54 protein-coding genes (2 of these 54 cut by a window edge) are annotated in these 55594 nt (G+C 74.0%); 20 read left to right on the forward strand and 34 right to left on the reverse strand.

The window, feature by feature from the left end:
- The 5 genes from BMX65_RS19780 to BMX65_RS19800 form a co-directional block, all read right to left on the reverse strand.
- Positions 1 to 216 carry the 5' end (the start) of an NAD-dependent epimerase/dehydratase family protein gene (locus BMX65_RS19780; RefSeq protein WP_075001674.1) on the reverse strand. The gene continues 801 nt to the left of window position 1, outside the view, so the window shows 216 of its 1017 coding nt (coding positions 1-216); it begins with the start codon at positions 214 to 216; the stop codon falls past the left edge of the window.
- A 181-nt stretch (positions 217 to 397) separates the two neighbouring features.
- Positions 398 to 1633, reverse strand: a complete 1236-nt coding sequence (locus BMX65_RS32175; RefSeq protein ID WP_075001675.1) for a hypothetical protein — start codon at positions 1631 to 1633, stop codon at positions 398 to 400.
- The gene (locus BMX65_RS19790; RefSeq protein WP_075001676.1) at positions 1630 to 3888 is read right to left on the reverse strand and encodes a DUF3492 domain-containing protein; all 2259 of its coding nucleotides are present in this window, start codon (positions 3886 to 3888) and stop codon (positions 1630 to 1632) included. The genes BMX65_RS32175 and BMX65_RS19790 overlap by 4 nt, the downstream gene beginning before the upstream one ends.
- A gap of 239 nt (positions 3889 to 4127) precedes the next feature.
- Positions 4128 to 5579, reverse strand: coding sequence for a DUF3152 domain-containing protein (locus BMX65_RS19795; protein ID WP_075001677.1), 1452 nt, complete (start codon positions 5577 to 5579; stop codon positions 4128 to 4130).
- Entirely contained in the window at positions 5579 to 6628 is a 1050-nt protein-coding gene (locus BMX65_RS19800) for an alpha/beta fold hydrolase (protein ID WP_075001678.1), read from the reverse strand. Before BMX65_RS19800 ends, BMX65_RS19795 begins: the two co-directional genes overlap by 1 nt.
- A gap of 252 nt (positions 6629 to 6880) precedes the next feature.
- On the opposite strand from BMX65_RS19800, the gene BMX65_RS19805 reads away from it, so the two are divergent.
- The 4 genes from BMX65_RS19805 to BMX65_RS19820 all read left to right on the forward strand — a co-directional run bounded on the left by BMX65_RS19805 (position 6881) and on the right by BMX65_RS19820 (position 8925).
- A complete protein-coding gene (locus BMX65_RS19805) occupies positions 6881 to 7123 on the forward strand; it encodes a hypothetical protein (protein WP_075001679.1) in 243 nt (80 codons plus the stop codon).
- Between the two features lie 226 nt (positions 7124 to 7349).
- Positions 7350 to 7973: a TetR/AcrR family transcriptional regulator gene (locus BMX65_RS19810; protein ID WP_075001680.1), complete on the forward strand. Its 624-nt coding sequence runs from the start codon at positions 7350 to 7352 to the stop codon at positions 7971 to 7973.
- A gap of 156 nt (positions 7974 to 8129) precedes the next feature.
- Positions 8130 to 8357: a DUF3107 domain-containing protein gene (locus BMX65_RS19815; RefSeq protein WP_075001681.1), complete on the forward strand. Its 228-nt coding sequence runs from the start codon at positions 8130 to 8132 to the stop codon at positions 8355 to 8357.
- Positions 8358 to 8547: 190 nt separating this feature from the next.
- A complete protein-coding gene (locus BMX65_RS19820; protein WP_075001682.1) occupies positions 8548 to 8925 on the forward strand; it encodes a hypothetical protein in 378 nt (125 codons plus the stop codon).
- On the opposite strand, the gene BMX65_RS19825 is transcribed toward BMX65_RS19820, so the two are convergent.
- Positions 8876 to 9649, reverse strand: coding sequence for a ferritin-like fold-containing protein (locus BMX65_RS19825; RefSeq protein ID WP_075001683.1), 774 nt, complete (start codon positions 9647 to 9649; stop codon positions 8876 to 8878). The genes BMX65_RS19820 and BMX65_RS19825 overlap by 50 nt on opposite strands.
- A 531-nt stretch (positions 9650 to 10180) precedes the next feature.
- On the opposite strand from BMX65_RS19825, the gene BMX65_RS19830 reads away from it, so the two are divergent.
- Positions 10181 to 11770, forward strand: a complete 1590-nt coding sequence (locus BMX65_RS19830) for a DEAD/DEAH box helicase (RefSeq protein ID WP_107437532.1) — start codon at positions 10181 to 10183, stop codon at positions 11768 to 11770.
- A 122-nt stretch (positions 11771 to 11892) separates the two neighbouring features.
- The gene (locus BMX65_RS19835) at positions 11893 to 12795 is read left to right on the forward strand and encodes an alpha/beta fold hydrolase (RefSeq protein ID WP_075001685.1); all 903 of its coding nucleotides are present in this window, start codon (positions 11893 to 11895) and stop codon (positions 12793 to 12795) included.
- Here BMX65_RS19835 and BMX65_RS19840 read toward each other — a convergent pair.
- The 3 genes from BMX65_RS19840 to BMX65_RS19850 form a co-directional block, all read right to left on the reverse strand.
- Complete coding sequence (locus BMX65_RS19840; protein WP_019354409.1) at positions 12776 to 13384, reverse strand: MarC family protein; 609 nt, start codon at positions 13382 to 13384, stop codon at positions 12776 to 12778. The genes BMX65_RS19835 and BMX65_RS19840 overlap by 20 nt on opposite strands.
- Before the next feature lie 242 nt (positions 13385 to 13626).
- Positions 13627 to 14472: a PHP domain-containing protein gene (locus BMX65_RS19845; protein ID WP_075001686.1), complete on the reverse strand. Its 846-nt coding sequence runs from the start codon at positions 14470 to 14472 to the stop codon at positions 13627 to 13629.
- Between the two features lie 215 nt (positions 14473 to 14687).
- A complete protein-coding gene (locus tag BMX65_RS19850) occupies positions 14688 to 15344 on the reverse strand; it encodes a DUF6758 family protein (protein WP_075001687.1) in 657 nt (218 codons plus the stop codon).
- Positions 15345 to 15600: 256 nt separating this feature from the next.
- Between BMX65_RS19850 and BMX65_RS19855 the strand changes: the two genes are divergently transcribed.
- Positions 15601 to 16821, forward strand: coding sequence for an MFS transporter (locus tag BMX65_RS19855; RefSeq protein ID WP_075001688.1), 1221 nt, complete (start codon positions 15601 to 15603; stop codon positions 16819 to 16821).
- A 45-nt stretch (positions 16822 to 16866) separates the two neighbouring features.
- Here BMX65_RS19855 and BMX65_RS19860 read toward each other — a convergent pair whose 3' ends face one another.
- On the reverse strand, positions 16867 to 17472 hold the full coding sequence (locus BMX65_RS19860) for a suppressor of fused domain protein (protein ID WP_075001689.1): 606 nt from the start codon (positions 17470 to 17472) through the stop codon (positions 16867 to 16869).
- A 550-nt stretch (positions 17473 to 18022) separates the two neighbouring features.
- On the opposite strand from BMX65_RS19860, the gene BMX65_RS19865 reads away from it, so the two are divergent.
- Together BMX65_RS19865 and BMX65_RS19870 are read left to right on the forward strand one after the other, a co-directional pair.
- Positions 18023 to 19150, forward strand: coding sequence for a magnesium and cobalt transport protein CorA (locus BMX65_RS19865; protein ID WP_075001690.1), 1128 nt, complete (start codon positions 18023 to 18025; stop codon positions 19148 to 19150).
- A 10-nt stretch (positions 19151 to 19160) separates the two neighbouring features.
- A complete protein-coding gene (locus BMX65_RS19870; protein WP_075001691.1) occupies positions 19161 to 19727 on the forward strand; it encodes a hypothetical protein in 567 nt (188 codons plus the stop codon).
- A gap of 293 nt (positions 19728 to 20020) precedes the next feature.
- On the opposite strand, the gene BMX65_RS19875 is transcribed toward BMX65_RS19870, so the two are convergent.
- Positions 20021 to 20785: a hypothetical protein gene (locus BMX65_RS19875; protein ID WP_177214303.1), complete on the reverse strand. Its 765-nt coding sequence runs from the start codon at positions 20783 to 20785 to the stop codon at positions 20021 to 20023.
- Between the two features lie 224 nt (positions 20786 to 21009).
- On the opposite strand from BMX65_RS19875, the gene BMX65_RS19880 reads away from it, so the two are divergent.
- The 3 genes from BMX65_RS19880 to BMX65_RS19890 all read left to right on the forward strand — a co-directional run bounded on the left by BMX65_RS19880 (position 21010) and on the right by BMX65_RS19890 (position 24100).
- Complete coding sequence (locus BMX65_RS19880) at positions 21010 to 22368, forward strand: magnesium transporter MgtE N-terminal domain-containing protein (RefSeq protein WP_075001692.1); 1359 nt, start codon at positions 21010 to 21012, stop codon at positions 22366 to 22368.
- Positions 22361 to 22897: a DUF1003 domain-containing protein gene (locus tag BMX65_RS19885; protein WP_075001693.1), complete on the forward strand. Its 537-nt coding sequence runs from the start codon at positions 22361 to 22363 to the stop codon at positions 22895 to 22897. The genes BMX65_RS19880 and BMX65_RS19885 overlap by 8 nt, the downstream gene beginning before the upstream one ends.
- A gap of 87 nt (positions 22898 to 22984) precedes the next feature.
- Positions 22985 to 24100: an Mrp/NBP35 family ATP-binding protein gene (locus BMX65_RS19890; protein ID WP_398762668.1), complete on the forward strand. Its 1116-nt coding sequence runs from the start codon at positions 22985 to 22987 to the stop codon at positions 24098 to 24100.
- Positions 24101 to 24188: 88 nt separating this feature from the next.
- On the opposite strand, the gene BMX65_RS19895 is transcribed toward BMX65_RS19890, so the two are convergent.
- From BMX65_RS19895 to sigE, 5 genes are all read right to left on the reverse strand, one after another.
- On the reverse strand, positions 24189 to 24845 hold the full coding sequence (locus tag BMX65_RS19895) for a hypothetical protein (protein ID WP_019354420.1): 657 nt from the start codon (positions 24843 to 24845) through the stop codon (positions 24189 to 24191).
- A 222-nt stretch (positions 24846 to 25067) separates the two neighbouring features.
- Complete coding sequence (locus BMX65_RS19900) at positions 25068 to 25586, reverse strand: sec-independent translocase (protein ID WP_075001695.1); 519 nt, start codon at positions 25584 to 25586, stop codon at positions 25068 to 25070.
- A 117-nt stretch (positions 25587 to 25703) separates the two neighbouring features.
- The gene (locus BMX65_RS19905) at positions 25704 to 27458 is read right to left on the reverse strand and encodes a S1C family serine protease (protein ID WP_075001696.1); all 1755 of its coding nucleotides are present in this window, start codon (positions 27456 to 27458) and stop codon (positions 25704 to 25706) included.
- A 122-nt stretch (positions 27459 to 27580) separates the two neighbouring features.
- Positions 27581 to 28615 carry an anti-sigma factor family protein gene (locus BMX65_RS19910; protein ID WP_075001697.1) on the reverse strand — a complete coding sequence of 345 codons (1035 nt, stop codon included), beginning with the start codon at positions 28613 to 28615 and terminating at the stop codon, positions 27581 to 27583.
- Positions 28612 to 29385, reverse strand: coding sequence for an RNA polymerase sigma factor SigE (gene sigE, locus BMX65_RS19915; RefSeq protein ID WP_177214304.1), 774 nt, complete (start codon positions 29383 to 29385; stop codon positions 28612 to 28614). The genes BMX65_RS19910 and sigE overlap by 4 nt, the downstream gene beginning before the upstream one ends.
- A 127-nt stretch (positions 29386 to 29512) precedes the next feature.
- Between sigE and BMX65_RS19920 the strand changes: the two genes are divergently transcribed.
- Positions 29513 to 30208 carry an O-methyltransferase gene (locus tag BMX65_RS19920; RefSeq protein ID WP_027759075.1) on the forward strand — a complete coding sequence of 232 codons (696 nt, stop codon included), beginning with the start codon at positions 29513 to 29515 and terminating at the stop codon, positions 30206 to 30208.
- 254 nt (positions 30209 to 30462) lie between these two features.
- Here the strand turns inward: BMX65_RS19920 and BMX65_RS19925 are convergent, their stop codons facing one another.
- Positions 30463 to 30630 carry a DUF3117 domain-containing protein gene (locus BMX65_RS19925; protein ID WP_016469583.1) on the reverse strand — a complete coding sequence of 56 codons (168 nt, stop codon included), beginning with the start codon at positions 30628 to 30630 and terminating at the stop codon, positions 30463 to 30465.
- 310 nt (positions 30631 to 30940) lie between these two features.
- Between BMX65_RS19925 and BMX65_RS19930 the strand changes: the two genes are divergently transcribed.
- The gene (locus BMX65_RS19930) at positions 30941 to 31729 is read left to right on the forward strand and encodes an enoyl-CoA hydratase/isomerase family protein (protein ID WP_075001699.1); all 789 of its coding nucleotides are present in this window, start codon (positions 30941 to 30943) and stop codon (positions 31727 to 31729) included.
- A gap of 58 nt (positions 31730 to 31787) precedes the next feature.
- Here the strand turns inward: BMX65_RS19930 and BMX65_RS19935 are convergent, their stop codons facing one another.
- Together BMX65_RS19935 and BMX65_RS19940 are read right to left on the reverse strand one after the other, a co-directional pair.
- Positions 31788 to 32420, reverse strand: a complete 633-nt coding sequence (locus tag BMX65_RS19935; protein WP_075001700.1) for a DNA-3-methyladenine glycosylase I — start codon at positions 32418 to 32420, stop codon at positions 31788 to 31790.
- Positions 32417 to 32890 carry a DivIVA domain-containing protein gene (locus BMX65_RS19940; RefSeq protein ID WP_075001701.1) on the reverse strand — a complete coding sequence of 158 codons (474 nt, stop codon included), beginning with the start codon at positions 32888 to 32890 and terminating at the stop codon, positions 32417 to 32419. The genes BMX65_RS19935 and BMX65_RS19940 overlap by 4 nt, the downstream gene beginning before the upstream one ends.
- A gap of 149 nt (positions 32891 to 33039) precedes the next feature.
- Between BMX65_RS19940 and folP the strand changes: the two genes are divergently transcribed.
- On the forward strand, positions 33040 to 33921 hold the full coding sequence (folP, locus tag BMX65_RS19945) for a dihydropteroate synthase (RefSeq protein ID WP_075001702.1): 882 nt from the start codon (positions 33040 to 33042) through the stop codon (positions 33919 to 33921).
- On the opposite strand, the gene BMX65_RS19950 is transcribed toward folP, so the two are convergent.
- Positions 33918 to 34706 (reverse strand): LOG family protein, encoded by a 789-nt coding sequence (locus BMX65_RS19950; protein ID WP_075001703.1) that lies wholly within the window; start codon positions 34704 to 34706, stop codon positions 33918 to 33920. The two genes, folP and BMX65_RS19950, sit on opposite strands and share 4 nt — an antisense overlap.
- A 136-nt stretch (positions 34707 to 34842) precedes the next feature.
- Positions 34843 to 35922 (reverse strand): succinyl-diaminopimelate desuccinylase, encoded by a 1080-nt coding sequence (gene dapE / locus BMX65_RS19955; RefSeq protein ID WP_075001704.1) that lies wholly within the window; start codon positions 35920 to 35922, stop codon positions 34843 to 34845.
- 173 nt (positions 35923 to 36095) lie between these two features.
- Between dapE and BMX65_RS19960 the strand changes: the two genes are divergently transcribed.
- Together BMX65_RS19960 and BMX65_RS19965 are read left to right on the forward strand one after the other, a co-directional pair.
- Entirely contained in the window at positions 36096 to 37172 is a 1077-nt protein-coding gene (locus BMX65_RS19960; RefSeq protein ID WP_075001705.1) for a VldE C-terminal domain-containing protein, read from the forward strand.
- Positions 37173 to 37481: 309 nt separating this feature from the next.
- Positions 37482 to 37889 (forward strand): ATP-binding protein, encoded by a 408-nt coding sequence (locus BMX65_RS19965; RefSeq protein WP_075001706.1) that lies wholly within the window; start codon positions 37482 to 37484, stop codon positions 37887 to 37889.
- Between the two features lie 311 nt (positions 37890 to 38200).
- Here the strand turns inward: BMX65_RS19965 and dapC are convergent, their stop codons facing one another.
- Positions 38201 to 39298 carry a succinyldiaminopimelate transaminase gene (gene dapC, locus BMX65_RS19970; protein ID WP_075001707.1) on the reverse strand — a complete coding sequence of 366 codons (1098 nt, stop codon included), beginning with the start codon at positions 39296 to 39298 and terminating at the stop codon, positions 38201 to 38203.
- Positions 39299 to 39539: 241 nt separating this feature from the next.
- The gene (gene fdxA, locus BMX65_RS19975) at positions 39540 to 39866 is read right to left on the reverse strand and encodes a ferredoxin (protein ID WP_019354435.1); all 327 of its coding nucleotides are present in this window, start codon (positions 39864 to 39866) and stop codon (positions 39540 to 39542) included.
- A gap of 150 nt (positions 39867 to 40016) precedes the next feature.
- Here fdxA and BMX65_RS19980 point away from each other — a divergent pair, with 150 nt between their 5' ends.
- Both BMX65_RS19980 and BMX65_RS19985 read left to right on the forward strand, forming a co-directional pair.
- Positions 40017 to 41015 carry a GNAT family N-acetyltransferase gene (locus BMX65_RS19980; RefSeq protein WP_075001708.1) on the forward strand — a complete coding sequence of 333 codons (999 nt, stop codon included), beginning with the start codon at positions 40017 to 40019 and terminating at the stop codon, positions 41013 to 41015.
- 1 nt (position 41016) lies between these two features.
- Positions 41017 to 42033: a transglutaminase-like and tetratricopeptide repeat-containing protein gene (locus BMX65_RS19985; protein ID WP_075001709.1), complete on the forward strand. Its 1017-nt coding sequence runs from the start codon at positions 41017 to 41019 to the stop codon at positions 42031 to 42033.
- A 144-nt stretch (positions 42034 to 42177) separates the two neighbouring features.
- Here the strand turns inward: BMX65_RS19985 and BMX65_RS19990 are convergent, their stop codons facing one another.
- From BMX65_RS19990 to BMX65_RS20025, 8 genes are all read right to left on the reverse strand, one after another.
- On the reverse strand, positions 42178 to 42750 hold the full coding sequence (locus BMX65_RS19990; RefSeq protein ID WP_239502144.1) for a response regulator transcription factor: 573 nt from the start codon (positions 42748 to 42750) through the stop codon (positions 42178 to 42180).
- 37 nt (positions 42751 to 42787) lie between these two features.
- Complete coding sequence (locus BMX65_RS19995) at positions 42788 to 43939, reverse strand: sensor histidine kinase (protein WP_075001832.1); 1152 nt, start codon at positions 43937 to 43939, stop codon at positions 42788 to 42790.
- 16 nt (positions 43940 to 43955) lie between these two features.
- Complete coding sequence (locus BMX65_RS20000; RefSeq protein ID WP_075001711.1) at positions 43956 to 44693, reverse strand: ABC transporter permease; 738 nt, start codon at positions 44691 to 44693, stop codon at positions 43956 to 43958.
- On the reverse strand, positions 44690 to 45661 hold the full coding sequence (locus tag BMX65_RS20005) for an ABC transporter ATP-binding protein (RefSeq protein WP_075001712.1): 972 nt from the start codon (positions 45659 to 45661) through the stop codon (positions 44690 to 44692). The genes BMX65_RS20000 and BMX65_RS20005 overlap by 4 nt, the downstream gene beginning before the upstream one ends.
- A gap of 260 nt (positions 45662 to 45921) precedes the next feature.
- Entirely contained in the window at positions 45922 to 48282 is a 2361-nt protein-coding gene (locus BMX65_RS33980) for a peptidoglycan binding domain-containing protein (protein WP_075001713.1), read from the reverse strand.
- A 128-nt stretch (positions 48283 to 48410) separates the two neighbouring features.
- On the reverse strand, positions 48411 to 48818 hold the full coding sequence (locus BMX65_RS20015; protein WP_075001714.1) for a DUF6113 family protein: 408 nt from the start codon (positions 48816 to 48818) through the stop codon (positions 48411 to 48413).
- Positions 48815 to 49777, reverse strand: coding sequence for an N-acetyl-1-D-myo-inositol-2-amino-2-deoxy-alpha-D-glucopyranoside deacetylase (gene mshB, locus BMX65_RS20020; RefSeq protein ID WP_075001715.1), 963 nt, complete (start codon positions 49775 to 49777; stop codon positions 48815 to 48817). The genes BMX65_RS20015 and mshB overlap by 4 nt, the downstream gene beginning before the upstream one ends.
- 159 nt (positions 49778 to 49936) lie before the next feature.
- Positions 49937 to 50131, reverse strand: a complete 195-nt coding sequence (locus BMX65_RS20025; protein ID WP_019354445.1) for a hypothetical protein — start codon at positions 50129 to 50131, stop codon at positions 49937 to 49939.
- 280 nt (positions 50132 to 50411) lie between these two features.
- On the opposite strand from BMX65_RS20025, the gene BMX65_RS20030 reads away from it, so the two are divergent.
- On the forward strand, positions 50412 to 52595 hold the full coding sequence (locus tag BMX65_RS20030) for a S9 family peptidase (RefSeq protein ID WP_075001716.1): 2184 nt from the start codon (positions 50412 to 50414) through the stop codon (positions 52593 to 52595).
- Positions 52596 to 52712: 117 nt separating this feature from the next.
- Here BMX65_RS20030 and BMX65_RS20035 read toward each other — a convergent pair whose 3' ends face one another.
- The 3 genes in view from BMX65_RS20035 to BMX65_RS20045 are tightly spaced (at most 25 nt apart) and all read right to left on the reverse strand, a layout consistent with a single transcriptional unit that may run on beyond the window.
- The gene (locus BMX65_RS20035; protein WP_075001717.1) at positions 52713 to 53840 is read right to left on the reverse strand and encodes an ABC transporter ATP-binding protein; all 1128 of its coding nucleotides are present in this window, start codon (positions 53838 to 53840) and stop codon (positions 52713 to 52715) included.
- 25 nt (positions 53841 to 53865) lie between these two features.
- Positions 53866 to 54936 carry an ABC transporter ATP-binding protein gene (locus BMX65_RS20040; protein WP_075001718.1) on the reverse strand — a complete coding sequence of 357 codons (1071 nt, stop codon included), beginning with the start codon at positions 54934 to 54936 and terminating at the stop codon, positions 53866 to 53868.
- A gap of 12 nt (positions 54937 to 54948) precedes the next feature.
- Positions 54949 to 55594: the 3' portion of an ABC transporter permease gene (locus tag BMX65_RS20045; RefSeq protein ID WP_075001719.1), read on the reverse strand. It continues 332 nt past the right edge of the window; the window shows 646 of its 978 coding nt (coding positions 333-978); the start codon falls outside the window, past its right edge; the stop codon is at positions 54949 to 54951.

Below are 55594 nucleotides of genomic sequence, written 5' to 3' on the forward strand. Positions count from 1 at the left end.
GCCGCGGGTGGTACCGGCGCAGTTGACGACGACGCCGGGGTGGACCGCGTCCAGGAAGCGGGTGAGGGCGCCGGGGCTTCCGGTGGACAGGTCGAAGCGGACGTCGGCTTCGTCGCTCCTGCCGAGCGCGGTCAGTTGCACCGCGGGGTCGGCCAGCAGCCGGTCGGCGACGAAGCGGCCCAGGTATCCGCTGGCGCCCAGCAGCAGCACCCTCATTGTGCGGCCCCCTCGCACGAGTGCGGGGCCCGGCACTGCCGCACGCCCGGGTGGGGTCGCTTCCCAGGGGTGCCGGGATGTGCCAACTGCGCGTGGATCATCGGGTCTTGCTCCTTGTCGGTGTCGCACGGGCGGGTCCGTAAGCCCGTGCCGGAGGGAGGGATCGGGGGCGGCCCGGCGGTCATACGGGCGCCGCCCCCCGGTGGTGCGCCGAGGCGTTGGCCAGCGCCCCCGCCGCGTACGCCAGCAGGACGAGTGCCGCGCAGCCGCAGGCGGCGACCGGCACAGCCGCTGTCCCCAGGTGCGCCACCAGCGCCTCCGGAGGACGGCTCAGTGCCCCGAGGCCGGTCAGCCGCGCCACGGGGACGGAGAGCAGCGCGGCGGCCTCCGCAGCGCATGCGGCGGCGAGTCCGGCCGCAGCCGCCCGCCGGAAGCCGTGCGCCGCCAGCAGCAGCGCGGCGAAGAACAGCAGGCCGAGGGCCCCGGTGGCCGCGGCAGCGGCAGGCCAGGGGATCTGCGGGGCGGGCGCCGCGCCGGGCGCCGCGGCGGCCAGCGGGCCGGTGGCGAGCGCGCGGGCCGCCAGGTGGAGCACCGGCAGCCCCACCGCGACGGCGCAGACGGACAGCGCCAGCAGCGGGCGCACCGCCGCGGCGAAGTCCTCCAGGCTGCGGCTGCCCGCCAGCCTGCGCCGGGCGGCCGAGGCGAATCCGCGCGCACCCCACACGACGGGGGCGACTGCCAGCGCGAGGGCCAGGGGGAGGGCGGGCGACGGCATCCGGGGTGCGCCGCTGGAGGCGTCGGGCCCGCCGCCCAGCAGTCGGGCCAGGAGCCAGTCGCCGTACAGCGCGTATCCGGCCAGCCAGCAGACGCACAGCGCGGGGAACGCAGAGAGCGCAGAGGACGCAGCGGTGCCGGCCGCACGCGGGACACGGGGGACGGCCCGCAGCGCCGCGACCGCGCTGCCCAGCACGGTGAGTGTGCCCAGGACGCACAGGGCGGCCCGTACCGCGGCGGGGCCGTCGCGCAGCAGCACCGACCAGGCGAGCGTGCCCGCGCACAGCAGGCCGGGCAGCAGTGGCAGCACCAGCGGCGCGCACCGTGCGAGCAGCCGCCGGCCCGCGGCGCCCGGCGGGCGCGGGTGCCGGCTCTCCGCGGAGGGCGCACGGCGCGCGCTCCCCCCGCAGGCACCGTCACCCGTGTGCGGGGGACGGGCGCCGGGGTACGGAGTGCGCGCGTACAGTTCCTCGGCCAGCGAGAAGACGTCGCGGTGGCGGCATCGGGCGACCGTCCGGTCCGTGATCCCGTCGGCCTCCAGCCCGGCGGCGATCTCCAACGGGTCGACGGCACGCTCGCACAGGGTGCGGTGCCGGTGCAGCAGTACGCGTACGGGGTCGCCGGGGGCGGAACCGGTCGTCACGGGGCCGTCCCCTCCCCCGGCTCGGCACCGACCGCCGCCCGCCCGGCGGGGCGCGGTCCGCCCGCGCTCTCCCGCGGGCCGCGGTCCGGGCGGGCCCAGCTCGGCACATGCGGGGAGCCGGCACCGGTGGTGAGCGCCCCGGCCGCGCGCCGACCGGGGCGGCCGACCGGACGGCGCCCGTCGGCGCCGGGGACTACCGCGCCGGCGGCGGTGTCCACTACCGGGTCGCCGGACCACCGGGTGTCGGTCGTCACCGCGTGGCCCCGCAGCCGGCTCTCGGGAGGGCGGGCGAACGGGACCGCGTCCTCCGACGGGTCCCCGGCGTCCCCGGCGTTCCCGGCGTTCCCGGCGTTCCCGGCGTTCCCGGGCGCGGGCTGCCGGTGGCCTTCCGCAGGCCGCTGGGCGAGGTCGCGGTAGATGCTGCGGAACGCCTCGACGTTCTGCCGCACCGTGAACAGCTCCAGCGCCCGCGCCCGCGCCGCGGCGCCCAGCCGTGCGGCGCGCGCCGGGTCGCACAGCAGCGCGACGCAGGCGTCCGCCAGTGCCCGGGGGTCGTGTGCGGGGACGAGGCAGCCGGTGCCGCCGATCACTTCCGGGGCCGCCCCCACGTCGGTGGAGACGGCGGCCCTGCCGCAGAACATCGCCTCCACCAGCGGCACCGGGAAGCCCTCGACGGTGCTGGAGAGCACGGCGACTCCGCCCAGCGCGTAGGCGTCCGCCGGGGTGGGCACGGCGGCACTGCCCAGTTCGTCGAAGGTGACCGGGCTCTCCTCGCCCGGAGGCAGCGCGGGGAAGAGCCGCGCGGCAAGCGCCCGGCAGTGCGCCCGGTAGCCTCCGGAGCCCTCCGGGTGCCCGCCCGGCCGGTCCGCGCCGCCCTCCGCGGGGACACTGCCGCCGTCCGCCGCAGCACCGGGGGCGCAGTCGGCCGCCTCGGGGGCGCGCGGATCCGGCCGCTCGACGATGCGCAGCCGGGCGGTCGGCACCGCCTCGCGTACCCGGGCGAAGGCGTGCAGCAGGGTGCCCAGGTCCTTGGCCGGGCCGGGTACGCCCACCCACACCAGCGTGGGTGCGCCGCTGGAGCGGGGGCCGCCGGGCGGCGGCAACTGCGCGGTCTGCTCCCCGACGGCGTCGAAGGGTGTCGGGTCCATGCCGGGACAGACGGTGCGCAGCCGCGCACTGTCGGCACCGCAGTGCTCCTGCCAGCGGCGGGCGTGCGTGTTCCCGGGGGTGATCAGGTGGGCCTGTGCGTACGCCTCGCGCGCCAGGCGGCGTTGGAAGGAGGCGAGCAGGGCGCGTACGGGGGCGCCCGCGACCCCCCGTGCGACGGCGCCGGCGGCGCTCGCCAGGTAGTGCTCGCGCAGCCGCACGCCGTATTCGGTGATCAGCAGCGGCACGCCGAACGTGCGCTTGGCCCACAGGCCGGGGAGGGCCGCGGGTCCGGCGCCGACCGCGTGGCACAGGTCGGCGTCCGACAGGCCCGCGTCCCCGCCCCGCTGCCCGTACCAGTCCAGGGAGAGCGGGCGCAGCGCACGCTCCAGCTTGTCGGTGACGGCGAGCAGGTCACAGACCTGGGCGGCATGCGCGGCCGGCATCGCGCCCGGCGCGCGGCAGGCGGATTCCAGGATGCGCACGGCGCTCTCGGAACGCAGCGCGGCGGCCAGCCCGCCGCGCTCGGCCGCCAGTTGGGCGAGTCCGTAGAGCCCGGCGGCGAAACGGTCCGCCTGACCGTCGGCCGGGGGCCGCGCGGAACCGGCCCCACTCCCGGGGGTGCCGACCGTGGCGGACCGGTCGGCCAGGGCGGCCAGGGAACGGCCGAGGTCCGCACGGTCGAGGTCCGCACAGTCGAGGTGCGCACAGTCGAGGTGCGGATGGCCGGCCGCGGACCGGTCGACCGGGGACCGGTCGGAGCCGGAACGGTCCGGGCCGGAACGGTCGGGGGCCGCGCCGCAGACGGCTTCGGCGAGCGCGCCGAAGCACTCGCGGAAGCGCTGCTTCTCCCGCCGCCCGTAGGAACCCCACGTCAGCCCGCGTACGCCCGCGCCGCCGGGTTCGGGACCCCACAGCGGTGCGGTGCGCACCCGTTCGACGTTGGGCGGCACGTCCCAGCAGCCGGTCCGCTCCTGCCGGGCGCTGCGGCTGAGGGCGTACACCGCGAACTCGTGGCCGTCCAAGCCGCGCACCAGGCGGTCGCACCACAGCGCGGACTCACCCCGCACATAGGGGTAACCACCCTCCGTAAGCAGCGCGATGCGCACCTGCGCACCCCCGATCCCTCTCGTGGCGTGCCGCGCGCCCGGCGGCTCGGCACGGGCGCGGCGGCGGAATGTCGAAGACGCAGCAGACGCTATGCGGGCGTCCCCGGCACGCGGCGGACGGTTGTCCGCGACGCCACCAGAAGGGGTGAAGACCCGTGACTTTCGGGAGACTCGTGCGTTTACCAGCCCTCGGTGTCAGCCTCAGCCGACCGCCGGACGGGACGGGAAACGCACCCTGCTCAACCGCGCGGGTGGGGCCAGGCGTTGATGCGGCAGGTCTTGCCCTGCGTGGTCAGGTACTTGGTCTGCTGCATCATCACCGGCGCCGGCTTGCCGTCGGCGGGGCAGCCCACATGTCCGTGGCCCAACCGGTGGCCCACCTCGTGGTTGATGAGCATCTCCCGGTAGGCGCGCATGTGGTCGGGGCCGAACGTCTCGGCGCCGCGCGCCCACCGCCATGCGTTGATCATGACGCGGTCGGTGGCGGCCGAGTCGCAGGAGACCTTCTCCTGGCTGGTGTCCAGCCCGGACTTGGCGCACCACACATCGGTGGTGCGCGGGCTGGCGAGCGTGATGACGAACCGTGCCTTGCCGGAGGAGACCCGCTCGAAGCTGCGCTTGCCGTTGTGCGCCCAGCTCCGCTCGTCGTTGAGGGTCTTGTGCACCGCCCGCGCGAACAGCTCGCCGTCCAGCGGCACCCCGCCCTCCACCTCGACGCGGTAGCGCACCACCTCGCCCTTGCCCGAGCCCTTCTGGTGGCCGGGCACGGCGCTGAACCTGCCCGAGCCCTCCAGGTCGTCGGCGAGCGGGTACTGCCGGGCCATCTTCGCTGCGTAGGAGGCGGGCGAGCTGCCGGGAGTGGGACGCGCGCCGCGGTCGGCGCGCTCGGGATCGGAAGCGCCGTCCGCATCGTCCGGCGCACGCTCCCCCGTCTTCAGTCCGCGCCCGGAATCGCCGCTGCTGTGCTCCCCGCCGGCCACCTGCGCGGCCACGATGACGGCCAGCACCGTCGTGACGGCCGCGGCGACGACCCCGGTGGCCGTACGGGCGCGGCTGGTCGGCTTCCGGGTCAGCGGCGCGGGCTCCGGCTCGGGTTCCGGCTCCGGAGGCGCCTGCCGGGCGCCGCTCCCGGCACCACCGGCACCACCGGCGGCGTCCGGCAGCTCCGCCCCCCGGGGCGCCCGGGAAGCGTCCGACGGGAGTCCGCCGGGCCGTTCCCCGCCGGGCACGTCCGCAGCGAAGGCGCCCTTGTCGAATGCGTCCAGATACTCCTGCCGTGGCCCGCCGGCGCGCTGACCGCCGGGTGCTGCCCGGCCCGCGCCCCCGGCGGGACCGGCACCCCGGCCGCCCCGGCGGGGCGGCGCGGGCACGCCCTCCGGGTGCTGCGGATGGCCGCCGCGGGCGGCCTGCCCCTCCGCGTACGCGGGCACGCCGTGCGCGGGTGTGCCCTGCGGGCCGGGACCCGCCGGACGGCCACCGGCCCCCGGCGGTACGGCAGGTGACGGCCTGTCGGCCGCGCCGGGCGCGGGGACGCCGGGTTCGGACACGCCGGAGCCGCCGGTCCCGCCCGGGGCGTCACCGGGGCGGGGCCGGGCTGCGGCGTCGGGGCCCGGGCCAGGGCGCTCGGATATCCGGGCGCGCTCCTCTCTGCGCCCGAAACCGGCCTTGCCCTTGCGGCTATGGCGTCCCACTAGTCACCTTCCGGGGTTGCCGGGGCCTGGGTGAGGGCACCGGCGGAGAAGTTGTTCGACCGCTGCGTCGCCGCACCCGTCTCCCGGAGCAGATCGCGGACCGCGCCCGCGACGATCTCGGGGTACTCCATCATGGCGACGTGGCCCGCTTCCGGCAGTGCGAGCAGCCGGGAGTCGCGGAAAGCGGCCGAGGCACGCCGCGCCACCCGGAAGGCGACCAGTTGGTCGCGCCCACCGTAGACCAGAAGCGTGGGTGCCAGCACCCGCTCGGCCTGCCGCCACAGCGCATGCTGCCCGCCCAGCGTGTAGGCGTCGACGATGCCCCTGGTCGAGCGGACCATGGCGTCCCAGAAGTAGGGCAGTTGCAGTCTGCGCGCGTACTCCTCGGCGGCCGCGGCGAACTCCTCGGCCGAGACCCGTGCCGGATCGCCGTAGCAGAGCCCGAGCACGCCGCCGGTGCGCCGCTCGGCGGGCCAGTCCCGGGTCAGCCGGTGGAACAGCCCGGCCATCCCGGGCACCGCCAGCAGCACCGTCGGCCAGGCGGTGCGCTGCGGAGGGATCTCCGGCAGCGCGGGCGAGACGAGCGTCAGCGTCCGCACCAGATCGGGGCGCACGGCGGCCACCCGGGTCGCCACCGCGCCGCCGAGCGAGTTGCCGAGCAGATGGACAGGGGCGCGCGCGCCGGCGTCCAGGTACCGGATGACGGCACGCGCATGGCCGGAGACCGAGTAGTCGCCGCTGTCCGGCGGCGGGGAGTCGCCGAAGCCGGGCAGATCGAGGGCCTCGCCGCGCACGTCGGGCGCGAGCTCGGCCATCAGCGCGGACCAGTTGAGCGAGGAGCCGCCCAGCCCGTGCAGGTACAGCGCGGCCGGCCTGGTGTCCTCGGCGGCGTCGCCCGCGTCCTCGTGCCGCCCCCGTACGGCCAGGGTCAGCCCGGGCAGGGAGAGGGTCCGCAGCGTCTCCTGCTCCCCGACGCGGGACCGCGAGGGCTTCGGGGCAGCACTGCGGGCCGTGGAGGCGGGGGCTCCCGGCTGCTCGGTGGAGGACATGGAGCAATGTTACGAGACGATCACACTCCCCCTCACGTGTTCACCGTCACAAGAAGAAGCACACTGGTTGTACGGGGGCACGGGCTTCCGCGGGTCGCGCAGCGCGGCCGGGACGGACCCGTGAGACCGCTGGCAGGCAGGAGACAAGCTGGAGACAAGCAGGAGGCATGCACCGTGCGCCCCCGGTGACCCGCTCCTAGTCTCGTAAGGAGGGCCCGCCCGGTCGGGCCCCGCCTGGAAAGGAAGGCCGGCATGGCAGTCGATCCGACCGACCCGGAGACCTTCGACGCCTCCGACGACCGCGACGGCTACGAGGAGGAGCCGGAGGAAGCGGGGAGCCCGGAGGCCCCCGAGGCGGACGCCGCGGAGCAGCGCACCGACCTGCTGGCGAACCGCGACGACCCGCTGACCGGCCGCGACTCCGACGAGGTGAACGCGGCGGACGCGGCGGAGCAGGCCCGCGTGGTGGAGCTGAACGAGGACGAGTACCGATAGCGGAGCACCGGTGCCGGCGGACGAGCGGTGCCGGACACCGAAGCGCAGACTGACAGGCAATGAGAGCTGACGAGAGCCGCCGAAGCGCCGTCGTCCGGCGGTGCCGGAGGGAAGGGTCCGGCGCACCGGAGCGAAAATTCGTGGGCCGGGAACCTTTCACCCCCGTTACCGAAAAGTACGATGGCGGCGCAGCGCAGCTCGCGCTCAGGAACTTCAGGGAGGCGGCGTGACAGCCATCGAGCAGACCGAGGCGCGCCCGCGCGGTACGCGTCTGCCGCGCCGGGCGCGACGTAACCAGCTACTGGGCGCAGCTCAGGAGGTCTTCGTCGCGCAGGGCTACCACGCGGCAGCGATGGACGACATCGCCGACCGTGCCGGGGTCAGCAAACCGGTGCTCTACCAGCATTTCCCGGGGAAGCTCGAGCTGTACCTCGCGCTCCTGGACCAGCACTGCGAGGCGCTGCTCCAGGCGGTCCGCGCGGCGCTGGAGTCCACCACGGACAACAAGCAGCGGGTCGCGGCCACGATGGACGCCTACTTCGCCTTCGTGGAGAACGAGGGCGGTGCCTTCCGGCTGGTCTTCGAGTCCGATCTGACCAACGAGCCCGCGGTGCGCGAGCGGGTGGACAAGGTGAGCCTGGACTGCGCCGAGGCGGTCAGCGAGGTCATCTCCGAGGACACCAAACTGCCGTCCGAGCAGGCGATGCTGCTGGCCGTGGGACTGTGCGGGATGGCCCAGATCACCGCGCGCTACTGGCTGAGCGCGGGGCAGCAGATCCCGCGCGACGCCGCGGCGAAGCTGATCTCCTCGCTCTCCTGGCGGGGCATCGCGGGCTTCCCGATGCAGTGAGGGGCGCGGCGGAGGGCGGCTGTTCGCCGGCAGCGTGCGACCGCGCGCCCTCCGCGTCCCTGCTGAGAGCTAGGGTTGCTCCGTACGGCGCGGTTGGCCGCGCATCGCATCCCGGGCGAGGCCACGGGATACCAGGACCGTCGGAGGGACATAGCCGTGGAGGTCAAGATCGGCGTGCAGTACGCGCCTCGCGAGATCGTCATGGAGAGCAAGCAGACTCCTGACGAGATCGAGAGCGCGGTGGCGGCGGCACTGGAGAAGGGCTCCGGGCTACTCGGCCTGGAGGACGAGCACGGCCGGAAGATCCTGGTCCCGGCGGAGCGCATCGCCTACGTCGAGATCGGTGAGGCGTCGGGCCGCAAGGTGGGCTTCGGCGCGATCTGACCGGGTGGCGCCCGCCCTGCCCCCGGGACGCACAGGGACGCGCGTGAGCGCACAGATGTACGCAGTCGACGGCGGTCGCGGGATTCCTCCCGTGACCGCCGTTTCAGTGTCCGTGCCCCTGGGGAGGACCGGAGCGACCGCAGCCGACCCCGGTGCGGTCCCCTGACCGGCCCCATCCGAGGAGGTCCTCATGATCCTGGAGGCACTCGGCTCCGCAGCCCTGGGATACGCGCTCGCGCTCGCCGCGACCAGGCGGTTCCCCGAGCGGCTTCCCGACCGGCGGCTGGTGCTCGCGACGGGCCCCGTCGCCGCTCTCGCCGGCGGACTCATCAGCCGCACCGTGCTCGGCTCCGGCCACCTGGTGGTGGTGTGGTGCGTGGCAGTGGGCTTCAGTGCGGCCCTGCTGTCCCTGCTGCTGCGGGACGAGTCGCCCAGGCGGCGGCAGTGGCGCCAGGACGCGCTGCGCACCGCCCCGGCACCCGCGGGGGCGAGCACCGGGTTCGGGCAGTCGGCCGACCTCAGGCAGCAAGCCCCAGGGCTGCCATCCGCTTCGTATGGGCCTCGGTGATCCGGGAGAACATCTTGCCGACCTCCGCGAGGTCGAAGCCGTCGGCCAGGCCGCCGACCAGCATGGTGGAGAGCGCGTCCCGGTCGGCGACCACCCGCTGCGCCTGGGAGAGCGCCTCCCCCATCAGCCGCCGCGCCCACAGGGCGAGCCGGCCGCCCACCCGGGGCTCGGCCTCGATGGCGGCGCGGACCTTCTCCACGGCGAAGCTGGAGTGCCCGGTGTCGTCCAGCACGCTCAGCACCAGGGCGCGGGTGTCGGCGTCGAGCCGGGTGGCGACCTCGCGGTAGAAGTCGGAGGCGATGGAGTCGCCGACGTACGCCTTGATCAGCCCCTCCAGCCAGTCGGAGGGCGCGGTGAGCCGGTGGAACTCGTCCAGCGCGGCGGCGAACGGCTCCATGGCGGCGGTGGGGTCCTCGTCGATCCGGGCCAGCCGCTCGCGCAGCTTCCCGAAGTGGTGGAACTCGGCCGACGCCATCGAGGCCAGTTCGGCCTTGTCCGCGAGGGACGGCGCCAGCTTGGCGTCCTCGGCGAGCCGCTCGAAGGCCGCCAGCTCTCCGTAGGCCAGCGCTCCCAGCAGGTCGACGACCGCGGCGCGGTAGGTCGGGTCCGCCGACGCCTGCTCCCAGCTCCGGGTGGCGACGGTGGTGGCGGGGGCGGGCTCGGTTCCGGCGGTCTCGGGCTCGGCGGCCCCGGCTTCGGCGGCGGTCTTGTCAGGCGTCTCCATACCTCGCACGATAGCCCGCGACCGCAGGCCGGGAAGGACCCGTCCGGCCCCCATCGGCCCCACGAGAGCCCAGGTGAACTCGTACACAACGATTGCCCCGGTACAGATGCGCGGATCCGGGGTACAGTGATATTGAGTCCACCGGATGGCGTGGACTCACTGCATGCATGAAATGCGGATGCCCGGTCGGTGGCCCGATCGGCTCCGACCCGACAGCCTTCCGTCGGTCCGCGCTCCCCGTGCGGGCCGCACTGAGAGGGACCGCTCGCGCGAGTGAGGCGCTTGAGCGGGAGACAGTGGTCCCGCACTGCTCGGCGGGCCGCATCGACGGCCGCCGAGTCGCGGTAGATCCTCTCCTCGCTCCGTCGGCACACCCAGAGACTGGGTCGGCCGGACGCCGCAGCCGCACCCGCGCGTCACACAGAAGAGGCAAGCATCCTGTCCACGACGTTCAGAGAGCTCGGGATCCTCCCCGAGACCGCCGAGGCCCTCGAAGCCGTCGGCATCACATCCCCCTTCCCGATCCAGGAGATGACGCTCCCGGTGGCCCTCGCCGGCACCGACGTCATCGGCCAGGCCAAGACCGGCACCGGCAAGACGCTCGGCTTCGGGCTGCCGCTGCTGGAGTCGGTCACCGTCCCCGCCGACGTCGAGCTGGGCCGCGCCCGGCCCGAGGAGCTCTCCGAGGCTCCGCAGGCGCTCGTCGTCGTGCCCACCCGCGAGCTGTGCCAGCAGGTGACCAACGACCTGCTCACCGCCGGCAAGGTGCGCAACGTCCGGGTCCTGTCGATCTACGGCGGGCGCGCCTACGAACCCCAGGTCGAAGCCCTGAAGAAGGGGGTCGACGTGGTCGTCGGCACCCCGGGACGGCTGCTGGACCTGGCCGGCCAGAAGAAGCTGCGGCTCTCCGAGATCCGGGCGCTCGTCCTGGACGAGGCCGACGAGATGCTCGACCTGGGCTTTCTCCCCGACGTCGAGAAGATCATCGAGATGCTGCCGACCCGGCGCCAGACGATGCTCTTCTCGGCGACCATGCCCGGCCAGGTCATCTCGCTCGCCCGGCGCTACATGAGCCAGCCCACGCACATCCGCGCCACCGCGCCGGACGACGAGGGCCAGACGGTGGCGAACACCACACAGCACGTCTTCCGCGCCCACTCCATGGACAAGCAGGAGATGGTCGCCCGGATCCTGCAGGCCGAGGGCCGCGAGCTGGCGATGGTCTTCTGCCGCACGAAGCGCACGGCGGCCGATGTCGCCGAGCAGCTCTCGCGGCGCGGCTTCGCGGCCGGCGCGGTCCACGGCGACCTGGGCCAGGGCGCCCGCGAGCAGGCGCTGCGCGCCTTCCGCAACGGCAAGGTCGACGTGCTGGTGTGCACGGACGTCGCCGCCCGCGGTATCGACGTCGACAACGTCACCCACGTGATCAACTACCAGACGCCCGAGGACGAGAAGACCTACCTGCACCGCATCGGCCGCACCGGCCGCGCGGGCGCGTACGGCACCGCGGTCACCCTGTGCGACTGGGACGACATCCCGCGCTGGCAGCTGATCAACAAGGCGCTGGACCTGGACTTCAACGACCCGGAGGAGACCTACTCCACCTCGCCGCACCTGTACGAGGCGCTGAAGATCCCCGCCGGGGCCAAGGGCATCCTGCCGCGTGCCGAGCGCACCCGGGCGGGGCTCGCCGCCGAGGAGATCGAGGACCTGGGCGAGCCCGGCGGACGTGCCCAGGGCCGGTCCGGCCGGTCCGGGGGCAGCACCGAGCGCACGCGTCCGGAGCGCAAGCCGCGTCAGCGCAGGCGCACCCGCGGCGCGCTGCGTACCGATGAGCCCGGCTCCGCCCAGGATGCCGCTCCCGTCGGGTCGGAGCCCGCTGCGGACGGCGCCGGAGCCCCTGCCGAGGGCGGGGCGGCGCGCAAGCCGCGCCGCCGCCGGCGTACCCGCTCGGCCGCCGCGGAGGCGGGGGCGCAGGCTCCCGCCGCCACGGAGAGCGGCGAGGCGGGCCGGGCCGCGGTCGGCACGGAGGAGGCTCCGCGCAAGCCGCGCCGCCGTCGGACCCGCTCCGGCGGTGCGAACCGCGCCGGCAGCGCGGCGCAGCAGTCCGCGGAGGGCTGACGGCCCGGCCCGGTCCACGGAGGGCTGACGCCCTCACGGGCGACGTGTGCACGGCCCGGTGTCCCGCTGCGGGACACCGGGCCGCTTGCTGTCCCGGGCGCTCCTGCGGGTAGCGTCCTGGCATGAGCAAGCCCCCCTTCCTCGCGCTCCCGTCCGGCGTGCGGGCGTACCGGATGGCCACCGCACGCGGGGAGTTCGCCGTGCACGACACCGCGGACGCGGACCACTCGGGGCGAACCGTGCTGCTGCTGCCGGGGTTCACGGGCAGCAAGGAGGACTTCATCGGGCTGCTGGAGCCGCTGGCCCGGGCGGGGTTCCGGGCCGTCGCGGTCGACGGCCGGGGACAGTACGAGACGGGCGGCCCCCGGGAGGCGGCCGCCTATACACAGTCCGAACTGGCCCGGGACGTGCTCGCGGTCGTGGCGGTGCTCGGCCGCGGGGAGCCCGGCGCCGTGCATCTGCTCGGGCATTCCCTGGGCGGACTGCTCGCGCGCGCCGCGGTGCTGCGGGATGCGGCCCCCTTCGCCTCGCTGACGCTGCTGAGCAGCGGTCCGGCCGCCGTCGCGGCCGGGCAGCAGGAGCGGGTACGGATGCTGCTGGGCGCGCTGGGGACGATGAGCATGGCGGCGATCTGGGAGGTCATGCAAGAGCTCGACCAGTCGGTCGGCTCCGCCGGTGAGGCGCCGTACTCGCGGCGGGAGGCGGCGGAGACGTCGGCGGTGCTGGCGGAGTTCCTGCGGCGCCGCTGGCTGGCCAATGTGCCCGCTCAGCTCGCGGCCACCGGGGAGCAGTTGCTCACCGAGCCGGACCGGGTGGGTGAACTGGCGGCGCTGGGGCTGCCGTTCCATGTCGTCTCCGGCGCGGCGGACGACGCCTGGCCGGTGCCGCTGCTGGACGGGATGGCCGAGCGGCTGGGTGCGCGCCGCTCGGTGATCGCGGGGACCGGCCACTCCCCCAACGCGGAGCGGCCCGCGGAGACCGCGCGGGCCCTCGCCGACTTCTGGCTCAGCCCTTCCCCTCGATGAACTGGGTGATGCCGCCGGCGATCTGCTGGACGGCGATGGCCGAGAGCAGCATGCCGGACAGCCGGGTGACGAGGACGACACCGCCGTCCTTGATGACCCGGATGATCAGCAGCGAGTAGCGCATCGCCAGTCCCAGCACCAGGTGCATCGCCACGATCGCCGCCCAGACGGAGAGCTGTCCGCCCCAGCCGTCCGCGTGCTGCACCGCCAGGATGACGGAGACGATCGCGCCCGGCCCCGCCAGCAGCGGCATGCCGAGCGGGACGAGCGCCACGTTGACGTCCTTGGTCTGGGTGGGCTCGTCGGACTTGCCGGTCAGCAGGTCGAGGGCGACGAGCAGGAGCAGCAGTCCGCCCGCGACCATCAGCGCGGGGATGGAGACGTGCACGTAGTCGAGGATCTGCTTGCCGCAGATCCCGAACAGGGTGATCACTCCGAACGCGACGGACGCCGCCTGCCAGGCCATCCGGCGCTGGACCTTCGCCGGCCGGCCGGAGGTCAGCCCGAGGAAGATGGGGGTGATGCCGGGCGGGTCCATGATGACGAAGAGGGTGAGGAAGACGGACCCGAAGAGAGCGAAGTCGAACACGGTGGTGCCTGTGCCTTGCTGAGGAGAGCGGAACGGAAAAGGAGGGAAAACAGAGGAACAAGGACGATCAAGGACGAACTAGGGGGGAACAAGGGGGATACGTGGGGGCCGAGGAGCGGGCGCGCGGCGGTACGTGCCCGGGGCGTACGCCGGGGGCGCCGCGCGCGGCGGCGGGCGCGGCAGCGGCCCGGAACCCCCTCGCGAGAGCGGACCGGGCGGAACCGTTCGGCTTCCGGCGCTCCTCAGCCCGTGACGGGCGTCGCGCCTGAGCCGCGGGCGGCGATCTCGGCGTAGACGTCGGGCTCGGTGGTGAATTCTCCGAGCCGGAGGGGCTTGCGGGTGCCGTGGTAGTCGCTGGAGCCGGTGGCCAGCAGCCCGAGCTCGGCGGCGAGCGCATGCACCCGCTTGCGGGTGTCGGGGTCGTGGTCCGCGTGGTCGGCCTCGAGGCCGTCGAGTCCGGCCTCCGCCAGGTCGGCGAGCGCGCTCTCCGGGACGCAGTGGCCCCGCTTCCCGGCCAGCGGGTGGGCGAGCACGGCGACGCCTCCGGCGCCCTTGATCAGCCGCAGCGCGTCGAACGGGTCCAGCTCGTGCTTGCTCGCGTAGGCCCGCCCGTCGTTCGCGAGCCACTCCGCGGTGAAGGCGTCGGAGACGGTCTCGACGACGCCCTGCTCCACCATGGCGGCGGCGATGTGCGGCCGGCCCACCGAGCCGTCCCCCGCGATCCGGCTCACCTGCTCCCAGGTGACGGGGACGCCCAGCTCGCGCAGCTTGGCCACCATGGTCCGGGCGCGCGGCACCCGGTCGTCGCGGACGAGTTCGCGCTCGCGGGCGAGTGCGGGCTCGGCCGGATCGAAGAGGTAGCCGAGCATGTGGATGCCGACACCGTCGAGTCGGCAGGAGAACTCGGCGCCGGTCACGAGGATGAGCCCGGCGGGCAGCGCCGCGGCGGCCTCGTCGTACCCGGCGACCGTGTCGTGGTCGGTGAGCGCCACCACGTCCAGTCCGGCCGCGGCGGCGTTGCGCACCAGTTCGGCCGGGGTGTCGGTGCCGTCCGAAGCGGTGGAGTGGGCGTGCAGGTCGATGCGCACTTCGACGGGCTCCGATGGCTGGACGGTGGGGCGTGACGGGCTCATGGCGAGCAGCCCCCAGGATAGCCGTACCGGCCGGCTCCTCTCCCGGCTCCTCGTGCGGCGCCGTCCGGGTGGTCCGCGGGGGGGGCGCCGCACCCGGCGGCGGACGGCCCGTGCCTCCCCCGGGCCCGCCCGCCCCACGGCTGCCGAGGGGGCGGGCGGGCCCGGGGCCGTCAGCGCTGGGGGGCGGGCCGGGAGATCAGCCGGGGGGAGAGCGCTCCGCAGGGCACCAGTTCCACCTCGGCGCCCGCGTCCCGCAGATCGGTCAGCACCAGTTCGTCGTAGAGCAGCAGCCCCGACTCCTGCGGCCAGACGATGGCCCACAGCCACAGGCCGCACGCCTCCCCCGCGAAGACGGCACGGTCCGCGGGTGCCCCGCCGACCTGCCACAGCGGAGTGGGGTGCCCGGCGGCGTGCACCTTGGCCTGGGGCGGCTTGCCCGCGCAGATGGCCGGGCCGGGGTCCGGGCCCTCGATCCCGGCGTAGCGGGCGCCGAGACCGACGCCGAGCTCCTCGGCGATCAGCAGCAGTTCGCCGGGGCCGCCGAGCGGTGCGGGGCCGGAGCAGGCGACGGCGGTGGCCCGGCCTCCGCTCCGGTCGTCGCCCGCGCAGGCGACGCCGGTGAACAGCCAGCCCACCGGGAGCGGCCACGGCATCCACACGGGCACCTGGGTGCGGCCCACCACGACGGCGAGTGCGTCGACGCTGGGCGGAAGGATCGGCTGGAGCGGGTGCACAGCACCGTGCACGCCGCACTGCCAGGTGTCGGCGAAGAGTCCGGGCGCCCTGATGCGGCCACCGCACTTCGGGCAACTGGGTTCGCCCCTCATGGGGCCTTACGGTCCTACCGGGCCGCCGTCCCGTCAAGGACGATCACCCACCCGGACCTCAGCCCTGAACAGCACGGTGCGTGAAGGCATACGCAGACACAGCCGATGACCTGCTGATCATGTAGATGCTATTTGCATTAATTAGACTCGCTAATTTATTGTGTGTACACACCAACCACATCGCCGCGCGGGAGATCCGCGCCCGCCGGTCCGCGGGAGCACCCGCGGCGGCAGAACCCGAGGAGGAGCGGCAAGCATGAGTGGTGATCCGTTCGACAAGGGCGGGGGGAACCTCCTCCGCCAGCCGAAGGCCGTCTGGGCCACGGCAGGTGCGTCCGTCGTGGCCTTCATGGGCATCGGCCTGGTCGACCCGATCCTGCCCTCGATCGCGAAGGGGCTGGAGGCCACCCCGAGTCAGGTCTCCCTGCTGTTCACCTCCTACTTTCTGATCACCGCCGTGGCGATGCTGGTCACCGGCTTCGTCTCCAGCCGGATCGGCGGCCGCAAGACCCTGCTGCTGGGACTGGCCCTGGTCGTGGTCTTCGCGGGGCTCTCCGGCACCTCGCACTCCGTCGGCGAACTCGTCGGCTTCCGCGCCGGCTGGGGCCTGGGCAACGCCCTCTTCGTCTCGACGGCACTCGCCGTGATCGTCGGCGCCGCGGCGGGCGGCAGCGCGGCGGCCATCCTGCTGTACGAGTCGGCACTGGGCCTGGGCATGGCCTGCGGCCCGCTGCTGGGCGCCGTGCTGGGGGACGCGAGCTGGCGCTTCCCGTTCTTCGGCACGGCCGCGCTGATGGCGATCGGTTTCCTCGCCATCACCGCGTTCCTCAAGGAGCAGCCCCGGCCCGCGCGCAAGACGTCCCTGCTCGACCCGGTCAAGGCGCTCGGCCACGGCGGACTCGCCTCGGCTGCCGTCTCGGCGTTCTTCTACAACTACGCCTTCTTCACCGTGCTGGCGTTCACCCCGTTCGTCCTGGACATGTCCCCCTACCGCTCCGGCGCGGTGTTCTTCGCCTGGGGCGTGCTGCTGGCGGTCTTCTCGGTGCTGGTCGCACCCCGCCTCCAGGAGCGGTTCGGCTCACTGCGGGTGCTGGGCGCCTCGCTGGTGCTCATGGCCGCCGACCTGGTGGTGCTGGGCTACGGCAACCACACCGCGGCCATCGCGGGCACCGTGGTCTCCGGGGCCTTCATCGGCCTCAACAACACCGTCTACACCGAACTCGCGCTCGGAGTCTCGGACGCGCCCCGGCCGGTGGCCAGCGCCGGCTACAACTTCGTCCGCTGGTTCGCGGCCGCCGCCGCGCCCTTCCTGGCGCCGAAGCTCGAGGAGTGGGCGGACATCCACCTCCCCTTCGTGGTCGCGGCGCTCGCCGCCCTCGTCGGCGCCGCCGTGGTGGCCGTCCGCCGCAAGGCCCTCACCACGGAGGCCGAGGAACTGCTCCCGGGCGGCGCGGATCCCGAGCCGGTCGGCGCCTGACGCGGCGCAGCCCGCACCGCGGGCGACGGCCCGGCCTCCGCCCGGTCACTCCCCCAGCGGGACGGCCGCGCGGAACGGATCGCGCAGGTCGGTACCGTGCCGCAGCCAGCGCTCCTGGAGCGCCTCGGCGCCGTGCACCCGCTTCCAGGCGGCCTCCGCGGGGGTCATGGGCAGCAGCGGCAGGAACCGGACCGGCTCGCGCGGCGGTTCGAGGGCCACGTCCTCGACCAGCCCGCCGGGTTCGGCCACCAGCACGGAGGTGAACGGGGCACCGGGCCACAGCGGCTCGCCGGTGTCCAGGGAAGCGCCCGGGGCCACGACGACCCCCTCCACCTGCGGCGAGGCCGCCAGCACCGCCAACGGGCGCAGGACCTTGTCGGTTTCGGCGCCCCGTGCGCCGCTCCCGGCCCGTACGGTCAGCAGCAGTTCGGCGCGCGGACCCACTTCGGGGTCGGCCAGCACCTGCGCCGGGTCGGTCATCGGCCCGGCCGACATGCCGAGGGTGGCGTACCGCACAGTGCCCGCCCCGGCGTCCGGAAACCGCAGCACCTCGATGCGCTCGGTCCCCAGAAAGGTGACCGAGGCGCGGGCGTCGGGCTCGCCGAAGGTCTCGCGCAGCCGGGCGTCGGCCAGAGTCAGCACGTCGTTCATCCGGCGAGCATAGAGCGGACGGCGTGCGGCCCGCGGAGCGGCACCGGGGGTGAGCGGGGATGCCGGCGGGGAGCCGGGCCGACGGCGGGTAAGGAACGGGCAAAGGCCGCCGGGAGCGGTCACGCCGGGCACGCGGAGGGTTCGCGCAGTGCTACCGTTGGCTGCCGGTCAAGGTGTGTACAGATCGTCCCCCACAGGGGCCCGGCCGGAGGAGGTGGGACTGACATGGATCCGAGTCGACCGTGCAGTACCGGCCGCTCTTCCTGTCCGGCAGCGACCGCGCCACCAGGGGCCTAGCCCCCCGCGGCCACAGCGCGCACACCTTTCCCCGAGGACCGATGGGGTTCCTCCCGGGGTGCGCACGGCGGAAGAGCGTCCGCGTCTCGCAGTTTCGCATTGTTCCGTCAGTCAGCGATCGCCGTCTCCCACGGCCTGCGTGTGGTGCCCGCTTTGCGGACCTCCGGGTGGTGGCCCGTAGGCCCCCGTTCCGGGCAGCACGACGCCTCGGCCCGGGTCGCGACGGCATGGCACGGCACCGTGGAGGGCCCACATGTCGATGATCAGAGAGCTGCGCGCCGCTGTGCGGCCGGCTCTGCGCAAGGACAACCGGCCGGGATACGGCTTCGGATACGAGCGCGTCGGCGCGGCCACGAGCAGTGCCGTCGTCGACTGCGGCGCCTACCTGGACGGCCGCCGGGACACCGAGCAGCTCACCCCGGCCCAGGCGCTGCGCAAGGTGCGGTCCCCCGAGGGGCAGGGCCGCCGCGGCTTCGTCTGGATCGGCCTGCACGAGCCGACCGAGGAGGAGTTCTCCGGTATCGCCCAGGAGTACGGCCTGCACCCGCTGGCCGTCGAGGACGCGGTGCACGCGCACCAGCGGCCGAAGCTGGAGCGGTACGACGAGAGCCTGTTCACCGTCTTCAAGACGGTGCACTACGTGGAGCACACCGAACTGACCGCCAGCAGCGAGGTGGTGGAGACCGGCGAGGTGATGTGCTTCACCGGCCGGGACTACATCATCACCGTCCGGCACGGCGGCCAGGGCTCGCTGCGCGCCCTGCGGCACCGGCTGGAGGACGACCCGGAGCTGCTGGGCAAGGGGCCCTCCGCGGTGCTGCACGCCATCGCCGACCAGACCGTGGACGGCTACCTGGCGGTCGCGGACGCGGTGCAGGACGACATCGACGAGGTGGAGATCGACGTCTTCTCCGACCGCTCCGGCAACGGCAAGCGGGGCGGCGACGCGGGCCGGATCTACCAGCTCAAGCGCGAGGTGCTGGAGTTCAAGCGCGCCGTCTCACCGCTGATGCGTCCGCTGCAGACGCTCAGCGAGCGGCCGGTACGGCTGGTCGACCCGGACATCCAGAAGTACTTCCGCGACGTGGCCGACCACCTGACCCGGGTCAACGAGCAGGTGCTGGGCTTCGACGACCTGCTCAACTCGATCCTCCAGGCGAATCTCGCCCAGGCGACCGTCGCGCAGAACGAGGACATGCGGAAGATCACCGCCTGGGCCGCCATCTTCGCGGTGCCGACGATGATCGCCGGGATCTACGGCATGAACTTCGACTACATGCCCGAGACGGACTGGAAGTACGGCTATCCGGCGGTGCTGCTGCTGATCGTCGCCATCTGCTACGGCATCCACCGGGGCTTCAAGCGCAACGGGTGGCTGTAACCTGCGGGCTATGAGCGTGACGCCCCAGCAGCCCGACAGCAGCGCGGAGAGCCGTGCGGACCACGCGCTGATCGAGGAGACGGCCAAGAAGTCGGGGCTGGTCTGGGTCCGCGGCACCGAGGGCCCGGCGCGCGGACTGTGGCATGTGTGGCACGAGGGTGCCGTCTGCCTGGTCGGGGACGGCCCGCTCGAACAGCCGCTCGGCGACCTGGGGCTGACGGACGGCGGCAGCGCCACCGTCACGGTACGCGGCAAGGACAGGGGCGCGCGGCTGGTCGTCTGGCCGGCCCGGGTACGTGAACTCGCGCCGCACGGCCCGGAGTGGGAGGCGGCGGTCGGCGAGCTGAAGGGCAAGCGGCTCAACGCGCCGGATGCCGAGACCATGCCCGAGCGCTGGGCCGCACACAGCCGGGTGCTGCGGCTGGAGCCGGCCGGGGAGTCACTGGAGCGCCCCGGCGCGATGCCGCGCGGCTCCCAGGCCGCGGCGCCACTGGCCACCTCCGCCACCACCCGGCGCTCCCGGCCCGCCGGGCTGCCGCGGCTGCTCTTCCGCCGCCGGAGCCGCTCCCGCGGCTGAACGGGCAGGAGTCCCCGCGCGGGCAGGAGTCCCCGCGGCGTTCCGGGGAAGTCCCGCGGCCATCCCGTACGAGTCTCCGCGCCGTACGGAGTCTCCGCGCCGTACGGAGTCTCCGCGGCCGTCGCCGTCCCGCGGGGTTCCCGCTGCCGATCGGCAGCCGCCCGTGCACTGGCCCGGCATCCGGGCGGCCGCGCCGCTCCCGGCCCGGACCCGGCAGGCCGCGGGCCGCGGGCCGCGGGCCGCGGCCCGCAACGCAGACCGCAGACCGCAGACCGCAGACCGCAGACCGCAGATCAGCCTCCCTGGGCGCCGGAGGAGATCTTCTTTCCGTAGTCGACGGTCTCGTCCTTCTCCGGGGCGTGCAGCGGGAAGCTGTCGTTCCAGTCGCTCAGCCGCACGGTCCCGGCGTCCCCCGCGCGGCGCAGCCGCAGCGGGTAGGGCTTCCCCTCCAGTGAGACGTCCACCGTTCCGCCGCTGCCCTTGCCCGCCGTGACCCGGATCGTCCTGGTGTCGTCCACGGTGCCGCGCTCGCCCGTCTCGCGCTTGCCCTCCATGGCCAGCAGCCCCTCCAGGAGGGTCTCCATGTCGGTGAAGACGCTCAACTGCTTGTAGGCCGGATCCTGTTCGGGGACCTTCACATACTTGCCCTTGAGCTTGCCCGCGGCCGCGACATCGCTCTTGCCGGGCTCCTTGCCGCCCTCCTGCCGGGCCCAGAACTCGGTGCCCGCCTTGAGGTAGAGGTCGCGGCCGGTGCGCAGCAACTGGAAGGTGGTGCCGCCCTCGGCGGAGACCTCGCCGACGCCGCCGCTCTCCTTCAGCCGCATCTTGAGGCGGTAGGTGCGGCCCTTGCTGACGACCTTCCCGGAGACCCGCACGGCCTCGGCCCCCTTGGCCGCCGCCTTCGCCTTCCGCTCGATCTTCGCCGCCGAGAGCTTGCCGACGCCGTTGGTGCCCGCGTCCGGATCCTCACTCCCGCAACCGCTCAGTGCCGTACTCGCTCCGACGCAGAGAAGAGCGAGCAGCGCTGCACTCCGGGGTGCGCGGGCGCGTCCAGTCACGAGGGGTTCCTCCTGTGGTCGGCGGCGGCAAGAGGGCACCCTACCCGGACGGGGGCGGCTCTCCGGAAGGGAGCCGTCCGGACCACTCGGCTGCGGCGACTGTGGTGCCCGTCACGTTAGTCTGAATCCGTCATATACCTGTATCAGTGAGGTAAAGGTACAAAGCGCACGGACAGCCTGATACGTCGGCGACCGGTCCGCGGGACCGAGGAGGGAGGCGGCTCATGGCGGCGGGCGCCCCCCGGGTCTTCGTCTCGCACCTGGCCGGTACCGCGGTCTTCGACCCGAACGGCGACCAGGTCGGCAGGGTCCGCGACGTGGTGGCCCTGCTCGGCGGCCGGCGCAGGCTGCCCAGCGTGCTGGGCCTGGTGGTGGAGGTCGTCAGCAGACGCCGGGTATTCCTGCCCATGACGCGGGTGACCGGTGTGGAGTCCGGCCAGGTCATCACCACCGGCGTGCTCAACATCCGGCGGTTCGAGCGGCGGCCCAACGAGCGGCTGGTCCTCGGCGAGCTGCTGGACCGCCAGGTGACGCTGGTGGAGACCGGCGAGGAGGTCACCGTCCTGGACGTCGGTCTGCAGCGGCTGCCCGCACGGCGCGACTGGGAGATCGACCGGCTCTTCGTCCGCAAGGGCCGCAAGGGCGGCGGGCTGCGGTCCCGGCGGGGCGAAGCGCTCACCGTCGAGTGGGACGCGGTGACCGGCTTCAATCTGGAGGAGCCCGAGCAGGGCACCGCCAACCTGCTGGCCACCTTCGAACAACTGCGCCCCGCGGACCTGGCCAACGTCCTGCACCACCTCTCCGAGAAGCGCCGGGCCGAGGTGGCCGCGGCGCTCCACGACGACCGGCTCGCCGACGTGCTGGAGGAGCTGCCGGACGACGACCAGGTGGAGATCATCAACAAGCTCGCCGACGAGCGCGCGGCACTCGTGCTGGAGGCGATGGACCCCGACGACGCGGCCGACCTGCTGGGCGAGCTCCCGGAGGACGACAAGGAGCGCCTGCTGGATCTGATGCAGCCCCAGGAGGCGGCACCGGTGCGGCGGCTGCTGTCCTACGAGGAGGGCACGGCGGGCAGTCTGATGACGACCGAGCCGATCGTGCTGCGCCCGGACGCGAGCGTCGCCGAGGCACTGGCCCGGGTGCGCCTCGAGGACCTCCCGGCGCCGCTGGCCTCCCAGGTCTACGTCTGCCGGCCGCCGGACGAGACCCCCACCGGCAAGTACCTGGGCGTCGTGCACTTCCAACGGCTGCTGCGCGAACCGCCGTTCGCCCTGGTCGGCGCGCTCGTCGACGCCGACCTGCGGCCCCTGCCGCCGACCGCCTCGGTGCCGGCGCTGACGAGCTATCTGGCGGCGTACAACATCGTCTCGGCGCCCGTCGTGGACGAGGGCGGCCATCTGCTGGGCGCCGTCACGGTCGACGACGTGCTGGACGACCTGCTGCCGGAGGGCTGGCGCGAGGCGGCGGCCGAGGGCGGGCTGCCCGGCTTCGTGCCGGGCCCGCACGAGCGGCCCGAGGCGCCCGCCGCACCGGGCGGCGCGGCGCGCGGACCCGACGGGAGGGAGCCGGAGGATGGCTGAGCGGGAGGGACCACGGCTGGACGTACCGCGTGCGCCCCGGCGCACGCTGCTGCCGGCCTACGACCCGGACACCTTCGGACGGGCCTCGGAGCGGATCGCGCGGTTCCTGGGCACCGGCCGCTTCCTGGTGTGGATGACGGTCGTGATCATCGTCTGGATGGGCTGGAACATCGTCGCCCCGGACGGTCTGAAGTTCGACGAGTACCCGTTCATCTTCCTGACGCTGGCGCTGTCCCTCCAGGCGTCCTACGCGGCTCCGCTCATCCTGCTCGCGCAGAACCGCCAGGACGACCGGGACCGGGTCAACCTGGAGCAGGACCGCAAACGCAACGAGCGCAGCATCGCCGACACCGAGTTCCTCGCCCGCGAGATCGCCGCGCTGCGGATGGGCCTGGGCGAGGTGGCCACCCGGGACTGGATCCGCTCGGAACTGGCGGAGCTGGTCAAGGACCTGGAACCGCAGGACCGGCCGGGAGTGGCCGCCGGCCGCTCACCGGCCGGGTCCGGTGAGCGTGACCAAAACCGCTGACCGGTCGCTTAGCTCACGCGCCCTACCCGGCCGTACCATGCATGCATGGCTACCGAGACCCAGGAATCCACCCCCACCGAAGACGCGGTGCGTGCGGCGCTCGCGACGGTGAACGACCCGGAGATCCACCGGCCGATCACCGACCTGGGGATGGTCAAATCCATCGGCATCGCGCCCGGTGGCGCGGTCGACGTCGGGGTCTATCTGACGGTCTCCGGCTGTCCGCTGCGCGAGACGATCACCGCGAACGTGACCGAGGCAGTGCAGCGGGTGCCGGGGGTCAGCTCCGTCAGCGTCGAGCTGGACGTGATGAGCGACGAGCAGCGCCGCGAGCTGGCGGCCTCCTTGCGGGGCGGCACCGCCGAGCGGGAGGTCCCCTTCGCCCAGCCCGGCTCGCTGACCCGGGTGTACTGCGTGGCCTCCGGCAAGGGCGGGGTCGGCAAGTCCTCGGTGACGGTGAACCTGGCCGCGGCGCTGGCCGCCGACGGCATGAAGGTCGGGGTGGTGGACGCCGACATCTACGGCCACTCCGTCCCCCGCATGCTGGGCGCGGACGGCCGTCCGACCCAGGTCGAGGACATGATCATGCCGCCGTCCGCGCACGGCGTGAAGGTGATCTCGATCGGGATGTTCACCCCGGGCAACGCGCCGGTGGTGTGGCGCGGACCGATGCTGCACCGCGCGCTCCAGCAGTTCCTGGCCGATGTCTACTGGGGCGACCTGGACGTGCTGTTGCTGGACCTGCCGCCCGGCACCGGGGACATCGCGATCTCGGTGGCCCAGCTCGTGCCGAACGCGGAGATCCTGGTGGTGACGACCCCGCAGCAGGCCGCCGCCGAGGTCGCCGAGCGCGCCGGGTCGATCGCCGTGCAGACCCACCAGAAGATCGTCGGCGTGATCGAGAACATGTCCGGCATGCCGTGCCCGCACTGCGACGAGATGGTCGACGTCTTCGGCACCGGCGGGGGCCAGAAGGTGGCCGAGGGGCTGACCCGCACCACCGGCGCCGAGGTGCCGGTGCTCGGCGGCATCCCGATCGATCTGCGGCTGCGCGAGGGCGGCGACGAGGGCAGGCCGGTGGTCCTCAGCGACCCGGACTCCCCCGCCGGGAAGGCACTGCGCACCGTCGCGGACAAGCTCAGCTCGCGTCAGCGCGGCCTGTCGGGCATGTCCCTGGGCCTCACCCCGAGCAACAAGTTCTGAGCCCTCCAGGCGCCCGCACGGCGCCGCGCGACCCCCGTACCGTGAGCACCGGGCGGGGGTCGGCGCGCGGGGGCGCCCGGCCGGGCGCTCAGCCCCGCTCGTACTCGGTGATGTCCTTCACCACGGCGAAGCCGAGTCCGTAGGCGCTCATCCCGCGCCCGTAGGCGCCCAGGTGGACGCCCTCCTGCGCCGAACCGGCGAGCACCCAGCCGTACGCGGACTCGCGGTAGTGGAAGTCGGTGGGGATGCCGTCCACCGGCAGCGAGAGGCTGCTCCAGCCGGAGCCGTCCAGGTCGTCGGCGAGTTCCCAGGCGACACCGGTCTGCTGGTCGAGCCAGTCCTGCCGCAGGCTGCGGTCCATCTCCATCGGGAAGCTGCACGAGAGCAGCCCCGAGCCCGCCAGCCAGGCGGCGGTGGAGACCGAGGTGGCCTCCAGCGTGCCGGTGCCGTCGCCGCTGCGCCGCACGGGGCGGCTGGCGAGGGTGACGACGACGGCGAAGCTCTCGTCCTCGGGGGTGGTCTCGACGCGGAGGGAGGGCTCCTCGCCGTGGCCGGTGGAACCGTGCTCGACCGTGCCGTCGGCCGCCGTGCCGACCTGCATCAGCCAGCGCGGTCCGGTGAAGGCCGCGTCCAGCCCGTACCACGGAAAGGCAGCCATCAGATAGTCGTCCACCGCCCGCCGCGCGCCGGGTACCCCCTGTGCGGCGGGCCCGGATTCACCGGCCGGCCGACTCGTCGTCTCCATCTGTGCGACGCCTCCTCATTGCCCTGTTGCCTGGGCAGCCGAGCTCCTCGGACGGCGACCCCCGACACTGGGAGGATAGCCACACCGGTCCGCCGTGTCGGTCATGCCCGGTGGATCAGGACGCGGTGCGGGTGGCGAGATGGACGGCAAAAGCCGCAGATGTCCCGGTGGTGCGAATGCCGAGGTGACGGGATCGTTGCCTGATGAGGCGTCAGATGAGGGTCAGGTGGCGTCGGCGTCGAACGGCGGCGGGTCGCCCTTGCGGAGCACGTCTCCTTGCACCGGTCGGCCGTTCACCCCGTCGGAGGTGCGCTTGGTCAGATCCGGTGCCTGCTGCCCACCGCTGCGGAGGCTCTTCCCGGTCCGCTCGGACCCGCCGGGGCCGCTGCCGCGGGAGGAGCCGGCGCCCCCGCTGTCGGTGCCGTTGACCGCGTCGGTGACTTCGGCCAGATCCTTGCGCAGGTCGAAGCTGTTGCTGATCTCCTTGATGCCCAGGTCGTCGTTGTCCAGCAGGTGCTTGCGCGCGAAGTTCTTCGGATTCAGGTCCTCGAACTCGAAGTCCTTGAACTCCGGTCCCAGCTCGCTCCTGATGTCCTCCTTCGCGCTGTCGGAGAACTGGCGCACCTTGCGGATGAAGGCGGAGACGTCCTGGATCACCTTGGGGAGCTTCTCGGGGCCGAACACCAGCACCGCCAGCACGATGAGCGCGACCAGCTCCAGTGGTCCTATATCGAAGAACACCGCGCAGCTCCCTCACTCCGTCCACGGCTCCTGCAGCCAGATGTCACGGTACCCGCCCACGGCCCGCAAGCGGGACCCCGCCCCGGCACCCGGCGTCAGCCGGTGGGGAGCCGAGTGTCAGCCGGTGGCGGAGTCGAGCGTCACCCGCACCGTCCGCCGCGCGCCCGCCGCGCCCCCGTCCAGCACGGTCAGCTCCAGCCTGTCGCCCGGACGGTGGCTGCGGATCCGGACGATCAGCTCCTCGCCCCCGGCCACGGGCTTCCCGCCGACCTCGGTGATCACGTCACCCGCCGCCAGTCCGGCCCGGTCGGCCGGACCGCCCGGCACGACCGCGCCGCGGCCGCCGGTGCCGCCGATCCGCGCGCCCTCGCCCTCGTACTGCATGTCGAGCGAGACCCCGATGACCGGATGGGTGGCGCGGCCCTCGTTGATGAGCTCCTCGGCGACCCGGCGGGCCTGGTTGACCGGGATGGCGAAGCCCAGGCCGACGCTGCCGCCGCCCTCGCCGCCGGGCAGGCCCGGAGCGCCGCCCGCTCCTCTGATCGCGCTGTTCACCCCCACGACCCGGCCCCGGGCGTCCACCAGCGGGCCGCCGGAGTTGCCGGGGTTCATGGGGGCGTCGGTCTGCAGCGCGTTCACATAGCTCAGCTCGCTGCCCGGCTCCCCGCCCCCCGCCGTGATGGGCCGCTCGGTCGCGCTGACGATGCCGGTGGTGACCGTGCCGTCCAGATCGAAGGGGGCACCGAAGGCGAGGACGGGGTCGCCGACCCGGACGGCGTCGGAGTCGCCGAGCGGCAGCGGGGTGAGCCCGGAGACGTGGGAGACCTGGACGACGGCCAGGTCGTAGCCCGCGTCGCCGCCGACCACCTCGCCGGTCGCGGTCTGGCCGCTGTCGAAGGTGACCCGCACCCCGTCGACGCCCTCGGCGGACTCGGTGGACTCGACGCCCTCGACGACATGGTGGTTGGTGAGGATGTGGCCGCGCCGGTCCAGCACGAAGCCGGTGCCCGTGGCCTCGGCACCGCCGCCGCGCGCGTGCAGCGTGACGACGCCGGGAAGGGTCTGCCGCGCGATCCCCGCGACGCTCCCCTTCGGCCGCGCGCCCCCCTCGGCCGCCGCGGTCCGGGGCAGTTCGATGTCGCTCACGGAGCCGTGCCGCTCGACGTAGGCGCCGATGAGCCCGCCCGCGCCGCCGGCCAGCAGCGCCAGCACCAGGGCGCCGAGCGCGATCCGGCGCCCGCGGCGCGGGGGACGGGCGGGAGGCTGCTGCGGGAGCGTCGGCACGGCGGGCCGCGGGACCGGCTGCGGCCCGGGATCCCTCGGCGGCCCGGGATCCCTCGGCGGCCCGCCGCGCTGCGGCGCTCCGGCGCTCCGATGGTCTGCCAGGGGCACCGCGGGACCGCCGGAGCCTCCGGCCGGCACCCCGTGCGGCGGCGTCGTACTGCCGGGCGGCAGGGCGACGCCGTGCGGCGGAGTGGCCGGCGGACGCTGGACGGGCGGTGCCGGGGCCCAGGGACCGGGGCCGCCGTAGGGAGGGGTGGAGTACGGATCGACGCCGTGCAGCGGCTCGGGGCTCGCGGCGGGCACCGGAGCCGGCTCCCCGGCGGCGGCCGTCCCCGGCGCCTCAGGACCGGCAGTGCCCGGCGCGGCCGGTTCCCCGGCGGCCGGTTCCCCAGCGGCCGGTTCCCCAGCGGCCGGTTCCCCGGCGGCCTCGGCGGTCTGCTCCCGCGCGGGCTCGGCCGCCGCGGGCTCGGCCGCCGCGGGCTCGGCCGCCGCGGGCTCGGCCGCCGCGGGCTGGGTCCGGCTGACCGGGACCCGGCGTGGGCGGCTCCGCCACTTCGGCTGCTGCCTGATGGCGTCCGGCTCGTCCATGCACTCTCCAGTTGGTCACCCGCGACTCACACCCTCCCCGGACCTCGGCCGGGGGCAGGGTGTCGGAAGGATTCAACCAGGAACACGGCGCGCCGCCCAGCGGGCGTCAACCCTGCGCCGCGTCAGCGCCCGACCGGGCGCGGCGCGGTGGCGGAGAGCGAACTCGTGACCGCCGGAGCACGGCCGGGGAACGAACGCAGCACGGAGGGATCGTGCCGCACGGCCGGCCGCCGGGCGAGCCGCACCTCGGCGGGCGGCTCCTCCTTCGATGCCCGGGACAGCAGCGACGCCGATCCGCGCAGCGCGCTCAGGGTGCCCGCCGTACCGCTCTCGCCGTACCAGCCGGAGGCGTTGGTGGCAGGCGAGAGCCGGGCGGGTGCCGAGCGCCGCAGCATGCTCACGGGAGCGTTCGGCCGCGCGGTGGGGGCCGCCGCACCGTAGGAGGCCACCGGCGCGAAGGTGGGTCCGGAGTCCGAGCCGCGGGTGCTCTGGGTGCCCCCGCGCTGGTCGCCGCCGCGCCGTCTGCCGTCCCGGGAGGCTCCGGAGCCGGAGGCCGAGCTGCGCACCGCGTTGGCGGACGGATTGTCGCCGCCCGTCCCGCCGGACGTGCTCGCCGCACCGGAGGCCAGGGTGCCGCCGAAGGCGAGGGCCGCCAGGGAGAAGGCGCCCGCAGCGGCGAACGCGAACCGGCGTCCGCGGGAGGCCGAGCGCTCCCGCTCGGCACGTTCGGCGCGCTCGGCGCCGTCGGGCGGCGGGATCTCGTGTATCCGGAAGCCGCGGGGCGGGGTGAGCGGGCTGCGCCCGCCGGTCCGGCCCCCGGGAAGGTGGTCGAAGGACCAGGACGAGCGGCCCGAGCCGCCCGGCAGCACGGGCGCGGCGAACGCGCCGCCGCCCGGTCCGCCGGGACCGGGGCCGCCCCCGGGGCGCGGGTCGCCGTCCGCGGGCAGGCCCTGCAGCCTGGCGAGGAGCCCGTCCGAGGGCGGTGGAGGCGGAGCGTCCGCGAAGACGTTCTTGAGTCGGCGCTGCGCATCGGCCTCGGCCTTGCATCCCTGGCAGGTGGCCAGATGCGCGAGGACCCGCTCACGTGCGTCGTGCCCCAGCTCCCCGTCGACCAGTGCGGCGAGGCGGTCTCCGAGATGGTGTTCGGCGGAGGTCACCCGGCGCTCACCTCGCCCGCCCGGGCCGACGGCACCACCGCGCTCAGGCTGCGCCGCTGCTCGGTGCGAGCGGCGGGCGAGCGGTGCTGGAGCGCCTTGCGCAGGTGGGAGCGGCCGCGGTGGATTCGGCTGCGGACGGTGCCGAGCTTGACCCCGAGCGTCGCGGCGATCTCCTCGTAGGAGAGCCCCTCGATGTCGCAGAGCACCACGGCGGCGCGGAACTCGGGAGCGAGGGTGTCCAGGGCCTGCTGGACGTCCGCGTCGAAGTGGGTGTCGTTGAAGTGCTGCTGCGGGGTGGGCTCGCGGCTGGGCAGCCGCTCGGCGGCGTCGTCGGCGAGCGCGTCGAAGCGGATGCGCTGCTTGCGCCGGACCATGTCCAGGAAGAGGTTCGTGGTGATCCGGTGCAGCCAGCCCTCGAAGGTGCCGGGCGTGTAGGTCGACAGCGACCGGAAGACCCGGACGAAGACCTCCTGGGTGAGGTCCTCGGCGTCGTGCTGGTTACCGGTCAGCCGGTAGGCGAGGCGGTAGACCCGGGCACTGTGGTTGCTGACGATCTCCTCCCAGGAAGGAGGGGTCCACGCCTGCGCGTCCGCATCGGTCGCGAAAGTCGCCGTGGTCGCGGAATCGGCGGTGCGGGACTGGTCAGCGGTGTCGGTCACGGATTTCGGCTGTCCCGTCGACCTGCGGAATCTGGAGAAGACGCCGCGGTCCCGGCTTGCAGCCGCACCTCCCCTGTCGGCTCTGGTGGTGTCCACTGGAGCCCCTACCATAGCCACATCTCCCGTTAGCTCCGGATAAGAAACTTTGCCCGGCTTTGCCGACCGCTCCTCGGCGGTCCCTGCTTCCTCAACGCCCGGTCCCATCAGCAGGTTCCCGGGGCAACGGATACAGTCACGATTGCGTGGAGGACGGGGACAGGAGAGGGCCATTACCGGCAACCGGCAGACGAGCTGGGAGTTCGCCGACGCGTACGGCGCCGAGCTCGTCGAGAACGCCGAGAGCGAAGCACTGCGCTGGGCCCGCGACCGGGCCCAGGAAGCTGGGCTGCGCACGGTCTCCCCCGCCACCGGAGCGGCACTGCGGCTGCTGGCGGCGGCCGCCGAGGCCAAGGCGGTCGCGGAGATCGGTACCGGCACCGGCGTCTCCGGACTGCACCTGCTGCACGGGATGCGGTCCGACGGGGTCCTCACGACGGTCGACACCGAACCGGAGCGGCAGCAGTTCGCCCGCGAAGCGTTCCGCGCCGCCGGGTTCGTCGGCAGCGGGGGCAACAGGGTGCGGTTCATCCCCGGCCGGGCCCTGGACGTGCTGCCGCGACTGGCGGACGGCGGATACGACCTCGTCTTCTGCGACGGCGACCGGACGGAGTGCCTGGACTACCTCGCCGAATCCTTGCGGCTGCTGCGGGACGGCGGACTGATCTGCTTCGCCGGGGTCTTCGCCGACGGGCGGACGGGCGAGGCCGCCGACCAGTCCCAGGAAGTACTGCGGCTGCGCGAGCTGTTGCGCACCGTCCGCGAGAGCACCCTGCTGGTGCCCTCGCTGCTGCCGGTCGGCGACGGGCTGCTGTGCGCGGTCAAGCGCGGGGAGTGACGGGCCGATTGCGTTCCGCTTCCATCCCCCGGGTCCACCCCCGTGTCCACCCTGCCGCCGGGCCTTCCGGGGCGTCCGGCCGCTTCCGGAGGCCCTCCCTCCGCTCCTGGAATCGGCCGGTCCGTACCACCGGCGCGGCTGCGCCCGGGACGGCTGCACCTGTGTCCGGAACCGCTGCACCTGTGCCCGGAACGACGAAACCGCCCCGGTACCCACGCGTGGCGTGCGTGCCGGGGCGGCGATCCGCGGAGCGCTCAGCCGCAGACCTTCTTCAGCTCCTCGCCGAGCGCTGTCGCCTCATCCGGTGTCAGCTCGACGACGAGTCGCCCACCGCCTTCGAGCGGAACGCGCATGACGATGCCCCGCCCCTCTTTGGTCACCTCGAGCGGGCCGTCACCCGTCCGCGGCTTCATGGCCGCCATGCTCGTTCCCCTTCCTGAAACCAGCCGATCGCGCCGGGGGTCCCGTAAGCGGGCACAGTTTCACCGGCATCGAACACATTGCTTCTTCGCCATTATCCCGCATGGCAGGACCCGATGACCAACATCGGTCGACATCTCTTCTTCCTCGACCACACACAAACCCACCCAATGCGGCGGCCGCCCCGCGGCACTGCCCGGAATTCCCCTCCGTCACCGGCGTCCCTCGGTTTGACGCAGGTCACATCCGCGGGGGCGGTGGAGCGTGCGCGGTGCCCTGTCAGCGCCCGATGATCCGCGTCATGCTGAGTGCATGTCCGACACCGTGCGCTACGAAGTGACCGAGGGGCTCGCGAAGGTCGTGCTCGACCGCCCCGACGCGATGAACGCCCTCGACAACGAGACCAAGGCCGCCCTGCGCGACACCCTGCAGCGGGCAGCCGCCGACGACGGGGTTCGCGCGGTGCTGCTCACCGGCAGCGGCCGCGCCTTCTGTGTGGGCCAAGACCTCAAGGAGCACACCGGCTCCCTCGAACAGAGCGGCGGAAGCGCCCTGAACACCGTCGAGGAGCACTACAACCCGATCACGCTGGCCCTCGCCGGGATGCCGAAGCCGGTGGTGGCGGGCGTCAACGGGGTGGCCGCCGGGGCCGGCGCGGGCTTCGCCCTCGCCTGCGACTACCGGATCCTGGCGGACACCGCGGCGTTCAACACCTCCTTCGCGGGGGTGGCGCTGACCGCGGACTCCGGCGTCTCCTGGACGCTGCCGCGCCTGGTGGGCCCGGGCCGGGCCGCTGACCTGCTGCTCTTCCCGCGCAGCGTCAAGGCCGACGAGGCGCTGGAGCTGGGCCTGGCCAACCGGGTGGTGCCCGCCGCCGAGCTCGCCGCGGAGGCAGAGGCCGTCGCCCGGCAGCTCGCCCAGGGGCCCACCGCCGCCTACGCCGCGCTCAAGGAGTCCCTGGCCTACGGCGCCTCCCACTCCCTGGCCGAGACGCTCGCCAAGGAGTCCGAACTCCAGCTACGACTGGGCGGCTCCGCCGACCACCGGATCGCCGTGCAGGCGTTCGTGCACAAACAGCAGCCCCGCTTCACCGGGCGCTGACGGCGGCCCTGCGGCTGCCGTCAGCCGGCTGCCGCACCCGGCGCGCGCTGCGCGGGCGTCAGCCGGCGGCGGAGCCGCGGCACCAGCAGTCCGCCAGGTGGTCGTCGACCAGTCCGCACGCCTGCATCAGCGCGTAGACGGTGGTGGGGCCCACGAAGCGGAAGCCGCGCCGCTTGAGCTCCTTGGCCAGGGCCGTGGACTCGGGGGTGCTGCCGGGCACCTCCGCCGTCGTGCGGGGCGCGGGCCTGGCGGCCGGGTCGGGGGCGTAGGACCACACCAGCCGGTCCAGCTCACCCGGCTCCCAGCCGGCCGCGACCCGCGCGTTGCCGAGGGCCGCGCCGATCTTGGCCCGGTTGCGCACGATGCCGCTGTCGGCGAGCAGCCGCCGCTCGTCGTCCTCGGTGAACCGCGCGACGGCGGCGATACGGAAGCCCGCGAACGCGGCGCGGAACGCCTCACGCTTGCGCAGGATCGTCAGCCACGAGAGGCCGGACTGGAAGCCCTCCAGGCACAGCCGCTCGTAGAGCGCGTCGTCGCCGTGCACCGGACGGCCCCACTCGGTGTCGTGGTAGGCGGCGTAATCCTCCGCGGTCGTGCCCCAGGGGCAGCGGGCGCGGCCGTCGGGGCCGGGCACCGCGGCGCCGGCCGGGGGTTCGGGAGCGGCGGCAGCGGCGTCGGGTCCGGCGGTCATCGCCCCTCCTCCTCCGGGTACGCGCGGGACCCGCTCGGGGGACCCTCCTGCTCTCCCTCTCCCCGCACCTCCGGGCCAGGGGCCTGCGCCGCGTCGGGCACCCGGCCCGGCTCCGGGCGCCCCTCCTCGGCGCGGCCCATCGCGACGGCCTGGGCACCGGCCAGCGCCGACTCCAGTTCGGCGATCCGCGCGTCGCGCTCCGCCAGCTCGGCCCCGAGCCGGTCCAGGACGTCGTCGACCTGCTCCATCCGGTACCCGCGCACTCCGACGGCCAGCCGCAGCCCCGCCACGTCCCCGTGGGTGACCGGGCGCTCGGCCGGCAGCGGTTCGTCCAGCAGGTCGGCCGGCGCGTCGGCGAGCCCGCCCACCGCGCCGCGGGCCTCCTCGCCGGGCCGGGCGCCGCTGCCGACAACGGCGAGCGTGACCGCGGCGACGACCACGACCAGCGAGAGCAGCAGGAACACGAACACGGATGGACTCCCCGAGTGGTTGCCGGTTGCGGGCAGACCCTGATCGTGCCATGGCCCGGTGACAGCTATGGTCGGCGGCGGAGACCGGTGCACGGGCCACGCGGGTGCGGGCAGCAGGCGGGGCACCGTCGAGAGGAAGAGGATGGCTGATGCTGCGCCTGGGCACGCGCGAGTTCGGTGAACACGAGCCGGTGATCATGGCGATCGTGAACCGGACGCCGGATTCCTTCTACGACCGCGGCGCCACCTTCCGGGACGAGCCCGCGCTCGACCGGGTCGAGCAGGCGGTCGCCGAGGGCGCCGCCGTCATCGACATAGGAGGGGTGAAGGCCGGGCCCGGGGACGAGGTCACGGCCGAGGAGGAGGCCCGGCGCACGGTGGGCTTCGTCGCGGAGGTGCGGCGGCGCTGGCCGGACGTGGTGATCAGCGTCGACACCTGGCGGCACGAGGTGGGCGAGGCCGTGTGCGAGGCCGGGGCCGATCTGCTCAACGACGCCTGGGGCGGGGTCGATCCCCGGCTGGCCGAGGTGGCGGCGCGGTACGGCGCGGGCCTGGTGTGCACCCACGCGGGCGGTGCCCGCCCGCGGACCCGCCCGCACCGGATCGCCTACGAGCCCGGCCCCGAGGGCGGCAGCGGTGTCGTGGACGACATCCTGCGGGTGACGCTCGGGCTGGCCGAGCGCGCTGCGGAGCTGGGGGTGCGCCGGGACGGGATCCTCATCGACCCGGGGCACGACTTCGGCAAGTCCACCCGGCACTCGCTGGAGGCGACCCGGGAGCTGGGCCGGATGACCGGGACCGGCTGGCCGGTGCTGGTCTCGCTGTCCAACAAGGACTTCGTGGGCGAGACCCTGGACCGCCCCGTCAAGGAGCGGCTGACCGGCACCCTGGCCACCACCGCCGTCTCCGCCTGGCTGGGCGCCCGGGTCTACCGGGTGCACGAGGTGGCCGAGACCAAGCAGGTCCTCGACATGGTGTCCGCGATCGCGGGCCACCGTCCGCCCGCGGTGGCCCGCCGGGGGCTGGCCTAGCGGCGTTCGGGCGCCCCGGGGCGCTGGGCGGCCGGGACCTGGCCGCCGACCTCCTTGGTGACCAGCGCGACCGCCTCGTCGATGTCGTCGGTGACGTGGAAGAGCTCCAGGTCCCGCTCGGACGCCTTGCCGCCGCTGACGACGGAGTGGCGCAGCCAGTCGGCGAGCCCCTGCCAGTACTCCGTGCCGAAGAGCACGATCGGGAAGCGGGTGACCTTCCCGGTCTGCACCAGGGTCAGCGCCTCGAACAGTTCGTCCAGCGTGCCCAGCCCGCCGGGCAGCACGACGAACCCGCTCGCGTACTTCACGAACATCGTCTTGCGGACGAAGAAGTAGCGGAAGTTCACGCCGATGTCGACGTACTTGTTCATGCCCTGTTCGAAGGGGAGCTCGATACCGAGCCCGACCGAGGTGCCGTTCGCCTCCAGCGCGCCCTTGTTGGCCGCCTCCATCGCCCCGGGGCCGCCGCCGGTGATGACGGCGAACCCGGCCTCGGCCAGGGCCCGGCCGATCCGCACGCCCTGGTCGTACTCGGGCGCCTCCGCCGGGGTGCGTGCGGAGCCGAAGACGCTGATGGCGGGGCCCAGCTCGGCCAGCGCGCCGAAGCCCTCGACGAACTCGGACTGGATGCGCATCACCCGCCAGGGGTCCTGGTGGATGAAGTCGGAGGGACCCGCGGTGTCCAGCAGGCGCTGGTCGGTGGTCCCCGACTGCACCTGGTCGCGGCGGCGCACGACAGGTCCCAACCGCTGTTCCTTGGGCCCTCCGCCGGTCTCGTCGGTCATCTGCGGCACTCCTTCCGCCTGCGATCTTTCCGCTTCAGGGTATGCGGACCCCGGCGGGTGCCGTCGGGAATCGGGGCGGCCGGCAGCCGTCGATCGGCTTACCGGCAGGTGGCCCGGGGGCACCTGCGGACCCGGCTCAGGCCGTCAGCCAGCGCCGCAGCCGCTCCTCGCAGCGGGTGACGAGCGCGGTCTCGACCCGCTCGTCCCGCTTGTGGGCGAGGTTGGGATCCCCGGGACCGTAGTTGACGGCGGGCACCCCCAGCGCGCTGAACCGGGAGACGTCCGTCCAGCCGTACTTGGGCCGCGGCTCGCCGCCGACCGCGGCGAGGAAGGCGCGGGCCGCCGGGTGCGCGAGGCCGGGCAGCGCTCCGGGGGAGCTGTCGTCCACCTCGAACTCCTCGACCCCGCATCCGGCGAACACCTCGCGCACGTGGTCCAGCGCGTCCTGTTCGCCGCGGTCGGGCGCATAGCGGAAGTTGACCGTGACGGTGCACAGGTCCGGGATGACGTTGCCCGCGACGCCGCCCTCGACGCCGACCGCGTTCAGGCCCTCCCGGTACTCGAGCCCGTCGATCACCGGCCACCGCGGCTGGTATCCGGCCAGCCGCTCCAGCACCGGCCCGGCCGCGTGGATCGCGTTGGCACCCATCCAGCCGCGCGCCGAGTGCGCCCGCGTGCCGCGCAGGTGCAGCCGCACCCGCAGGGTGCCCTGGCAGCCGCCCTCGACCTGGCCCTCGGAGGGTTCGAGCAGCACGGCGAAGTCGCCGGCCAGCCACTCGGGGCGGGCCTCGGCGACCTTGCCGAGGCCGTTGAGGTGGGCGGCGACCTCCTCGTTGTCGTAGAAGACGAACGTCAGATCGCGGTTGGGTTCGGGGACCGTGGCGGCGATCCGCAGTTGCACGGCGACCCCCGCCTTCATGTCGCTGGTTCCGCAACCCCACAGCAGTCCGTCCTCGTCGAGCCGGGAGGGCAGGTTCCCGGCGATCGGCACGGTGTCGAGATGGCCCGCGAGGACGATCCGCTCGGCCCGGCCCAGACGGGTGCGGGCCACCACGTTGTTGCCGTACCGGTCGACGTCCAGGTGGGGCAGCGCGCGCAGCGCCTCCTCGACGGCGTCGGCGAGCGCCGCCTCGTCCCCGCTCTCGGAGGGGAGGTCCACCAGTTGCGCGGTGAGCCGGGCGGCGTCCTGCTGCAGGTCGAGTGCGCTGTGAGGCATGGCCACAGCCTACGGCGGGCGGCCCGCGCGGTCCGGCGCGCCCCGGGGCTCGGGCGCTGTCGCACCCAGCGGCTACCTTGGTGCGCGTGCGCCTCTCACGACCGGCCCGCTCGCCCCACGGGCCCGAGCGTCCGCCCCGGACCGAGGGCCGCGGCAGGCCCTTCAGGATCGCCGTGGCCTGCGCCGTGCTGCTCGCCGTCGCCGCGTATGTCGCGGTGCGCGGGCTGTCGGGCCAGGACGGCGCGCTGTGCACCGTCCGCGCGGACGGTGCGGACGGCAAGGCCGCGACCGCCGCGGACGGCTCCGGCACCCCGCACGACTACGAACTCACCCCCGTGCAGGCGCAGAACGCGGCGACCATCGCCGCGGTCGCCGCGCGCCGCGGGCTGCCCGAGCGGGCGGTGACCATAGCCCTGGCCACCGCCATGCAGGAGTCCCAGCTCCGCAACATCGCCCACGGGGACCGGGATTCGGTCGGCCTCTTCCAGCAGCGCCCCTCGCAGGGCTGGGGGACGTTCGAGCAGATCCAGGACCCGGTCTACTCGGCGAGCCGGTTCTACGACCATCTCGCCGAGGTGCCCGGCTACTCCCGGCTCCCGCTGACCGTCGCAGCCCAGCGCGTGCAGCGCAGCGGCTATCCGCAGGCGTACGCCAAGCACGAGACCGACGCGACGCTGCTGACCGGTGCGCTCACCGGCCGCCGGCCCGCCACGCTGAGCTGCACGACAGGCGGCCGGGACCCCGGCGAGCCGGGCGATCCCGCGCAGGTGCGCAAGCACCTGGTGCGGGAGTTCGGCCGGGACGTGCTGGCCGACGGCACCAGTACGCTCGCGGCTCCGGCACGGCGGACGGCCGGGTACCCGAAGGCGCGCTCGGCGGCGCGGCCCGAGGCCGCGCCCGTCGTCCCGGTGCCCGCGCGCGGCCGCCGCCAGGGCTGGGAGCTGGCCCACTGGGCGGTCGCGAACGCGGAGCGGCTGCACATCGAGCGGATCTCCTACGGCGGCTTCCGGTGGTCGGCGGAGCGCTCCGCGGACGGCTGGCGCAGGACGGACGACGGCGCGGCGAAGGACGGCAGCGGGCCCGGGGACAGCGGCACCGCCGAGGACGGCGGCGCGGCGAAGGACGACAGCACGGCCGAGGACGGCAGGGCGAAGGACGACGACGCGGCGAAGGACGGCGGCGCCGAGGACGGCGGCGCCGGGGGTGCGGCGGGCGGCACGGTGGAGCTCCGGCTGGCCACCGGTCACTAGTCCATCCATTCACCCGGTGGGGCGAACCCGGTCCACCGGGGTGGACGTTTCTTCCCTCGCTCGACGGTCGCCGCCAGGAGTGAACCCGCTCGGCCGGTCGTGCCTGGCCGCGGCCGGTTCGGCTCCTCGGGTACAGGTCAATCGGCTGCGAGGAATGCCCAGTTTGAGGGCTCACGCGGCAAACCTGGATTGCCAATCCTTTACCCGGCTTCCCCGCAACCTCCGTGCCGTCCGGGGCGATAGGCACTGCGTCCGACCGGGGGATCCCGGCTGACAGACCAAGAACCCCTTCTCCGTCAAAGGAGCACCATGTCCAACCCCCTCACGCGCCGGATCGCCCGCACCGCGCTGCTGACGGCGGCCGGCGCCGCCACCGTCGTCGGCGCCGCCGGAGCCGCGAGCGCCGTGGAACTGCCCGCGAGCCCGGTGGGCGGGGTCAGCAACCTGGACGGCGAGGGCCTCGGCAACACGCTGGACAGGACGGCCCAGGACACCACCGCCGTCGCCGGGGAGACCGGCGGCAGCGCCGTCAAGAAGGCCGTGCCGACCGCCGGCAAGGCCGTGGGCAAGGCCGGCCGGACCGCGGCACCCGCCGCGCAGAACCTCGCCGGGAACGCCGCGGGCGAGGCCGGCGGCCTGCTGGGCGACACCGCGTCCTCCGCCGCGGACACCGGCCTGCCGTCCGTCGGCAACCTCGGTGGCCTTCCCCTCGGTTGAGGGCTCCCCGGTCACCGCTGCGGGGCGCCCCCACTGTCCGGCCCCGCCTCCCCGGAGGCACGCTCCCCGGCCGGACAGCGCTCGGGTACTCCGTCCCTGAGCGCCCGCAGCCGGTGACCCGATCGGGCCGCCCGGACCGCACGGTCCGGGCGGCCCTTCGCCGTGCGCGCTCCGCGGTCGGCCGGGTCCGCGGCCCGGCGCCCGTCGGCTGCACCGGCCCGGCGCCAACCCGCGGTCTCGGCCGAGGTCCGGCCGAGGTCCGGCCGAGGTCCGGCCGAGGTCCGCGCGGGCGGCCCGGCGCCCGTGGGCCGCTACGCGGACAGCCTGCGCACCGCGGCGGCGATCCGCTCGTCCGTGGCTGTGAGCGCGACCCGGACGTACCGCTCCCCCGCGGGTCCGTAGAACTCGCCGGGTGCCACCAGCACGCCCCGCCCGGCCAGGTCGGCGACGGTGTCCCAGCAGGACTCGTCCCGGGTCGCCCACAGGTACAGCGACGCCTCGCTGTGCTCGATCCGGAAGCCCGCGGCCTCCAGCGCGCCGCGCAGCGCGGTGCGCCGCGCCCGGTACCGCTCCCGCTGCTCGGCCACGTGGGTGTCGTCGGCGAGCGCCGCGACCGTCGCGGCCTGCACCGGCGCGGGCGTCATCATCCCGCCGTGCTTGCGGATCTGCAGCAGCTCGCCCAGCACCCCGCTGTCCCCCGCGAGGAACGCCGCCCGGTATCCGGCGAGGTTGGAGCGCTTGGAGAGCGAGTGGACGGCCACCAGGCCCGCGGTGGAGCCGCCGCACACGTCCGGGTGCAGCACGGAGACCGGGTCGGCCTCCCAGCCGAGCTCCAGGTAGCACTCGTCGCTGAGGACGAGCACACCGTGCTCGCGCGCCCAGTCGACGACGGCGCGGAGCCGCTCGGTGGGCAGCACCTGACCGGTGGGGTTGGAGGGCGAGTTGAGCCACAGCAGCGCGAGCCCGGCCGGGTCCAGCTCCAGCGGGTCGTCGTAGGCGACGTACTCGGCCCCGGCGAGCCGGGCGCCGACCTCGTAGGTGGGGTAGGCGAGCCGGGGGAAGGCCACCCGGTCGCCCGGGCCGAGGCCGAGCTGGGTCGGCAGCCAGGCCACCAGTTCCTTGGAGCCGACGACGGGCAGCACGTGGTGCTCCGTGATGCCGCGCGCGCCCAGTCGGCGCTCGCACCATCCGGTGAGCGCGTCCCGCAGCTCCCGGGTCCCCCACACCGTGGGGTAGCCGGGGCTGTCGGCCGCGTCGGCGAGCGCCTGCCGCACCTGCGCGGGGACCGGGTCGACGGGGGTTCCGACCGACAGGTCGACGAGGCCGTCGGGGTGCCCGGCGGCGGTGGTCTTGTACGGCTCGAGCCGGTCCCAGGGGAAGGTGGGGAGGCGGTCGGAGACGGAGGGCATGGTGCTCACTTTCTTCGGCTGTCCCGGCGGCCGGCGCGGGCCGCGCGGTCCACCGCGCGCCCGGACGGGCAGCCGGGCGGGCGGTGCGGGAGAGGTGCGCCGCAGGAGAGGTGCGCTGCGGGAGGGCGGTGGTACGGCGCGGAAAACACCGCAGTCCCGTACGGCAGGACGCTGGGACCGCCGTACGGGACTGTTGCGGGAACCGCACGGGGCGGCTCACTGCTCGGGTGTCACCCGTGGGTCACTCGTCGTGCTCCTGCGGCGGGAGCGCGGAGATGAGCGGGTGGTCCTTCTCGATCAGACCGAGCTTGCTGGCGCCGCCGGGCGAGCCGAGGTCGTCGAAGAACTCGACGTTGGCCTTGTAGTAGTCCTTCCACTCCTCGGGGGTGTCATCCTCGTAGAAGATGGCCTCGACCGGGCAGACGGGCTCGCAGGCACCGCAGTCGACGCACTCGTCCGGGTGGATGTACAAGGACCGCTGGCCCTCGTAGATGCAGTCGACCGGGCACTCCTCGATGCAAGCCTTGTCCTTCAGGTCGACACAAGGCTCCGCGATGACGTAAGTCACGCTGTCGTTCCTCCTCGTTAGGGCTGGCGGGCCGGTGTCCGGCTCCGCCGCGGGCGCGCGGGAGCGCTCTTTCGCTTCGGACGGCGGCGATGCCCACACCTAGTATCTCCGTTCCCGGACACAACACGAACAGGAGGGGCGGTTAGGACTGTGGAATTCACCACGGGCGGACGCTTGGAGGTCCGCATCACCCCTTCCGACGTGGGCAGACGTGTCTCGGTGCGGTCGCGGACGACTGCCGGGGAGCGGCATGGGCGGTTCACGGACACGCTCGGCATTCTCACATCGTGGACCAGGGGCGTGCTCACAGTAACCCGACGGGATGGTGAGCAGGTCGAGATCGAGGAGACGTCGATGGTGGCTGGGAAGACCGTGCCGGCCACACCCGCGCGCCGCCGGGGACTGCCCTCCGCCGACGCGGCCGAACTCGTCGCGGTGGCCGCCCGGGGCTGGCCGCCCGCCGAGTCGCAGGCGCTCGGCGGCTGGACCCTGCGCGCTGCCGGCGGCTTCACCGCCCGCGCGAACTCCGTACTCCCGCAGGGCGACCCCGGATTGCCGCTGCCCCAGGCGCTGGCGCGGGTCACCGGCTGGTACGCCGAGCGGGGCCTGCCCGCGCGGATGCAGATCTGCGTGGCGGAGGACGCCATGCTCGACGCGCGGCTGCGGGAGCGCGGCTGGACGACCGAGCGGCACGGGCTGATACAGGTGGGCGCGCTCGCCCCGCTGGCCGACCGGGAGCCCGATGGGCGGGTGCTGCTGCACCGCACACCGGACGACCGGTGGGCCTCGCTCTACAACAGGGCGGGCGGCGCGGGACTGTCGGATGCGGCGCGGCAGGTGCTGGCGGGCGGCCCTTCGGTGTGGTTCGCGACCGTGACGGATCCGGACGGCGCGGCCGTGGCGATCGGACGGTGCGCGGTGGACGGCCGGTGGGCCGGGTTCGCCGCCATAGAGGTCGCCCCGGAGTGGCGCCGGCAGGGGCTGGCGCGAGCGGTCACGGGCGAACTGGCCAGAACCGCGCTGGCCGAGGGCGCCTCGGCCGCCTACCTCCAGGTGGAGCGGGACAACACGGCGGCCCGCGCGCTCTACGGGGCGCTCGGGTTCGCCGACCACCACGCGTACCACTACCTGCGCGCTCCGCAGGACTGACATGGGCGGCGGAGACGGTACGGGCGAGGAGCGGACGGGCGCGGCGCGGCGGCGGTTCGCCGAGGCGGCCCGCGAGGAGCGGCCCGATCTGGCACTGCTGTGCCTGCTGATCGGCGCCGAGGCGGCGACCCGCGGCAGCCTGCGGGGCGGGCGGGACACCGGGAACGGCAACGACGGCAACGACAACAGCGACGACAGCGACGACAGCGACAACAGGGACGGCGGAGACGGCCGAGCGGTGAGAGGTGCGGCCCGCGGCGCGGCGCCGGACCCGGTGGACGAGGAGGCCGCCGTGGACCGGCTGGTGGACGAGGGCCAGGCGGAACTCGACCGGCTGGCGGGGCTGTTGCCGTTCGGGCGGGGACGCACGCCCGCGGAGTGGGCGGCGGCGCTGGAGCGGACGCTGGGCGGGGAGCTGGGGTTCGGCGGCTCGGCGCCGGACTACCGGAGGCTGGAGTCCTCGCTGCTGACCGAGGTGCTGCGCCGACGGCGGGGGCTGCCCATCCTGCTGTCGGTGGTCTGGACGGAGGTGGCCCGGCGCGCGGGCGCCCCGGTCTACGGGGTGGCGCTGCCGGGACACTTCGTCGTCGGCTTCGGCGACCCGGCGGGGGCGCATGTGCTGGCCGATCCGTTCGGCGGCGGTACCCAGCTCGGCGAGGACGAGCTGGCCGTCATGGTCGCCGGGGCCACCGGGGGGACGCCGCTGTCGGCCGCCTCGCTGCGGCCCGCCGGACCGCTGGAGACGGTGCTGCGGATCCTCAACAACATCCGGGCCTGGGCGGCGCCCCGGCCCGAGCGGTCCGGGGTACGGCTGTGGGCGGTCGAGCTGTCGCTGCTGCTGCCGCACCATCCGGGCAGGCTCCGGTTCGAGCGGGCGCAACTGCTGGTGGAACGGGGCCATTTCCTGCGCGGCGCGCGGGAGATGGAGGAGTACGCGGATGTCGTCGCGACGATGGAGCCGAACGCCGCGGAGAACGTCCGCAGAGCCGCCAGGGCGGCCCGGGCCCGGCTGAACTGAGCCGGGCCGCATCCTCTCCCGGCCCCGCCGCGGCGGGGCCGGGAGCCGGGCGGCGTCCCGTGCGGTGCCGGGCCGGGAGCCGAGCCGATGCCGGAGCTGAGCCGGACCGGCACGGTGCCGGTCCGGCCGGGGAAGCCGCGGGGCCTAGAGCCAGCCCTTGTCCCGGGCGATCCGCACGGCCTCGGCGCGGTTGCGGGCCCCGGTCTTCTGGATCGCGGTCGACAGGTAGTTGCGGACCGTGCCGTGCGAGAGGTGCAGCGCCCCGGCGATCTCGGCGTTGCCCGCACCCTCGCGGGCCGCGGCGAGCACGTCGCGCTCCCGGTCGGTGAGCGGGCTGGCGCCCTCGGCGAGCGCGGCGGCGGCCAGCCCCGGGTCGATGACCCGCTCGCCGGCCCGCACCCGGCGTACCGCGTCCGCGAGGTGGGCCGCCGGTGCGTCCTTGACCAGGAAGGCGTCGGCGCCCGATTCCATGGCCCGGCGCAGATAGCCGGGGCGGCCGAAGGTGGTGAGGATGACGACCTTCAGCGCCGGGTGCCGGGCGCGCAGCCCCTCCAGTGCGTCGAGTCCGGTCAGTCCGGGCATCTCGATGTCCAGCAGTGCCACGTCCGGCTGGTGCACGGCGACCGCGTCCAGTACCTCGTCGCCTCTGCCGACCTGGACGGCGATCTCGATGTCCGGTTCCAGCCCCAGCAGCGCGGCGAGGGCTTCGCGGACCATCGCCTGGTCCTCGGCGAGCAGCAGTCTGATCACTGCCTCAGGGTACTGACGGCACCGAAGCGCACAGCGTGAAGCCCCCGCTCAGGCCCGCCGAGGTGGACAGCGAGCCGTCGGCCAGGGCCAGTCGTTCCCGCAGTCCGCTCAGTCCGTTGCCCTCGGCCGCGCCCGAGGGGCCCTTGCCGTCGTCGGCGACGGTGAGCCGCAGCGGCCCTCCGCCCGCGTCCGGCATCTGGAAGCTCACCGTGCAGCGGGCCGCACCGCTGTGCCGTACGACGTTGGTGACCGCTTCCCGCAGCGCCCACGCCAGGGCGCCCTCCTGGTCGGGCGCCAGCGGCACGGACGGCGGCCGGGGCGGCAGCTCCGCCTCGACCCCGGCGGTGTCCAGCGCGGTACGGGCACCGGCCAGCTCGACGGCCAGGGTGGGGCGGCGGTATCCGCCGATCGCCTCCCGGACGTCGACCAGGGCCTGCCTGCTGACCTGTTCGATGTCGGCGACCTGCGCGGCCGCCTCCTCCGGTCGCGCGGGCAGCATCCGTCCGGCCAGTTCGCTCTTGAGCGTGATGAGGGAGAGCGAGTGGCCCAGCAGGTCGTGCAGATCGCGGGCGAGCCGCAACCGCTCCTCGTTGGCGGCGAGCTCCGCCACCACCGCGCGGGCCTCCCGCAGCTCCCGCAGCGTGAGGACGGTCTTCCGCGCCGACATCAGGGCCAGCCCGGCCAGCACGCAGGGGATGACGAACGACGTCCAGCCGCCCCACAGCGGCCGCGCCCCGAAGTCGGTGCCGACCAGCGCCAGCGCCGCCACGCACGCCGCCACCGCCGGTACCGCCCGCCGCCAGGGCAGCGCGGCCCCGGCCGCCACGGCGACATAGACGAACAGCACCAGCCAGGGCTCGCCCGCGGTGAGCGCGAGCACCAGGGCCAGGGCGAACAGGACGGCGAGGAGCGCGTACACGGTCCGCGGCGGGAGCGGCGTCCTGGTGTGCCGGTAGACGAGCGCGACGTAGGCCGCGAGGAAGGCGGCCAGCCCGGCGGCCGCTCCGGCGACGGCGGGGCCGCCGTGCCCGCCCGTCCACAGGTCGCGTACCGCTCCGCTGAGGAACACCAGCCAGACGGCGACCATCAGCGCCCGGTTCCGTTGCTGCCGGCGGGTCTCGGTGCCGCCGGTCCCGGCGGGGGCGCGGCGTGTCATCTCGTGCACCGGAGCATCATGCCGTGCGGGTGTCCTTGCGGTAGAGCCAGGCGGCCGCTCCGGCGAAGAGGAGGAGGTAGCACAGCAGCAGCGCCGCGTCGCCCGGGTGCGGGGCCTCGCCGACCTCCACCGCCCGGCCCAGTCCGGTGTAGGCGTAGGTGGGCAGCCACTCCCCGATGTCCTGGGCCCATCCGGGGAGGGTGGACAGGGGCAGCCACAGCCCGCCCATGAAGGCCAGCCCGAAGTAGCAGAGCATGGTGATCGGCCGCACGGCGTCCCCCGTCGCCAGGTAGCCGAGGGCCACGCCCAGCGCCGCGAAGACGAAGCTGCCCGCCCACGAGCACAGCGCGACAGCGGCCCACTGCCACGCCTGCAGCCGGACGCCCATGACGAGGGCGCCGGTGAGCAGGACCAGCAGGATGGACGGCAGGCTCACGGTGGCGGCCGAGGCGATCTTGGCGGTGACGTAGCCGCGGCCGGGCAGCGCCGTCAGCCGCAACTGCCGCACCCAGCCGGCCTCGCGTTCCTTGGCGATGCGTTCGCTGTTGCCCATCAGCACGGCCGTCATGGCGCCGAACGCGGCCATGGCGACCATGTAGTAGAGCTTCATGTCGACGCGGAGTCCCGGCATGTTCCCCGGGACGTCCCGGCCCGCGATGATCACGTAGAGCACCGGCGGGTAGATCACCGAGAAGAACATGAACTTCTTGTTGCGCAGTGAGCGCGTGATCTCCAGCTTGACGAGAGTCTTCACTGTGCTGCCGCCTTCCGGCCGTGGTTCTGCGAGGGGGAGACGCGGGCCGCTTCCGCGCGGGAGGTGAGGGTGACGAACGCCTCCTCCAGTCCGAGGCCGGTCACCTCCAGGCCGTGCGGATAGACCCCCAGCGTGTAGAGCGCGTGCACGGTGGCGTCCGCGTCGGTCGAACGCAGCCGGACGGCGGCCCCGGCAAGCTGCAGTTCAGCGACCCCCGGGAGGGCACGCAACTGCGCCTCCAGCACTCCGTCGGGCACCATCTCCAGCGTGAAGCCGACCCGGCGCACGCCCGCCATCGCCTTGATCTCGGCCGCGCTGCCGTCGGCGAGCAGCCGTCCCCGGTGCAGCACCAGCACCCGGTCGGCCACCTCGTCGGCCTCCTCCAGGTAGTGCGTGGCGAACAGCACCGTGCGGCCCCCGGCGGCCTGGTCCCGCATGGCGGACCAGAAGGAGCGGCGCGCGGTGACGTCCATGCCCGTGGTGGGCTCGTCCAGCACGATCAGATCGCTGTCCCCGGCGATCGCCAGTGCGAACCGCACGCGCTGCTCCTGGCCGCCGGAGAGCTTGCCCACCATCCGGTCGGCCAGCTCGGTGATGCCGGCGTCCAGCAGCACCCGCTCGACCGGGTGTCCGCGCGGGTGCAGGTCGCAGGCGAGTGCCACGAGTTCTCTGACCCGTACGCCGTCCATCAGGCCGCCGGACTGCAGCATCGCGCCCACCCGGCCGTCGGTGACCGCCTGCCGCGGCGTCTTCCCGAACAACCGCACCCGGCCGCCCGGGTCCGGGGCGCGAAGCCCCAGGAGCAGATCGAGGGTGGTGGACTTGCCGGCTCCGTTCGGGCCGAGGAGGGCGACGGTCTCACCGGGGTGCAGGGCCACCTCCAGCCCGTCCAGGGCCCGGACCGAACCGTAGGTCTTGCCTGCGGAGAGGAACTCCACGGCCGGTGCCGTGGCGTGCGTCGATGTCATGCCCCCAGGTTCGCCCGGCCCGGGGTGCCGGTGGCAGTGCCGACGGTCGTGACCTGCGGCTGACAGATGTCATGCCCGCACGATGACTCCGATGCCCGGAAGCGGCACCGGCCCCGCGCGGCCCCGCACGGCCCGGGTGCGCCCGGTACGGCACGAGGGGTGCCCCGCCGCTGCGGGGCACCCCTCGTGAACGTCCGTGCGCCACCCGGGCGCTGCCGTGCGGAACGGGCCGCACGGCCGCACGGCCGGCCGGAGACGGCTCAGCGGGACCGGGATCCGGGGACCGTGGCGTAGCGCCGCCCCGGCTCCGGCGGCGCCTTCTTGCGCAGGGCCTCCACCATGGCGACGGCCGCGTGCTTCGGGGTCATCCGCACCGTTCCGGCGCCGCCGTCGATCACGACGTCGTCGAACGCCGACCCGTAGGTCTTCTTGAGCTGCGCCGGGTCGATGGTCGGCTGGAGCTTGCCGCTGCCACCCGCCCGCATCGTGAGGAACGTGCCCATGGTCTCCTGGCTGAACGGCACCTCGACGTCGCCCGCCTTGAGCCACACCCAGCCGGACATCGCGGTGCGACCGAAGCCCTTCACGGCCTTGTTCAACTCGGCCTCGGTGACCTTGGGCCTGCGCACCGTGCCGGGGAGCGCCACCGGCGCGTTCTTGCCGGAGACGGCACGCTCCCGGAACGCCTTCTCCAGCGCGGCCGGGGCCTTGTCGACGTCGATGACCTTGTGCGGGCTGCCCTTGACGGCCACTGCCTTGCCGCCGCTGAACTTGACCATGCCCTCGGACGGGGACTTCGCCTCCGCCTCGGCCACGACGGGCTTGAGCGCGGCCCGCACCTTGGCCTCGTCCACCGTGATGGCCGGGTCCGCCTGGCGGGTACCGCCCATGAGGGAGCCGATGACGGAGACCGGGTTGTAGTCGCGCCCGGCCGCGGAGCGCACGGTGGCCTCCGTGTCCAGGGCGACCCCGGCGACACCGGGCTTCAGCTCGGTGCGGCCGCCGCTCGTCTCGATCTTGAACGGTTCCTTCGTGCGGTCGCCCAGTTCGGCGTCCAGCTTGTTGACCGCCTCGTGCTTGCTCAGCCCGCCGATCTCCACGCCGAGCACGGTGGTGCCCTTGGGCACGTCCGCGTGGTCGAGCAGCAGCCCGGTGCCGTAGGCGACCCCGAGGACGCCGACGACGGCCGCGCCCGCCAGCACCAGCTTGGAACGGCCGCCCTTCTTGGCCGGTTCGCCGGTTGCTCCGCCGCTCTGCGGCCGCGTTCGGGCGGGCGCGTCGTCCGGCCCGGGGAAGCCGGTGCCGGAGGCCGGGACCGCGCCGTCGGGTTCGCCGCCGCCTGCCCGGGGGATGCCGCTGACCATGGTGTCGCTCGACAGCCTCGCCTCTGCGCCGAGCGCCCCGGGAGCAGCCGCTCCCGGACCCGGCGCACCGGTGCGTTCCGCTTCGGCGTCGCCGGGGAACCGGGGCGTGCCCGCGGGGGGTGTGCCTCCGGGACCGTCGGCGCGGCCCGCGGGACCGCGGCCGAACGCGTCCGGTGCGGAGCCGCCCTGCCCGGGTCCGCCGGGCACGCCGGGGCCTGCGGGCTGTCCCGCACCGAAACCGGGCCCGCCGTCCGCACCCTGGCCCGCACCCGGCGCGGCCAACGGGCCGGGCCCCGGGCCGGGAGCGCCGCGGGTGGGCGGTACGGGCATGTCACCGCTGGCCGGACCGGTGGTGGGGCCGGCGGGCCACCCCAGCGGGTCCGCACCGAGGTGCGGCACGCCGTCGGGAGGCGTGTCCGCCGGACCGGCTCCGCCGGGGAACGACGGTCCCGCACCGGGCGTTCCGGGAATCCCGTGCGAACCGGTCGGCTCGGGAATCCCGTGCGAACCCGTCGACTCCGGAATCCCATGCGAACCCGTCAGCTCCGGAATCCCATGCGAACCCGTCAGCTCCGGAATCCCATGCGAACCCGTCGACTCGGGGATCCCGTGCGAACCCGTCGACTCGGGGTCCGGGCCGGTGCCGGGGAAGGGCGACTCGCCCCGGTCCGTGCCACCGGCGCCGCCGGGCACGCCGGCACCCGGCCCGCCGCCGGTCGCCGGGGCGGACGGTGCGGCGCTGCCCCTGGGGGACTTGCGGGGCGCGAACCAGTCGCTGGTCTCCTGGGTGAACTGCTCCTCGGCGCCGGACGCGGCCTCGGCACGGCTCCCGGGGCCACCGGGGGCCGCAGGGCTCCCCGGCGGCGAACCCTCCGGCGCGGGCGGCGGGGCGGCGGCTGCGGAGCCGCCGCCGGTCGCGCGCTGGCCCGCGCCGAGGTCCGGGGTGCCCTTCGCGTCCCGCCCGCCGACGGCGGGGTCCGCTCTCCCGGAGGTGTCGTCCGCGTTCTCGTCCGTCACCGGGGTCCGCATCACCACGGGCGGAATGGGCCGCGAACCGGGGATGTTGATGCGGATGCGGGTGGTGAGCGTCGTCTCGGTCCGGGGCTCGTCCGGCTTGGACGCGGCCGAAGGTTCGGCACCCCGGTCGTCCCGGTCCGCGCCGGAGTCCGAGGTGCCGTACGGCTCGGTCCCCGAGGGGTACGACGAACCGCCGCGCCCCTTGGGCCCGGAGGACGAACTGTCAGTTTCACGACTCAAAGCAGGTACTCCCGGATGGATTCGCCGTCTTCCTGTCGGCCTGAAGGCGGCTCGCCGGCGCGCACCACTGTACTTGGGGCACGGGGCACCGGCCCCGCGACCACCTGATCGCCCCGATGACGGCCCTCTCAGCGGTTCTTGTCGAGCGATACCGGTGGCGCGGGAAGCGCGATGGTGGTACACGCCACAGCCACCAGCAGGCCGCCGAGCAGAAAGACATAACTGCTGATTCCGGCGCCGTACAGGAAATCACCCTCGGCGCGGGAGATCATTGCCATGGGAATCGCCGCGACCGCCCACCCGGCCGCCGGAGCCGCGGCTCCGGCCTTCGTGCGGCACAGTGTGGCACCGCCCCAGAAGAGCCCCGCCGCCGCGGCCAGCGCGAGCAGCAGCCCCAGCGGGAACCAGCCGCCCTGGACGAGGGCGCCGGCCACTCCGGTCAGCAGGCCGAGGAGCACCAGTACCGCGTAGACCGCGATCCGGGCCCCGTCCGCCCGCGGGTACGCACTCCGCCCGCCGAGCCCGCCCGTGCTCACGCGCGCACCTCGGCGAACAGGTCGTCCGCACCGGCCGGGGCCGCGTCGCCGCGGTGGGCGCGCTGGAAGAACTCCGTCCCGGTCAGCGGCTGGGCCAGGCCGTTGGAGAGGGCGAAGAAGGCACCGCGGGAGGTGCGGCGCACCGACACCTGGGTCTCGTGTGCCGCCATCGCCGCCGCCTTCGCCTCGGTGTACGTTCCGGCGTCCACGGTGACATCCACCTCGGCGGCGCTCTCCACCACCCCCGGTACGTCGTCCGGCTGCGCGAAGCCCGTTCTGCCGTGGAAGCCGGGGAAGGGGAAGACCTCACCGTCCGCGTCGGCCGCGTGCAGCGACGCGAAACCGTCCTCCAGGACCGGCCGGGGCACCACGTTCCAGTACACGCGCTGCACCTGGTGCGGTGCGCCGCCCGCGCGCCCGGCCTCCTTCGCCGCGAGTTCGACCGCGCGCATGGCGACGCGGTGGGCCTTGATGTGGTCCGGGTGGCCATAGCCCCCGTCGGGCCCGTAGGTGACGAGCACCTGGGGGCGCACCTCGCGCAGCACGGCCGCGAGCAGCCGTGCTGCCTCGTCCAGGTCGGCCTGCCAGAAGCAGCCGGGGCGGTCGTTGGTGGCCGCTCCCATCATCCCGGAGTCCCGGTAGCGCCCCGGCCCGCCGAGGAAGCGGTGGTCGGTGACGCCCAACGCGCGCATGGCGGCGCCGAGTTCTCCGATGCGGTGCGGGCCGAGGGTGTCGTCCTGGTCCGGCGCCAGGTGGGCCAGTCCGTCCGGCACGACCTCGCCCTCCTCGCCCAGGGTGCAGGTGACGAGGGTGACGTGGGCGCCCTCCGCCGCGTACTTGGCCATGGTGGCGCCCGTGGTGATCGACTCGTCGTCGGGGTGCGCGTGCACCAGCAGCAGCCGGCGCTCGGAGGCGGCCGGAGAGCCGGGGGCCGCCCCCGGGGGAAACGCAGCGGTCATGCCCCGAGCCTACGACGGGCACCGCACCCGGAGCGGGTGCGGGCACCGTCCCGGCCCGGCGGCGTCACACCACCGGCACCGCAGGGGCCGTCCAGGGCGCGTCACGGCCCCGGAGGGGCTCCCGCGGAGCAGGCGGCCGGGGTGCCGCGGAGAGTCCGGTCAGAATTTCAGCTCCCCGATCATGCCGGCGACATTGGAGGTCAGATCGTTGATGGTGGGCGCCATCGAGGAACTTGCCAGATAGAAGCCCAACAGCACGCAGATCACCGCGTGTCCGGCTTTGAGCCCGGATTTCCTGACGAGCAGGATGACGATGATCGCCAGCAGCACCACCGCCGAAATCGAGAGTGCCACGGCGGTTCACCTCCAAGTCGCACGGTCGGTTCGGGGGATCTCGGTACGGGTCGCACGGACACGGCAGCACGCCTCCGGCATGGAGGAGCCACCGGCTTCATACCCAGCCCTCACCATGCGCAACGGATCATAATTATCCGGGTGACCGCACGGCTCGGTGCACAGGTGCAGACGAGGGGCGCATATTCAGTTCCAGCCAACTGCGCACCGCTGGGGGAGCGTTCCGGACGACACCCCGGAACGGACCGCGGCGCGGCGCGCGCGCAGTACGGTCGGCCGCATGGCTACGACTTTCCCGCGGCAGCACGCCCGTACCCACAGATTCACACTCGGGGCTCCGAGGTCTTTCACTGTCGCCCCGGACGGCTCACGAGTCGTCTTCCTGCGCTCCCGTAACGGCTCCGACCTGGCTCACCTGCTCTGGGTGCGGGATGTGGCGAGCGGCGCGGAGCGGATCGCGGCCGACCCCGAGGCACTGCTCGGCGGCGTCGCCGAGGAGCTGTCCGCAGAGGAGCGGGCGCGGCGCGAGCGGAGCCGCGAGGGCACCGCGGGCGTCGTGGGATATGCCACCGACACCTCTGTGAACAGCGCGGCTTTCGCTCTTTCGGGTCGGCTCTTCGTCGCCGACCTGCACTCCGGGCAGGCGCGGGAGCTGCCGGTTCCGGCGCCGGTGGTCGACCCGCGCCCCTCCCCCGACGGCCGGCACGTGGCCTATGCCACCGGTGGGGCGCTGCGGGTGGTGACGGCGGCCGGAACGGACGACCGCGCGCTGGCCGAGCCCGAGGCCGACACCGTCGCCTGGGGCGTGGCCGAATTCGTCGCCGCCGAGGAGATGTCGAGGACGCGCGGCCACTGGTGGTCGCCGGACTCGGACCGGCTGCTGGCCGCACGGGTCGACGACGCGCCCGTGCACCGCTGGACCGTCGCCGACCCCGCGAACCCGCACGAGGAGCCCGCGCGGATCGCCTACCCCGCGGCCGGGACCGAGAACGCCGAGGTCAGGCTGTATCTGATCGATCTGGACGGTACCCGGTGCGAGGTCGTCTGGGACCGCGAGCGCTACCCCTACCTGGCCCGTGCGCACTGGTCGTCCGGCGGGCCGCCGCTGCTGCAGGTGCAGAGCAGGGACCAGCGCGAGGCGGCGTGTCTGAGCGTGGACACCGCGACGGGTGCGACATCCGTCACACTCATCGAGAATGATCCAATCTGGCTGGAACTCTTCGGCGGGGTCCCGGCGTGGGCGCCGGACGGCAGCCTGGTGCGGATCGCCGACGAAGCCGGTCGGCCGGACGGTGCGGCCGGCACCTCGGGCGCACGGGTGCTCATGGCGGGCGCACGGCGGCTGACCCCCGCCACGCTGCATGTCCGGGCCGTGCTCGACATCGGTGACGAGGACGTCCTCTTCTCCGCCTCCGAGGGCGACGGCGCGCCCCGGTCCCGGCCCGGCGACATCGGGGTCTACCGGGTGCCGCTGGCCGGTGGCGAGCCGGTGCGCGTCACCGACGGGGAGGAGCCCCACGTGGCGTCCGCGGTGCGCGGCGGCGGAACGCTGGTGCTCTCGACCGCGACCCTGTCCCGGCCGGGTCCCCGCGCCGTTGTGCTGCGCGAGGACGGCACGGCGCCCGTGGCCGGCCAGCCCGCCGCCGTCGCGTCGTTCGCCGAGGAGCCGGTGCTCGGCACCGCGCCGCGCCTGGTGCACGCCGGGCCGCGGCGCATCCCGGCCGCCGTCGTCCTGCCCACCGGGTACCGGGAGGCGGACGGGCCGCTGCCGGTGCTGATGGACCCCTACGGCGGGCCGCACGGGCAGCGGGTGGTGGCCGCGCACAACGCGCATCTGACGGCCCAGTGGTTCGCCGACCAGGGATTCGCGGTGGTCACGGCCGACGGCCGCGGCACCCCCGGGCACAGCCCCGGATGGGAGAAGGCCGTCTCCCGGCGGCTGGCCTCCGTCACGCTGGACGACCAGGTGGCGGCGCTGCAGGCGCTGGCCGAGGAGTATCCGCTGGACACCTCCCGGGTCGGCATCCGCGGCTGGTCCTACGGCGGATATCTCGCGGCGCTCGCGGTGCTGCGGCGGCCCGACGTCTTCCACGCCGCGGTCGCCGGTGCCCCGGTGACCGACTGGCGGCTGTACGACACGCACTACACGGAGCGGTACTGCGGCACCCCGCAGGACGACCCGGAGGTGTACGCCGAGTCGTCGCTGATCACCGACGCGGGACTGGCCGGAGTCGACCGGGACGCTCCGCACCGGCCCATGATGATCATCCATGGGCTGGCCGACGACAACGTCGTGGTCGCGCACGCGCTGCGGCTCTCCTCCGCCCTGCTGGCCGCCGGGCGTGCGCACGAGGTGCTGCCGCTGTCCGGCGTCACGCACATGGCCGGTGGCGCCGAGGTGGCGGAGAACCTGCTGCTGCTCCAGGTGGACTTCCTGAAGCGGTCGCTGGGGGCGGGCGGCTGACACCCGACGCCGCCCGGCCGCCGCGGGCGGCCCGGCCGACCGCTGCGGCCGGGCGCGGCCCGGCCGGCAGAGCCCGGCCCGGCGGAGGGTTCCGGGGCCGCCCCGGAACCCTCCGCCCTACCGGCCGGCCTCCAGTGCGGCGTCCTGCGCACCGACCGCGGTCGTCGGCTCCTCGGGGAAGTGGCAGGCGGTCAGGTGACCGCCGGTGTTCCCGGAGATCTGGACCAGCGGCGGCTCGTCCGTGGCGCACTTGTCCTGGGCCTTCCAGCAGCGGGTGCGGAAGCGGCAGCCCGAGGGCGGGTTGATCGGCGACGGCACGTCCCCCGCCAGCCGGATGCGCTCCCTGGCCTCGCCCCCCGTCATGTCCCCGTCGTCCCCGTCGTGCAGCACGGCCTCCGGCACCGCCGAGAGCAGCGCGTGCGTGTAGGGGTGGCGGGGCCGGTTGTAGATGGCCTCGCGTTCGCCCACCTCGACGATCTTGCCGAGGTACATCACCGCGACCCGCTCCGAGAAGTGCCGCACGATCGCCAGGTCGTGGGCGATGAAGACGAAGGCGATCCCCAGGTCCCGCTGGACCTGCTGGAGCAGGTTGACGACCTGCGCCTGGATGGAGACGTCCAGCGCCGAGACCGGCTCGTCGGCCACGATCAGCTTCGGCTCCAGTGCCAGGGCGCGGGCGACGCCGATCCGCTGGCGCTGGCCGCCGGAGAACTCGTGCGGGAACCGGTTGTAGTGCTCGGGGTTGAGGCCGACGGTCTCCAGCAGCTCCCGGATGCGCTTCTCCCGGCCGCCGGGCGGGTTGATGCCGTTGACCTCCATGGGGCCGCCGATGATGGCGCCCACGGTGTGCCGCGGATTCAGCGACGAGTACGGGTCCTGGAAGATCATCTGGATCTCGGAGCGGACCGGTGCCAGTTGCTTGCGCGACGCGTGGGTGATGTCCTGCCCGGCGTAGCTGAGGGAACCCGCGGTGGGCTCCAGCAGCCGGGTCAGCAGCCGTCCCGTCGTGGACTTGCCGCAGCCCGACTCGCCGACGAGTCCGAAGCTTTCCCCCGCGTGCACGGCGAGGTCGACCCCGGAGACGGCCTGGACCTCGCCCACTTTCCGCTTGAAGGGGAAGCCGCCCATGATCGGGAAGTGCTTGGCCAGGTTCTCGGCCTTCAGCAGCGGCTCGCCCGTGCGCGCGGGCCGCTGCTCCCGCGGTTCGCCCCCGCCCGGCTCGGTCAGGGTGCCGTCATCGCTCATTGGTCTGGGTCTCCCTCTGCCCGGCCTAGCTCAGCCTGGGCTTGATCTGCTCGACGAAGAACGTCCGCTTCTGCTCCGCCGTCAGGTGGCAGGCGGCACCCCGGCCGTCCGGAAGCTGCGGCCGGTCGGCGGTGCAGGACGCGCCGGCGACCTCGTCCACGAAACCGCAGCGCGGATGGAAGGCGCAGCCGGGCGGGGGCGCGAGCAGGCTGGGCGGGGTGCCGAGGATCGGTGAGAGCTCCTCGTTCACGTCCCCCGTCAGCCGGGGCATCGACGTGAGCAGGCCCCAGGTGTAGGGGTGCTGCGGCGCCCGCAGCACCTCCCCGACGGAGCCCCGCTCGACGGCCCGGCCGCCGTACATCACCAGGATGTCGTCCGCCACGTTGGCGATGACGCCGAGGTCGTGGGTGATGAAGATGATCGCGGAGCCGAACTCCTGCTGGAGGTCCTTGAGCAGGTCCAGGATCTGCGCCTGCACGGTGACGTCGAGCGCGGTGGTGGGCTCGTCGGCGATCAGCAGGTCCGGGTTGCACACCAGCGCCATGGCGATCATCGCGCGCTGCCGCATACCGCCGGAGAACTGGTGCGGGTAGTCGTCGACCCGCATCTTCGCGTTCGGGATGCCGACCTTGTCCAGCATCTCGACGGCGCGGCGCTGCGCCTCCCGCTTGGAGCAGCCCGTGTGCTTGCGGTAGGGCTCGGCGATCTGCCGGCCGATCGTGTAGTAGGGCGAGAGCGCGGTGAGGGCGTCCTGGAAGATCATCGCCATCTTGTTCCCGCGCAGCGACTCCAGGGTCTTCTCCCGCGCACCGGTCAGCTCCTGGCCGTCCAGCATGATCTCGCCGGAGACGGTGGTGGTGCGGGGGTTGTGCAGTCCGAGGATGGACAGGTTGGTGACCGACTTGCCGGAGCCGGACTCACCCACGATGCCGAGGGTGCGACCGCGTTCCACGGCGAAGGAGAGCCCGTCGACTGCCTTGACGGTGCCGTCCTCGGTGTCGAAGTGCACGTACAGATCGCGCACCGAGAGGAAGGCGTCCCCGTCGCCGGCGCCGCGCGGGCCCGGTACGTCGGCTTCCTTGGTCAGGGTGGTCATGTGCCGGTTCTCCTAGGACAGCCGCACGCGCGGGTCGATGAACGCGTAGGCGGCGTCCACGATGATGTTGAAGAGGATGATGAAGGTGGCCGCGAAGAGCATCACGCCCATCACCATGGGCAGGTCGGTGTTCTGCACCGAGTTCACCGCGAGGGTGCCGAGCCCGGGCAGCGAGAACGTCCACTCCGTGATCATCGCGCCGCCGAACAGCGAGCCCATGTCGACGCCGAAGATGGTGACGATGGGAATGAGCGAACCGCGCCAGGCGTAGCGGAAGAAGACGTACTTCCCCGACATGCCCTTGGCCCGTGCGGCTTTGACGTGGTCCTCCTGCAGTTGCTCGATCATCGAGGACCGGGACAGACGGGTGTAGTTCGCGGTGAAGATGATCTGGATGACCAGCCAGGGGAGCAGCAGTCCCAGGAACCAGCCGACCGGATCCTGCGTCAGCGGAACGTACTTGGGCTGGTCGAGCAGCTCCAGGTTGTAGACCACCAGCGCGAGCACAAGCGGACCGATGAAGTAGATCTGCATCGAGGAGAGCAGCAGCGACATCGAGCTGAACGCCTTGTCGATGAGCGTGCCCTTCTGCCAGGCGGCGATCATGCCCGCGCCCAGCCCGATCACCAGGAAGACCACGGCACCGCCGATGGTCAGC

It is taken from the genome of Streptomyces qinglanensis (assembly GCF_900111245.1).
Classification (GTDB): Bacteria; Actinomycetota; Actinomycetes; order Streptomycetales; family Streptomycetaceae; genus Streptomyces; species Streptomyces qinglanensis.

Coding starts and splice junctions, on each gene's coding strand:
- BMX65_RS19800 (WP_075001678.1), bottom strand. CDS start 6,628: ATGTCCTCCACCGAGCAGCCGGGAGCCCCCGCCTCCACGGCCCGCAGT.
- BMX65_RS19805 (WP_075001679.1), top strand. CDS start 6,881: ATGGCAGTCGATCCGACCGACCCGGAGACCTTCGACGCCTCCGACGAC.
- BMX65_RS19820 (WP_075001682.1), top strand. CDS start 8,548: ATGATCCTGGAGGCACTCGGCTCCGCAGCCCTGGGATACGCGCTCGCG.
- BMX65_RS19825 (WP_075001683.1), bottom strand. CDS start 9,649: ATGGAGACGCCTGACAAGACCGCCGCCGAAGCCGGGGCCGCCGAGCCC.
- BMX65_RS19830 (WP_107437532.1), top strand. CDS start 10,181: ATGACGCTCCCGGTGGCCCTCGCCGGCACCGACGTCATCGGCCAGGCC.
- BMX65_RS19835 (WP_075001685.1), top strand. CDS start 11,893: ATGAGCAAGCCCCCCTTCCTCGCGCTCCCGTCCGGCGTGCGGGCGTAC.
- BMX65_RS19850 (WP_075001687.1), bottom strand. CDS start 15,344: ATGAGGGGCGAACCCAGTTGCCCGAAGTGCGGTGGCCGCATCAGGGCG.
- BMX65_RS19855 (WP_075001688.1), top strand. CDS start 15,601: ATGAGTGGTGATCCGTTCGACAAGGGCGGGGGGAACCTCCTCCGCCAG.
- BMX65_RS19860 (WP_075001689.1), bottom strand. CDS start 17,472: ATGAACGACGTGCTGACTCTGGCCGACGCCCGGCTGCGCGAGACCTTC.
- BMX65_RS19865 (WP_075001690.1), top strand. CDS start 18,023: ATGTCGATGATCAGAGAGCTGCGCGCCGCTGTGCGGCCGGCTCTGCGC.
- BMX65_RS19870 (WP_075001691.1), top strand. CDS start 19,161: ATGAGCGTGACGCCCCAGCAGCCCGACAGCAGCGCGGAGAGCCGTGCG.
- BMX65_RS19880 (WP_075001692.1), top strand. CDS start 21,010: ATGGCGGCGGGCGCCCCCCGGGTCTTCGTCTCGCACCTGGCCGGTACC.
- BMX65_RS19885 (WP_075001693.1), top strand. CDS start 22,361: ATGGCTGAGCGGGAGGGACCACGGCTGGACGTACCGCGTGCGCCCCGG.
- BMX65_RS19895 (WP_019354420.1), bottom strand. CDS start 24,845: ATGGAGACGACGAGTCGGCCGGCCGGTGAATCCGGGCCCGCCGCACAG.
- BMX65_RS19905 (WP_075001696.1), bottom strand. CDS start 27,458: ATGGACGAGCCGGACGCCATCAGGCAGCAGCCGAAGTGGCGGAGCCGC.
- sigE (WP_177214304.1), bottom strand. CDS start 29,385: ATGGTAGGGGCTCCAGTGGACACCACCAGAGCCGACAGGGGAGGTGCG.
- BMX65_RS19925 (WP_016469583.1), bottom strand. CDS start 30,630: ATGGCGGCCATGAAGCCGCGGACGGGTGACGGCCCGCTCGAGGTGACC.
- BMX65_RS19930 (WP_075001699.1), top strand. CDS start 30,941: ATGTCCGACACCGTGCGCTACGAAGTGACCGAGGGGCTCGCGAAGGTC.
- BMX65_RS19935 (WP_075001700.1), bottom strand. CDS start 32,420: ATGACCGCCGGACCCGACGCCGCTGCCGCCGCTCCCGAACCCCCGGCC.
- folP (WP_075001702.1), top strand. CDS start 33,040: ATGCTGCGCCTGGGCACGCGCGAGTTCGGTGAACACGAGCCGGTGATC.
- BMX65_RS19950 (WP_075001703.1), bottom strand. CDS start 34,706: ATGACCGACGAGACCGGCGGAGGGCCCAAGGAACAGCGGTTGGGACCT.
- dapE (WP_075001704.1), bottom strand. CDS start 35,922: ATGCCTCACAGCGCACTCGACCTGCAGCAGGACGCCGCCCGGCTCACC.
- BMX65_RS19965 (WP_075001706.1), top strand. CDS start 37,482: ATGTCCAACCCCCTCACGCGCCGGATCGCCCGCACCGCGCTGCTGACG.
- dapC (WP_075001707.1), bottom strand. CDS start 39,298: ATGCCCTCCGTCTCCGACCGCCTCCCCACCTTCCCCTGGGACCGGCTC.
- BMX65_RS19985 (WP_075001709.1), top strand. CDS start 41,017: ATGGGCGGCGGAGACGGTACGGGCGAGGAGCGGACGGGCGCGGCGCGG.
- BMX65_RS19990 (WP_239502144.1), bottom strand. CDS start 42,750: ATGGTCCGCGAAGCCCTCGCCGCGCTGCTGGGGCTGGAACCGGACATC.
- BMX65_RS19995 (WP_075001832.1), bottom strand. CDS start 43,939: ATGACACGCCGCGCCCCCGCCGGGACCGGCGGCACCGAGACCCGCCGG.
- BMX65_RS20005 (WP_075001712.1), bottom strand. CDS start 45,661: ATGACATCGACGCACGCCACGGCACCGGCCGTGGAGTTCCTCTCCGCA.
- mshB (WP_075001715.1), bottom strand. CDS start 49,777: ATGACCGCTGCGTTTCCCCCGGGGGCGGCCCCCGGCTCTCCGGCCGCC.
- BMX65_RS20030 (WP_075001716.1), top strand. CDS start 50,412: ATGGCTACGACTTTCCCGCGGCAGCACGCCCGTACCCACAGATTCACA.
- BMX65_RS20035 (WP_075001717.1), bottom strand. CDS start 53,840: ATGAGCGATGACGGCACCCTGACCGAGCCGGGCGGGGGCGAACCGCGG.
- BMX65_RS20040 (WP_075001718.1), bottom strand. CDS start 54,936: ATGACCACCCTGACCAAGGAAGCCGACGTACCGGGCCCGCGCGGCGCC.